This window comes from Pseudomonas sp. LB1P83, from assembly GCF_054897885.1.
The window spans coordinates 6,104,960-6,162,630 of record NZ_CM142709.1 but is presented as its reverse complement, the minus strand read 5'-3'; the positions used below and the strand labels follow the sequence as shown (position 1 = coordinate 6,162,630).

At 58.9% G+C, this 57,671-nt stretch carries 48 protein-coding genes and 1 pseudogene (2 of these 49 running past the window's edge); 26 read left to right on the top strand and 23 right to left on the bottom strand.

Going from position 1 to position 57,671, the window contains the following annotated elements; translation table 11 throughout:
• Positions 1–844 carry the 5' portion of a LysR family transcriptional regulator gene (locus ACYZTY_RS28350; RefSeq protein ID WP_131058980.1) on the bottom strand. 119 nt of this gene lie to the left of the window's left edge, so the window shows 844 of its 963 coding nt (coding positions 1–844); it begins with the start codon at positions 842–844; its stop codon lies beyond the left edge, outside the window.
• A gap of 190 nt (positions 845–1,034) precedes the next feature.
• Here ACYZTY_RS28350 and ACYZTY_RS28345 point away from each other — a divergent pair, with 190 nt between their 5' ends.
• The gene (locus ACYZTY_RS28345; protein WP_046030798.1) at positions 1,035–2,450 is read left to right on the top strand and encodes an acetyl-CoA carboxylase biotin carboxylase subunit; all 1,416 of its coding nucleotides are present in this window, start codon (positions 1,035–1,037) and stop codon (positions 2,448–2,450) included.
• 11 nt (positions 2,451–2,461) lie between these two features.
• A complete protein-coding gene (oadA, locus tag ACYZTY_RS28340) occupies positions 2,462–4,270 on the top strand; it encodes a sodium-extruding oxaloacetate decarboxylase subunit alpha (protein ID WP_461956378.1) in 1,809 nt (602 codons plus the stop codon).
• 222 nt (positions 4,271–4,492) lie between these two features.
• Here the strand turns inward: oadA and ACYZTY_RS28335 are convergent, their stop codons facing one another.
• A complete protein-coding gene (locus ACYZTY_RS28335; protein WP_461956377.1) occupies positions 4,493–6,721 on the bottom strand; it encodes an autotransporter outer membrane beta-barrel domain-containing protein in 2,229 nt (742 codons plus the stop codon).
• 199 nt (positions 6,722–6,920) lie between these two features.
• Positions 6,921–7,120, bottom strand: a pseudogene (locus ACYZTY_RS28330) (hypothetical protein); the annotation flags it as partial.
• Positions 7,121–7,248: 128 nt separating this feature from the next.
• Between ACYZTY_RS28330 and ACYZTY_RS28325 the strand changes: the two are divergent.
• Both ACYZTY_RS28325 and ACYZTY_RS28320 read left to right on the top strand, forming a co-directional pair.
• Entirely contained in the window at positions 7,249–8,601 is a 1,353-nt protein-coding gene (locus tag ACYZTY_RS28325) for a HipA domain-containing protein (RefSeq protein WP_461959408.1), read from the top strand.
• Positions 8,598–8,876, top strand: coding sequence for a helix-turn-helix domain-containing protein (locus tag ACYZTY_RS28320; protein WP_461956376.1), 279 nt, complete (start codon positions 8,598–8,600; stop codon positions 8,874–8,876). Before ACYZTY_RS28325 ends, ACYZTY_RS28320 begins: the two co-directional genes overlap by 4 nt.
• 76 nt (positions 8,877–8,952) lie before the next feature.
• On the opposite strand, the gene ACYZTY_RS28315 is transcribed toward ACYZTY_RS28320, so the two are convergent.
• Both ACYZTY_RS28315 and ACYZTY_RS28310 read right to left on the bottom strand, forming a co-directional pair.
• Positions 8,953–9,792: an amino acid ABC transporter permease gene (locus ACYZTY_RS28315; RefSeq protein ID WP_461956375.1), complete on the bottom strand. Its 840-nt coding sequence runs from the start codon at positions 9,790–9,792 to the stop codon at positions 8,953–8,955.
• Complete coding sequence (locus ACYZTY_RS28310) at positions 9,789–10,610, bottom strand: ABC transporter substrate-binding protein (RefSeq protein WP_461956374.1); 822 nt, start codon at positions 10,608–10,610, stop codon at positions 9,789–9,791. The genes ACYZTY_RS28315 and ACYZTY_RS28310 overlap by 4 nt, the downstream gene beginning before the upstream one ends.
• A gap of 112 nt (positions 10,611–10,722) precedes the next feature.
• Between ACYZTY_RS28310 and ACYZTY_RS28305 the strand changes: the two genes are divergently transcribed.
• Complete coding sequence (locus ACYZTY_RS28305) at positions 10,723–11,622, top strand: homocysteine S-methyltransferase family protein (RefSeq protein WP_461956373.1); 900 nt, start codon at positions 10,723–10,725, stop codon at positions 11,620–11,622.
• A 116-nt stretch (positions 11,623–11,738) separates the two neighbouring features.
• On the opposite strand, the gene ACYZTY_RS28300 is transcribed toward ACYZTY_RS28305, so the two are convergent.
• From ACYZTY_RS28300 to ACYZTY_RS28290, 3 genes are read right to left on the bottom strand one after another with little or no spacing between them, the layout of a single operon-like run.
• Complete coding sequence (locus ACYZTY_RS28300; protein ID WP_461956372.1) at positions 11,739–12,410, bottom strand: GNAT family N-acetyltransferase; 672 nt, start codon at positions 12,408–12,410, stop codon at positions 11,739–11,741.
• Positions 12,411–12,427: 17 nt separating this feature from the next.
• Positions 12,428–12,874, bottom strand: coding sequence for a GNAT family N-acetyltransferase (locus ACYZTY_RS28295; protein ID WP_461956371.1), 447 nt, complete (start codon positions 12,872–12,874; stop codon positions 12,428–12,430).
• Positions 12,875–12,883: 9 nt separating this feature from the next.
• On the bottom strand, positions 12,884–13,507 hold the full coding sequence (locus ACYZTY_RS28290; protein WP_461956370.1) for an FMN-binding negative transcriptional regulator: 624 nt from the start codon (positions 13,505–13,507) through the stop codon (positions 12,884–12,886).
• 90 nt (positions 13,508–13,597) lie between these two features.
• Between ACYZTY_RS28290 and pdxR the strand changes: the two genes are divergently transcribed.
• Positions 13,598–15,148: a MocR-like pyridoxine biosynthesis transcription factor PdxR gene (gene pdxR / locus ACYZTY_RS28285; protein WP_461956369.1), complete on the top strand. Its 1,551-nt coding sequence runs from the start codon at positions 13,598–13,600 to the stop codon at positions 15,146–15,148.
• A 200-nt stretch (positions 15,149–15,348) separates the two neighbouring features.
• On the opposite strand, the gene ACYZTY_RS28280 is transcribed toward pdxR, so the two are convergent.
• The 7 genes from ACYZTY_RS28280 to aspA form a co-directional block, all read right to left on the bottom strand.
• Positions 15,349–19,935 carry a dermonecrotic toxin domain-containing protein gene (locus ACYZTY_RS28280; RefSeq protein WP_461956368.1) on the bottom strand — a complete coding sequence of 1,529 codons (4,587 nt, stop codon included), beginning with the start codon at positions 19,933–19,935 and terminating at the stop codon, positions 15,349–15,351.
• A gap of 368 nt (positions 19,936–20,303) precedes the next feature.
• Positions 20,304–21,404, bottom strand: a complete 1,101-nt coding sequence (locus ACYZTY_RS28275; RefSeq protein WP_461956367.1) for a polyamine ABC transporter substrate-binding protein — start codon at positions 21,402–21,404, stop codon at positions 20,304–20,306.
• 12 nt (positions 21,405–21,416) lie between these two features.
• On the bottom strand, positions 21,417–22,448 hold the full coding sequence (locus ACYZTY_RS28270; protein WP_461956366.1) for a histone deacetylase family protein: 1,032 nt from the start codon (positions 22,446–22,448) through the stop codon (positions 21,417–21,419).
• A 262-nt stretch (positions 22,449–22,710) separates the two neighbouring features.
• The gene (locus ACYZTY_RS28265; RefSeq protein ID WP_461956365.1) at positions 22,711–23,703 is read right to left on the bottom strand and encodes an AraC family transcriptional regulator; all 993 of its coding nucleotides are present in this window, start codon (positions 23,701–23,703) and stop codon (positions 22,711–22,713) included.
• Between the two features lie 145 nt (positions 23,704–23,848).
• Positions 23,849–24,853, bottom strand: coding sequence for an asparaginase (locus ACYZTY_RS28260; protein ID WP_461956364.1), 1,005 nt, complete (start codon positions 24,851–24,853; stop codon positions 23,849–23,851).
• 171 nt (positions 24,854–25,024) lie between these two features.
• The gene (locus ACYZTY_RS28255; protein WP_461956363.1) at positions 25,025–26,476 is read right to left on the bottom strand and encodes an alanine/glycine:cation symporter family protein; all 1,452 of its coding nucleotides are present in this window, start codon (positions 26,474–26,476) and stop codon (positions 25,025–25,027) included.
• Between the two features lie 497 nt (positions 26,477–26,973).
• Entirely contained in the window at positions 26,974–28,398 is a 1,425-nt protein-coding gene (aspA, locus tag ACYZTY_RS28250) for an aspartate ammonia-lyase (RefSeq protein WP_461956362.1), read from the bottom strand.
• 180 nt (positions 28,399–28,578) lie between these two features.
• On the opposite strand from aspA, the gene ACYZTY_RS28245 reads away from it, so the two are divergent.
• A complete protein-coding gene (locus tag ACYZTY_RS28245) occupies positions 28,579–29,490 on the top strand; it encodes a LysR substrate-binding domain-containing protein (RefSeq protein ID WP_461956361.1) in 912 nt (303 codons plus the stop codon).
• 47 nt (positions 29,491–29,537) lie between these two features.
• Here ACYZTY_RS28245 and ACYZTY_RS28240 read toward each other — a convergent pair whose 3' ends face one another.
• Positions 29,538–30,164 (bottom strand): zinc metalloprotease, encoded by a 627-nt coding sequence (locus ACYZTY_RS28240; RefSeq protein ID WP_461956360.1) that lies wholly within the window; start codon positions 30,162–30,164, stop codon positions 29,538–29,540.
• A 392-nt stretch (positions 30,165–30,556) separates the two neighbouring features.
• Between ACYZTY_RS28240 and purE the strand changes: the two genes are divergently transcribed.
• The 4 genes from purE to ACYZTY_RS28220 all read left to right on the top strand — a co-directional run bounded on the left by purE (position 30,557) and on the right by ACYZTY_RS28220 (position 33,122).
• Positions 30,557–31,048 carry a 5-(carboxyamino)imidazole ribonucleotide mutase gene (gene purE, locus ACYZTY_RS28235; RefSeq protein WP_008150032.1) on the top strand — a complete coding sequence of 164 codons (492 nt, stop codon included), beginning with the start codon at positions 30,557–30,559 and terminating at the stop codon, positions 31,046–31,048.
• A gap of 11 nt (positions 31,049–31,059) precedes the next feature.
• Complete coding sequence (locus tag ACYZTY_RS28230) at positions 31,060–32,142, top strand: 5-(carboxyamino)imidazole ribonucleotide synthase (RefSeq protein ID WP_461956359.1); 1,083 nt, start codon at positions 31,060–31,062, stop codon at positions 32,140–32,142.
• Between the two features lie 110 nt (positions 32,143–32,252).
• Positions 32,253–32,498 carry a GlsB/YeaQ/YmgE family stress response membrane protein gene (locus ACYZTY_RS28225; protein ID WP_461956358.1) on the top strand — a complete coding sequence of 82 codons (246 nt, stop codon included), beginning with the start codon at positions 32,253–32,255 and terminating at the stop codon, positions 32,496–32,498.
• A gap of 87 nt (positions 32,499–32,585) precedes the next feature.
• On the top strand, positions 32,586–33,122 hold the full coding sequence (locus ACYZTY_RS28220) for a DUF3299 domain-containing protein (protein ID WP_461956357.1): 537 nt from the start codon (positions 32,586–32,588) through the stop codon (positions 33,120–33,122).
• A gap of 113 nt (positions 33,123–33,235) precedes the next feature.
• On the opposite strand, the gene ACYZTY_RS28215 is transcribed toward ACYZTY_RS28220, so the two are convergent.
• Positions 33,236–34,135 carry a D-hexose-6-phosphate mutarotase gene (locus tag ACYZTY_RS28215; protein WP_461956356.1) on the bottom strand — a complete coding sequence of 300 codons (900 nt, stop codon included), beginning with the start codon at positions 34,133–34,135 and terminating at the stop codon, positions 33,236–33,238.
• Between the two features lie 57 nt (positions 34,136–34,192).
• Positions 34,193–34,597, bottom strand: a complete 405-nt coding sequence (locus tag ACYZTY_RS28210; protein ID WP_007896491.1) for an acyl-CoA thioesterase — start codon at positions 34,595–34,597, stop codon at positions 34,193–34,195.
• A 382-nt stretch (positions 34,598–34,979) separates the two neighbouring features.
• Here ACYZTY_RS28210 and ACYZTY_RS28205 point away from each other — a divergent pair, with 382 nt between their 5' ends.
• The 8 genes from ACYZTY_RS28205 (at position 34,980) to ACYZTY_RS28170 (ending at position 45,757) form a co-directional block, all read left to right on the top strand.
• The gene (locus tag ACYZTY_RS28205; protein ID WP_461956355.1) at positions 34,980–36,278 is read left to right on the top strand and encodes an MFS transporter; all 1,299 of its coding nucleotides are present in this window, start codon (positions 34,980–34,982) and stop codon (positions 36,276–36,278) included.
• 205 nt (positions 36,279–36,483) lie between these two features.
• Positions 36,484–37,485, top strand: coding sequence for a phosphate ABC transporter substrate-binding protein PstS family protein (locus ACYZTY_RS28200; protein ID WP_461956354.1), 1,002 nt, complete (start codon positions 36,484–36,486; stop codon positions 37,483–37,485).
• A gap of 236 nt (positions 37,486–37,721) precedes the next feature.
• Positions 37,722–40,004, top strand: a complete 2,283-nt coding sequence (locus ACYZTY_RS28195; RefSeq protein ID WP_461956353.1) for an ABC transporter permease subunit — start codon at positions 37,722–37,724, stop codon at positions 40,002–40,004.
• Positions 40,005–40,019: 15 nt separating this feature from the next.
• On the top strand, positions 40,020–41,690 hold the full coding sequence (pstA, locus tag ACYZTY_RS28190) for a phosphate ABC transporter permease PstA (protein WP_461956352.1): 1,671 nt from the start codon (positions 40,020–40,022) through the stop codon (positions 41,688–41,690).
• Positions 41,691–41,847: 157 nt separating this feature from the next.
• On the top strand, positions 41,848–42,681 hold the full coding sequence (gene pstB, locus ACYZTY_RS28185) for a phosphate ABC transporter ATP-binding protein PstB (RefSeq protein ID WP_461956351.1): 834 nt from the start codon (positions 41,848–41,850) through the stop codon (positions 42,679–42,681).
• A 120-nt stretch (positions 42,682–42,801) separates the two neighbouring features.
• Positions 42,802–43,563, top strand: coding sequence for a phosphate signaling complex protein PhoU (gene phoU, locus ACYZTY_RS28180; protein ID WP_461956350.1), 762 nt, complete (start codon positions 42,802–42,804; stop codon positions 43,561–43,563).
• A 167-nt stretch (positions 43,564–43,730) separates the two neighbouring features.
• On the top strand, positions 43,731–44,636 hold the full coding sequence (locus tag ACYZTY_RS28175) for a response regulator (RefSeq protein WP_461956349.1): 906 nt from the start codon (positions 43,731–43,733) through the stop codon (positions 44,634–44,636).
• A gap of 224 nt (positions 44,637–44,860) precedes the next feature.
• A complete protein-coding gene (locus ACYZTY_RS28170; protein WP_461956348.1) occupies positions 44,861–45,757 on the top strand; it encodes a peptidoglycan DD-metalloendopeptidase family protein in 897 nt (298 codons plus the stop codon).
• Positions 45,758–45,929: 172 nt separating this feature from the next.
• On the opposite strand, the gene ACYZTY_RS28165 is transcribed toward ACYZTY_RS28170, so the two are convergent.
• The 3 genes from ACYZTY_RS28165 to phoB all read right to left on the bottom strand — a co-directional run bounded on the left by ACYZTY_RS28165 (position 45,930) and on the right by phoB (position 49,451).
• Positions 45,930–47,270, bottom strand: coding sequence for a hemolysin family protein (locus ACYZTY_RS28165; RefSeq protein ID WP_461956347.1), 1,341 nt, complete (start codon positions 47,268–47,270; stop codon positions 45,930–45,932).
• 123 nt (positions 47,271–47,393) lie between these two features.
• Positions 47,394–48,680 carry a phosphate regulon sensor histidine kinase PhoR gene (gene phoR / locus ACYZTY_RS28160; protein ID WP_461959407.1) on the bottom strand — a complete coding sequence of 429 codons (1,287 nt, stop codon included), beginning with the start codon at positions 48,678–48,680 and terminating at the stop codon, positions 47,394–47,396.
• 81 nt (positions 48,681–48,761) lie between these two features.
• Entirely contained in the window at positions 48,762–49,451 is a 690-nt protein-coding gene (gene phoB, locus ACYZTY_RS28155) for a phosphate regulon transcriptional regulator PhoB (protein WP_008150066.1), read from the bottom strand.
• A gap of 152 nt (positions 49,452–49,603) precedes the next feature.
• Here phoB and ACYZTY_RS28150 point away from each other — a divergent pair, with 152 nt between their 5' ends.
• On the top strand, positions 49,604–49,990 hold the full coding sequence (locus ACYZTY_RS28150; RefSeq protein ID WP_461956346.1) for a COG4315 family predicted lipoprotein: 387 nt from the start codon (positions 49,604–49,606) through the stop codon (positions 49,988–49,990).
• A gap of 80 nt (positions 49,991–50,070) precedes the next feature.
• Here the strand turns inward: ACYZTY_RS28150 and ubiA are convergent, their stop codons facing one another.
• Together ubiA and ACYZTY_RS28140 are read right to left on the bottom strand one after the other, a co-directional pair.
• Positions 50,071–50,961 carry a 4-hydroxybenzoate octaprenyltransferase gene (ubiA, locus tag ACYZTY_RS28145; protein ID WP_461956345.1) on the bottom strand — a complete coding sequence of 297 codons (891 nt, stop codon included), beginning with the start codon at positions 50,959–50,961 and terminating at the stop codon, positions 50,071–50,073.
• Positions 50,961–51,524, bottom strand: a complete 564-nt coding sequence (locus ACYZTY_RS28140; RefSeq protein ID WP_461956344.1) for a chorismate--pyruvate lyase family protein — start codon at positions 51,522–51,524, stop codon at positions 50,961–50,963. Before ACYZTY_RS28140 ends, ubiA begins: the two co-directional genes overlap by 1 nt.
• 202 nt (positions 51,525–51,726) lie before the next feature.
• Between ACYZTY_RS28140 and ACYZTY_RS28135 the strand changes: the two genes are divergently transcribed.
• From ACYZTY_RS28135 to tssC, 6 genes are all read left to right on the top strand, one after another.
• Positions 51,727–51,894, top strand: a complete 168-nt coding sequence (locus ACYZTY_RS28135; protein WP_007954349.1) for a rubredoxin — start codon at positions 51,727–51,729, stop codon at positions 51,892–51,894.
• Between the two features lie 22 nt (positions 51,895–51,916).
• Positions 51,917–53,065 (top strand): NAD(P)/FAD-dependent oxidoreductase, encoded by a 1,149-nt coding sequence (locus ACYZTY_RS28130; protein WP_461956343.1) that lies wholly within the window; start codon positions 51,917–51,919, stop codon positions 53,063–53,065.
• 192 nt (positions 53,066–53,257) lie between these two features.
• Positions 53,258–53,533: an HU family DNA-binding protein gene (locus ACYZTY_RS28125; RefSeq protein ID WP_003213368.1), complete on the top strand. Its 276-nt coding sequence runs from the start codon at positions 53,258–53,260 to the stop codon at positions 53,531–53,533.
• A gap of 649 nt (positions 53,534–54,182) precedes the next feature.
• Entirely contained in the window at positions 54,183–55,739 is a 1,557-nt protein-coding gene (tssA, locus tag ACYZTY_RS28120) for a type VI secretion system protein TssA (RefSeq protein WP_461956342.1), read from the top strand.
• Positions 55,740–55,771: 32 nt separating this feature from the next.
• A complete protein-coding gene (gene tssB, locus ACYZTY_RS28115) occupies positions 55,772–56,275 on the top strand; it encodes a type VI secretion system contractile sheath small subunit (protein WP_019650069.1) in 504 nt (167 codons plus the stop codon).
• A gap of 28 nt (positions 56,276–56,303) precedes the next feature.
• Positions 56,304–57,671: the 5' portion of a type VI secretion system contractile sheath large subunit gene (gene tssC, locus ACYZTY_RS28110; RefSeq protein WP_109626782.1), read on the top strand. It continues 108 nt past the right edge of the window; only the first 1,368 of its 1,476 coding nucleotides appear in the window; the start codon lies at positions 56,304–56,306; its stop codon lies off the right edge, out of view.

Here is a 57,671-nt window from a genome sequence, read left to right as displayed (position 1 = left end):
TCGCCTTGGCTTGCACCAGGCACCAGCTGCGATACAGCGGCAGTTCTTCGACCGGTAACTCGATCAATCCACCGGTCGCCAACTCAAGGTTCAGGGCGTGGCGCGTCAACAGCGCGACGCCCAGACCCGCCAGTACACATTCACGCTGGGCTTCGGCCGATGCGACCTCCTGGGTCTGGTTGAAGTGCACGCGCTTCTCTTTGAAATACTCCTCGCAAGCCATTCGCGTACCGGAACCGGGCTCGCGCAGCAGCAGTGTGTACGGCTCGAGGTCTTGCAAGCGCAGCGGCCCCATGTGGCACAGCGGATGGTCCGGTGGCGCGACGGCAACGATCGGGTTATTCAGGAATGGCAGGAACTCCAGGCCCATGTCCTGCGGCACCATCGACATGATTACCAGGTCGTCGCGGTTATCAGACAGTCGACGGATCACCTGCCCCCGGTTGACCACCGTCAGTTGCAGATTCACCTCCGGATGCTGACGCTTGAACGCGGCAAACAGGTGCGGGACGAAATACTTGGCGCTGGATTCCACCGCTAGTTTCAGCTGGCCTTGCAGCGATCCCTGCATGTCCGAAAGCTGCATGTCGAGGTTTTCCAGTCGCCCGAAAATGTCCCGGCTGGCGCGCTGTAGTGCTTCGGCGGCCTCAGTCATGTAGAGTTTTTTGCCAACGTAATCGAACAAAGGCTGACCAATCAGCTCTTCAAGTTGACGAATCTGTAGGCTCACGGCAGGTTGTGTGAGCGACATTTCGTCGGCCGCTCGGCTGTAGGATCGCAAATCACAGACCTCATTGAAGATCTGCAATTGACGCAATGTCATACGCATCAATGACTTACGCATTTTCTAAGCACTCTCACCACAGGCTGATCAATCAACTATAAGTCTTTACTTATGGCTAACCCAATTATTAATCATTTTTGTTAATCCCTTGTGGGGGCTAGTGTGGGGCTGCGACTAAATCGAAACATTTAGTCACGCGTCGACCTGGTCTAGCAGGTCGTGGGTACCACCGGCTCAAGGGAACCTCCAAGTGATAAAAAAGATCCTGATCGCCAACCGTGGTGAGATTGCCGTACGAATCGTGCGTGCCTGCGCCGAGATGGGCATACGCTCGGTCGCGATCTATTCCGACGCCGACCGCCATGCCTTGCATGTGAAGCGTGCGGATGAGGCCCACAGCATCGGTGCCGAGCCACTGGCCGGCTACTTGAATGCGCGCAAGCTGGTGAACCTGGCTGTGGAAACCGGTTGTGATGCGTTGCATCCCGGCTACGGATTCCTCTCGGAAAACGCCGAGCTGGCAGATATCTGCGCTGAACGCGGCATCAAATTCATTGGTCCATCGGCTGAAGTCATCCGCCGCATGGGCGACAAGACTGAAGCACGTCGCAGCATGATCAAGGCCGGCGTGCCGGTCACGCCAGGCACCGAAGGCAACGTTGCGGACATCGCCGAAGCCTTGGTCGAAGGCGACCGTATCGGTTATCCGGTGATGCTCAAGGCGACTTCCGGTGGTGGTGGCCGAGGTATCCGTCGCTGCGACAGCCGGGAAGAACTCGAACAAGCGTTTCCACGGGTGATCTCCGAAGCGACCAAGGCGTTTGGGTCGGCGGAAGTGTTCCTGGAAAAATGCATCGTCAATCCGAAACATATCGAAGCGCAGATCCTCGGCGACAGCTTTGGCAACGTCGTGCACCTGTTCGAGCGTGACTGCTCGATCCAGCGCCGCAACCAGAAGCTCATCGAAATCGCTCCAAGCCCGCAACTGACCCCGGAACAGCGCGCCTACATCGGCGACCTGTCGGTGCGCGCAGCCAAGGCCGTGGGCTATGAAAATGCCGGCACCGTGGAGTTCCTGCTCGCCGAGGGCGAGGTGTACTTCATGGAGATGAACACCCGGGTGCAGGTGGAACACACCATCACCGAAGAAATCACCGGGATCGACATCGTCCGTGAGCAGATCCGCATCGCATCCGGCCTGCCGTTGTCGGTGAAACAGGAAGACATCCAGCACCGCGGTTTCGCGCTGCAATTTCGGATCAACGCCGAAGACCCGAAAAACAATTTCCTGCCGAGCTTCGGCAAGATCACCCGTTACTACGCGCCCGGCGGTCCCGGCGTGCGCACCGACACGGCGATCTATACCGGCTACACCATTCCGCCGTTCTACGATTCCATGTGCCTGAAACTGGTGGTGTGGGCGCTGACCTGGGAAGAAGCGATGGACCGTGGCTTGCGCGCCCTCGACGACATGCGTCTGCAAGGGGTCAAGACCACCGCCGCGTACTACCAGGAAATCCTGCGTAACCCGGAATTCCGTAGCGGCCAGTTCAACACCAGCTTCGTTGAAAGCCACCCTGAACTGACCAACTACTCGATCAAGCGCAAACCCGAAGAGCTGGCCCTGGCCATCGCCGCCGCCATCGCCGCCCACGCAGGCCTGTGAGGAATAGAACAATGTCCAAGAAAATCCACGTTACCGACACGATCCTGCGCGACGCCCACCAATCGCTGCTCGCCACCCGCATGCGTACCGAAGACATGCTGCCGATCTGCGACAAGCTCGACAAAGTCGGCTACTGGTCGCTGGAATGCTGGGGCGGCGCAACGTTCGACGCCTGCGTACGCTTCCTCAAAGAAGACCCGTGGGAGCGTCTGCGCCAATTGCGCGCGGCGCTGCCTAACACGCGTCTGCAAATGCTGCTGCGTGGCCAGAACCTGCTGGGTTACCGCCACTACAGCGATGACGTGGTCAAAGCCTTCGTCGCCAAGGCCGCGGTCAACGGCATCGATGTGTTCCGCATCTTCGATGCCATGAACGACGTGCGTAACCTGCGTACGGCCATCGAAGCGGTGAAAGCAGCGGGCAAACACGCCCAGGGGACCATCGCCTACACCACCAGCCCGGTGCACACCATCGACGCGTTCGTCGCGCAAGCCAAGCAAATGGAAGCGATGGGTTGCGACTCGGTGGCGATCAAGGACATGGCTGGCCTGCTGACGCCATACGCCACTGGCGAACTGGTGAGGGCATTGAAAGCCGAGCAGTCGTTGCCGGTGTTCATTCACTCCCACGATACCTCTGGCATGGCGACCATGTGCCAGCTCAAGGCCATCGAAAACGGCGCTGATCACATCGACACCGCGATCTCCAGCTTCGCCTCAGGCACCAGCCACCCAGGCACCGAGTCGATGGTCGCCGCCCTTAAAGGCAGCGAATTCGACACCGGCCTGAACCTGGAATTGCTGCAAGAGATCGGCTTGTACTTCTACGCCGTGCGCAAGAAGTACCACCAGTTCGAAAGCGAATTCACCGCCGTCGACACCCGTGTGCAAGTCAACCAGGTACCGGGCGGGATGATTTCCAACCTGGCCAACCAGCTAAAAGAGCAGGGCGCCCTGAACCGCATGGCGGAAGTGCTGGCCGAAATCCCGCGCGTTCGTGAAGACCTCGGCTTTCCGCCACTGGTGACCCCGACCTCGCAAATCGTCGGCACCCAGGCGTTTTTCAACGTGCTGGCCGGTGAGCGCTACAAGACCATCACCAACGAAGTGAAGCTTTACCTGCAGGGCGGCTACGGCAAGGCACCGGGCACTGTGAACGAAAAACTGCGTCGCCAGGCCATCGGCAGCGAAGAAGTGATCGACGTGCGTCCGGCCGACCTGCTCAAGCCGGAAATGACCAAACTGCGTGCCGAAATCGGTACCGTGGCCAAGTCTGAAGAAGACGTGCTGACCTACGCCATGTTCCCGGACATCGGCCGCAAATTCCTCGAAGAACGTGCTGCCGGCACCCTGACGCCAGAAGTGCTGTTGCCGATTCCTGAGGCGGGCGGTGTGGCCTCGGCCGGTGGCGAAGGCGTGCCGACCGAGTTCGTGATCGACGTCCACGGCGAAACCTACCGCGTCGACATCACCGGTGTAGGGGTCAAGGCTGAAGGCAAACGCCACTTCTACCTGTCCATCGACGGCATGCCGGAAGAAGTGGTGTTCGAACCGCTCAACGAATTCGTCAGCGGTGGCAGCAGCAAGCGCAAGCAAGCCACGGCGCCAGGCCACGTCAGCACCACCATGCCGGGCAACATTGTCGATGTGCTGGTCAAGGAAGGCGACACCGTGAAAGCAGGGCAAGCCGTGCTGATCACCGAAGCGATGAAGATGGAAACCGAAGTCCAGGCCGCCATCGCTGGCAAAGTCACCGCCATCCACGTGGCCAAGGGCGACCGGGTGAACCCGGGCGAAATCCTGATCGAGATCGAAGGCTGAGTTAACAGCCGAGATAACACCGCTTTAAACCTCGGGGGGGCATGTGCTCCCCTTTTTTTTCGTCCCGAGTTCCGCATGGCAAAATGTGCGAGCCTGCTCCTGGCGGCGCTCCGACGATTGCGGTGCGACATTCGGCATCAATGTTGACTGATGCTCCGCTATCGTCGGAGCGCCGCCCGGAGCAGGCTCGCTCCCACAGGGACGCGGTGTGTCAGTGGTTGATCAGAACGCCATCCGCCACTGGCCCATCACGCCGTGATTGCGGCTGTCAGTGCCAATCTCACCATTAAGGCCGACTCCCAGCGTATGTTTCGCTGACAAGCCAAGGTCCAGACCTGCATCAACCAGCAGACTGTCACGGTCCAGCGGCGCACCGGAAACAGTGAAGTTCTTCCCGCCCGTTACCAATCGTTGGCGAGTGTCGGTGTAGATATCCCCGTACGTGTGTTTCCAGCCGGCACTGAACCGTGGCGTCAGTTGCATGCCGTTGTCCAGCGTATTGATTTTCGCCAGTCGCAGCCCGAAGGTGCTGTTGAGGTTGTTTTGGGTTTGGCCGTGTACTTTCAATGCTGCCGCGCCACCTTTTTCCGTGTAGCCGTCGCGTTGATAGCGTTGATAGCCAAGGCTGGCAAACGGTTCGATGCTGACATTGGCCCGCCCCAGGTTGTAACCCACTTCCGCAAAGGCCTGTTGGGTGCTGGCATCGTAACGACCTTCGGGACGGTCGCTGAAACCGTTGAAGGCAACCCGACGTTTCGTGCTGCCGTCGTGATTGCTGTAGGTCGCGCCCAGGCGTAGCGACATGGGGCCGTTCTGGCGCAGGGCATAGGCACCCAGGTGCCAGCTGTCGAGATTGCCGTCGAGTTCGCGGCTGTCCAGTCGAGTTTCAGACTTGCCGCTCATCACACCGATGCGCCATTCCTCACCGACGCTCCAATCCGCGCCCAGAACGAGACCCTTTGTGGACGTTTGCAGAGCGTCGTGGTCGCGATCCAGCGTTCCGCCGTGACCCAAGGCTTGTAGCCAGACTCTGCCATTTTCTTCGCTGGTGGCGGCCAGGCGTAGTGCGTTGGTTCGGTGACCGGGCTTGTTGTAGCCGCTGGCGCTGTCCAGTTGGCGCATGGCCGAGAGCAGAGTGGCGCTGACTGGGCTGTCGCTGTTGAGGGTTGCCTTGGCGAGGTTGGCGTTGTTGCCAGCGGCAAGCTGTTCGATTGCGTAGGAGGCGGTCACTTTGTCACTACCGAGCAGGGCTTTGACGGCGGCGTTTACGGGGATGGTTGGTTTTGGTGCGGTGGCGACGGGATTGGTCGCTGTTGATGGAGTTGAGGCGGTGGCAGAGTTGTTGGTGCTTGCCGGTGGATTAAGAGTTTCAGCGACAGGCCGTGAGTTATCAGATGAGGCCTGTTTCTGTGGTATGTCTTCCGGCTCTACGATGCTTTGCGCGAGTTCCTTTCCGTTATCACTGATCGCGGCATTCTCGATGGGCACCTCGTTACGGGTGATGATCAGATCGACTTTGTTTTCTGCGTATTCGAGCTTGGGCGTTAAAAAGGCAAGGTTGTTGAGTACTTTTCCAAATTCACCTTCGACTTTGTTGGCAGTAAGGATGGTGTTTTCGCTGATCAAGGGGTAGTCACCGGGTGCTGCAACGATGTTCAGCGTGGCGTCACCAAGACTGGCGGTGCCACCCACTAATATCGCTTCACTTTTGCGACCGGCATCCACCTCGTAGGTCAGTTCGGCAGTGTTCGAAAGCGTTAAGTCACCTGATACTTTCGGGGCACCGTGCATTTTGTCGACGGAGAACTTTCCGTTTACTTGAAGAGCACCGACTGAACCATTGCCAGCCAATACACCATTTTCATCGATAACAACGTCACCTCGAATATCCCCCGAGTTTTTCAGGGTGCCTCCTGATCGCACCGTCACGCCGCCACCAATCTGGCCAGTGTTGACAAGCGTACCTTGGGCCAGCGCGCCTCCCTCGATATGTCCGTCATTGATTAGCGTTGCATGGGGGCGGATCAGGACACCGATATCGAAGTCACCGGAGCCATTCAAGGTCCAAGTACTTCGTTTGAGCTCCAAACCTGCGAAGCGGTGACTCTTGCCTAACGTGCCTCCACTCTGAGTGTCGAGCTGCATGAAGTTGGTACCGTCACCACCGTCAATTGTTCCGGTGATTTTTCCGCGACCAGAGACAATGACCAGATCATTTCCATCCCCGAGTTTCCGATTAACACCATCCGCTATCTTGCTGATCGAGATCTTGTTGGTGGCGGGATCGTTGATGAATGTTTCAAGAGCGGCAATGAGCTGATCCGGAGTTTCGGCCGAAGGCGCGATGGTCTCGGCAGAGATCTCTTGGGCAAGTGAGATTTCGGTGCAACCCAGCGCAAGCGCAATAGCCAGCGCCAGGTGTTGTGGGCGAAATTTGTGCTGAACGGGCATCGGGTTTGACCTCATTAAACAAGAGGTCAAACTCTAAAGAGCGCGCTTCTGTGCCGATGTCAGCCGGTTCCGGCGTGTTTGCGGGCGGTGTCAGATAGTTGTGTAGAAAATAGTCGCTCGCTTGATCGAGAGGATTTTTGGCCACCCGAGCGAAAGACCTTTCTTACAACTATTCAAGAAGCTGCCGGCTATCGCAAACTTAAAAACACATCTGCCACTGCCCGATCAACCCATGATCGCGGCCATTACTCCCAATCTCTCCGCTGTAGCCAACCCCCACCGAATGCCGCGCCGATATGCGCAAGTCCAGCCCGGCCTCCAGCACCAGACTGTCGCGTTCCAGCGACTGACGTCGACGCTGAACGCGGTGCCCCCGACCACAAACGCCTGATGTGTCGAGCCTAACAATCCTGCATATGCATTTTAATGCGTTCTTGAAGATGTCTAGTACATCACAAATGCACTATATTGCATTCAAGGCTTAAGGGATTCGCAAAAAAATGCATTTAAATGCAGGTGATGACGGCATGTACAACCTGACTTTACAGATTTTCATTACCGGGAAATGGCACGACGCCATGGTCTTGAGCTTCGACAGCCCTGAAAAAGGCTTCGAAAGCCGATGCAATTTCGGCTACGAAACACCCTATCTTGTCGAAAACATTGAGGATATCGGGGCTCCATTTGCCAAGGCAGTGAGTGCGAGGTTTCCTCTGGAATGGGAGGGTAAGCGATCCAATGCACCCGCATTTCTTCACGATATTGCACCTGCCGGTGCCGCCAGGAAATTTCTGCTGACACACATAGGTCGCGACATACCTGCGGACGTCAGTGCCGACCTCTATTTACTGGCCCGAAGCACTCCTGCACCGATTGGCAATATGCGCATAAAGGAATCCGCTGAGGCAGTAGATCAACGCGAGCCTATAGGGTTTAAACGCCAGGACGTCATCAGTCGTGATAACCGGTTTCTCGAATATGCCTATGAGCAGGGCGCCGCAATTGGTGGGGCAACCGGAGCGGGTGGCGAGGCGCCCAAACTTTTGTTAGTTCAGGGTAAGGATGGAAATTTATACCCCGACGCAGTGTTGGACGACGCAGACGCTGCCCAACACTGGTTCGTGAAGTTCTCTCGCAACAAAGGGAACAGAAACGATCAAGACATTCTCAGAAGCGAATACCACTACTACAAAGCACTCCAAAAACTAGGCATCGAAACGGTGGCAGAACAGGGCTTGGCGTTGGAAGAGGCGACCAAGCCTAGTCTGTGGATGCAGCGTTTTGATCGACAAGTGACCCCTCTGGGTGTTGAGCGTTTTGCCGTGGAGTCGATCTACTCTTTGGCACAAGTAACCACGCCCGGTAGCCCTATGGACCACATGGAAGTTATCCGGCTACTTGCGAGACTCTGGCGTGAAGCGGGGCAGGCGGACCAAATCCCGAATCTTGTTGCTGACTACCTGCGTCGGGATCTGCTCAATAAAATCCTCGGCAACTCAGATAACCATGGCCGCAACACCGCAATCATTCGGGACACCGCTTCGTTTCGTTTAGCACCGATCTATGATCTGGCGCCTATGGTGATGGATGACGAAGGTGTGACCCGCACTACCAAGTGGCCAAAAGAGCTGGAAAGAGCAGGTGACGTTGATTGGCGTGGCGTATGTCGAGCATTGGCCGACATTGCAGATCCTAATGATCCATTAGCTGCGTTGAGTGATGCGCCGAATTCTTTCGAACGATTGCGGGAGGATGCCAAGCGTCTGGCAGCACTCCCCGACATTTTGACCGCCAGTGGTTTGCCTGACGCGACAATGAATCACCCACGAATTGCCTTGAAAAATCTGGAGCAACGTTTGAAAGAGTGGGACCTGAAATGAGCATGACCGTTGCTGAACGCACTGTGCTCATCGAAAGCATCCAGGAAGCGCTGGCTCAAGGCACTCTTGAGATAAGCGAGGCGGTCCGTCGATTGCGAGTCGAGGTCACAGGGCTTCACCAGACCCAATTCGCAAAAATGTGCAAAATCTCGGTGCGCACGCTGGTGCATATCGAGCATGGGGAAGGAAATCAGACGCTGAAATCGCTGAATGCAGTATTCAGACCGTTTGGATTGAAGATGGGCGTGGTGCGGATTCGACGCGACTTGAGCTGATTCTGCACCGTGTACGGGCGCTCCATTAAAGATGGTATCTGCAGGGATTAGCGGCCAGTCGAAGGCAGCAATCCTTTCACTGACTCCGACTCAAATATGCCTTCCCATAATGCCGCTCCATCCTTGCCTGAATCAGCTCCAGCCCAATCGACATCACCCAGTAAATAATCGCTGCCGTCGTCAGCATCTCGATGTACCGATAGCTCGAGCGTCCATAAGATTGCGCCAGGAACATCACCTCCCAAACCCCCATCACCGAGATCAGCGATGAGTCTTTGAGCATCGAAATGAATTGGTTGGTGGTCGGCGGGATGATGGTGCGCATGGCTTGGGGCAGGGTGACGCGCCAGAAGATCACGGTTTCGCGCATGCCCAGTGCCAGGGATGCTTCGCGTTGGCCGTGGGGGACACCGAGGATGCCGGCGCGGAAGATTTCGCTCAGGTACGCGCCGTAGTTCAGTGACAGGGCGATGATGCCGGCGGTCACTGCGCCGGGGACGACGCCCAGTTGTGGCAAACCGAGGTAGATCAGTAGGATCTGGATCAGCAGCGGCGTGCCGCGAAAGAACGAGGCGTAGAAACTCGCGATGCCGAAGGCCACGGCGCTTTTTGAAAGCCGCGCCAGGGCGGTGATGAAGCCCAGCAGCGACGATGTCACGATTGAGGCCAGGCACAGAAACAGCGTCAGCGCCGCGCCTTGCAGGAAGCCGTTCGGCGCCAGGTGCAGGCCGATCAGGTTGGGCAGTTTGTCGAGGATGATCGAAAACTTCAGGTCGAAGCTCAGGAAGAAACTGGCGAACAAACCCAGCATCGCCGCCCACGTCAGGTACAGCCGTGTGCGGAAACCAAAGATTCGTTGCAGTCTCGACTCAGCCACCGGTTGCGGCGGCTGAGGAGGTTTTGGGAAAGAAGTCATTGGCTGATGTCGGCGCCAATCCATTTTTGCGAGAGCTTGCTCAGGGTGCCGTCCTGTTTCAGTTGTGCAAACACTTCACGCACCTTGGCGTCCCATTGGGCGTCGCCTTTTTCGATGGCGACCGAGTTCGGCTCCGAGTACAGCGGTTCGCCGGCCAGCTTGAAGCGTTTGTCCTCGGTCAAGCGCGGTTGCGCGGTGACGAGGTTGGTCAGGATCGCATCCAGCCGCACGCCGGCACCAAGACCCAGGTCCTGGAACGCCACGTTGTCGGTGTCATACGGCGCGATTTGCACGTCCTCGAACGGGTACTGCAACTGGGTGTCTTCAGCACCTTCGATCACCAGGTTTTTGTTCAGGTAACTTTCGTAGCTGGAGGCGCTGGTGAGGCCGACTTTCTTGCCGCTCAGGTCCTTGGCGCTGTGAATGCGATCATCCTTGGCATTGACCACGATCACGGCGGGCGACGCGTAGTACTCGACCGGGAAATCGAAGACTTCGGCACGTGCCTTGCTCGGCGTCATCGAGCAGACGCAGATGTCGTAACGGCCGCTCCAGCGACCGGCGGCGATGACGTCCCAGGACGGCGTTTCCAGACGCAGTTTGACGCCCAGTTTGTCCGCCACGGCTTTGGCCACATCAACGTCAAAACCGTCGAGCTGGTTCTGGTCGTTGAGGAACGAGAACGGTGGATAGCTTTCCATCAACACGCCCACCAGTTCTTTCTTCTGCTCGATGCGGTCCAGCGTGGCTCCGCCAAAGGCTTGGGTGGAGGCAGCCAGAATCGTCAGGCCCAAGGCCAGAAGCGGTTGAATTTTCACAGTCGATCCCTGATAAAAAAGTGGTTGTTATTAACCGGGTGGTGCGTATTAAATAGTTATAAGAACTACGTTGGTAGTGAGTTATTTTCATAAGCATATGAGTGAAAAGCATATGAGCGCAGGAAGCACAGTAATTTTGGATGGCGGTATGGGCCGTGAGCTGCAGCGTGCAGGAGCGCCGTTCAGGCAGCCCGAGTGGTCGGCGCTGGCCTTGAGCGAAGCGCCGCGAGCAGTGGAGGCGGTGCACGCGGCTTATATCGAAAGTGGCGCCAACGTGATCACCACCAACAGTTACGCGGTGGTGCCGTTTCATATCGGCGAAGAGCGTTTTGCGGCTGAAGGGCAGGCCCTTGCGTCGCTGGCCGGTGAGTTGGCGCGACGGGCGGTGGATGCTTCGGGCAAGGCCGTGCGTGTGGCCGGTTCGTTGCCACCGTTGTTTGGCTCCTATCGTCCAGACCTGTTCGATGCTACCCGGGTGACTGAATTGCTGACGCCGCTGGTCAACGGGCTGGCGCCGCATGTCGACCTGTGGCTAGCCGAAACACAGAGCTCAATCGTTGAGGCGCGGGCGATTCACGCCGGTCTGCCAAAGGACGGAAAGCCTTTTTGGCTGTCATTTACCTTGAAGGATGAGGACACGGACGAAGTGCCGCGTTTGCGTTCCGGTGAACCTGTGGCTGAGGCCGCTGCGGTGGCCGCTGAACTGGGTGTCGAGACGTTGCTGTTCAACTGCAGCCAGCCAGAAGTGATCGGCGCTGCGATTGATGCGGCGCGGGAAACCTTCCAGCGTTTGGGAGTGAAGATTCACATTGGAGCGTACGCCAATGCCTTTCCGCCACAACCGAAAGAGGCCACGGCCAACGACGGTCTGGACCCGTTGCGTGAAGACCTCGATCCGCCGGGGTATCTGCTGTGGGCAGCCGACTGGAAAGCGCGCGGCGCGAGCCATTTGGGCGGATGCTGCGGGATTGGGCCGGAGCATATTGCGGTGCTTGCCCAGAGACTTGTGTGAAGCCATTCGCGAGCAGGCTCCCACAGGATCTTCGGCTGGCCACAATGCAGTGGTCGTCGCAGGTCAAATGTAGGAGCGAGCCTGCTCGCGATGGCGTCCACCCAGGCTGCGATGATCTACCTGCGGCACTCGGCCAGTGTTTTCACTTGCCCGGAATCCGACTGGTTTTCATCGGATAGCCACCGCTCAAACCCCGCGCCAATCGCCGGCCATTCCGAATCCAGAATCGAATACCACGCCGTATCCCGGTTCTGCCCCTTGACCACCATGTGCTGGCGGAACACGCCCTCAAAACTGAACCCCAACCGCTCCGCCGCGTATTTGGAGCGGGCGTTGCCGTTGTTGCACTTCCACTCCAGGCGCCGGTAGCCCAGTTCAAAGGATTCCTTGGCCAGCAAGTAAACCGCTTCAGTGCTTTTCGGCGAGCGCTGCATGGGCGCACCGAAGGTCACGTGGCCGATTTCGATACGGCCTTGCGCGGGGACGATCGACATCAGGCTGAGAATGCCCTGCACCTCACCACTGACACGGTCGATCACGCTGAAGAAATACGGGTCGCTATTGGCCGCATGGTTGTTCAGCCAATCGTTGAAAGCACTGTGTTCCGGAAAAGGACCGTACGGCAAATAGTCCCAGAGTTTCGGGTCTGATCCCGGGCCTTGCAGGGCTTTCCACAAACCCTCGGCGTGACGCGCCGGGTCGAGTTTTTCCAGGCGAATGAAGCGCCCTTCGATGGTTTGAACCGATGGCGCCGGGACGCCTTTCCAGTCTGCGAGTGAAGTCGACATGTTGTTCTCCTTGAACTTTAAAGGGCTTTGCGAAACTGGATGAAACCGGGGCGTTCGGCGATGCGCTCGTAGAGCTGGATCGCCGTGGCGTTGGTTTCGTGGGTCAGCCAGTGGACCTTGCAGCAACCGTCCGCTTTGGCGGTGGCATACACAAATTCGATGAGCTTGCGGCCAATGCCGGTGCCGCGAGTCTGCGGCGTTACCAGCAAGTCTTGAAGGTAGCAGGAGTTTTCGATGCTCCAGTTCGAGCGATGGTAGATGAAGTTCACCATGCCGACTGCTTTGCCATCGACCCACGCCAACGCCGAATGAGTCGGCTCATTGCGGTCGAGCATGCGCTCCCAGGTGCTGTCTGTGACAGCCTCAGGCAACTCGGTGTTGTAGAAGCGCAGGTAAGCTTGCCACAGCGGCAGCCAGGCGGCGTGATCGTTGGCGGTGACCTGGCGGATTTCAATCTGACTCATGTTCATTCCTTAACGCATCAAGTGGGCGAGGGCCTGGTCGTGCACATCAGGGCTGGCGGCGAGCCCCTCGCGTACACCCGCGATATCTGCGGCGCTGCGGTTCTGGCTGAGCTTGCGTTTGCCTTCCAGACGCTGGATCGGCAGGGCGAATCCGACGATGGCTTTGAGCATGCCGTCGATGTAGTCGGCGGGCGCATCAGCAACTTTCCACGGTTGCGCGCGGCCGGCTTCATGGCGATCGGTCAACGCGCTGACCAGATTGAGCAGGCGATCGGCATCGGTGAACACTTCGGCTGTTCCATAAGCATGCACCGCGACGTAGTTCCAGGTCGGCACGACTTTGCCGTGCTCGGTTTTGCTCGGGTAAAACCCCGGGCTGACATAAGCGTCGACACCGGCAAAAATCACCAGGGCTTCGGCGCCGTTCTGCAATTCCTTCCACTGTGGATTGCCCCGGGCGAAGTGGCCGTAGAGAGTGCCATTCGGGCCCTCGTCAGGATTGAACAACAATGGCAGATGACTGGCTTGCAGACCTTGCTCGCCGTGGGTGACCACCATGGCGAGACGAGTGCCGAGTATCTGCTGGTGCAGTTCATGCAAATCTTTGATGGCAAAGCCACTGGGGTTGTACATGGAAAAACTCCTTGGCGAATGCCTACATCCTAGGCAGGCTATTGGTCTGTTGTAAGAGCCATTAATGACCAATTTCATAGGTCCATTGCCATGAGCGAAGCGCCGCTTTCCCTGTCATTCAACCCAGCCGGTATCGAACTCGACCGTCGCCAAGGCCTGAGTCGTCAGCTGTACCAGGCATTGCGCCTGCGGGTGCTCGACGGTCGGCTGGCCAGCGGCACGCGGTTACCAGCCAGCCGGGATCTGGCGGCAGCGTTGGCGATTTCACGTAACAGCGTGGTGCGAGCTTACGATCAGCTTTACGCCGAGGGGTTTATCGAGGGGCGTGTCGGCGACGGGACTTACGTTGCGCAATTACCCCAAGCCGCGCTCTCGGCGAAAAAATTATCCACAAAAGTATCCACAGGGTTGTCAACAGGCTTATCCACAACCTTATCCACAAATTGGCTTGATTTACCTGTGATTCCATCCAGTAAAGTTATCCACAGGGGGGCGTTGGGCAGGGTTGAGAATAACCATTTGCCGACCCCGCCGAGTGGTCCGCCGAGAGCGTTTCGGGTGGGTGTTCCGGCGTTTGATTTATTCCCCTTTGAGGTCTGGGCCAAGCTGAATGCGGCTTTCTGGCGCAAGCCGGATTTACAGCAACTGTGTTATGGCGATCCGGCGGGTGACGCGCGTTTGCGCGGCATGATCGCCGCGTATTTGCGCAGTTCGCGCGGAATGCAGTGTTCGGCTGAGCAAATAGTGATCACCAGTGGCGCGCAGCAAGGAATTAGCCTTTGTGCACAGCTGCTGGTGGAGCCGGGCGACGGGGTGGCGATTGAAAATCCGGGGTATCGGGCGGCAGGTCATGCGTTCGCCGTGGCCGGTGCGAAATTGCATGGCGTGGCGGTGGACAGTGAGGGTATCGACTGCAACGAATTGAACGGCCTCAGCGATTGTCGGCTGGCCTATGTCACGCCGTCTCATCAATACCCGACCGGGGTGGTGATGAGCCTGGCGCGACGCCTCGAATTGCTGGCCTGGGCCGAACGCACCCAAGGCTGGATCGTCGAGGACGACTACGATGGCGAATACCGTTACAGCGGCGCGCCACTGGCTCCCTTGGCCGCACTCGACCGGCAGGGGCGGGTTTTGTACGTCGGGACGTTTGGCAAAGTTGCTTTCCCGGCGCTGCGACTGGGTTACCTGGTGTTGCCGCCAACGCTGGTGCAGGCGTTCTCGCAACGTCGAGCAGTGGACGTTCGGCATTCCGAAGTGAGCACCCAAGCGGTCATGGCCGAGTTCATGGCCGCCGGGCATTTCCAGCGGCATATCCGTCGCATGCGCCGCGCAGCCCTGAGCCGACGCAATACCTTGCTGGCCGGTTGGCCGCAAAATATTCCCGGCATTGGCAGCCTGCCCAGTGTCGCGGCAGGGCTGCATCTGACGGTGGCGGTCGACTCACAGGCCCGCGAGCGCGAACTGGTGGAGCAGGCGGCTAGCGTCGATGTCGAGATCAATGCGCTGAGCAGCTACTGGTTGCCGGATTCGGCAAAACCTGTGGACGAGCGCGCCGGGCTGGTCCTGGGTTTCGCGGCGGTGCCCGAGGCGGCCATCAGCGCCGCACTCGGGCGACTGGAAAAGGTGTGGCGTCGTTAAGGGATTACGATGCGGTTTGTGCCTGTGGATCCAGGTCCAGAAACAATTTGCGTAGTCCAGGATCTTCTATCTTTCTGAACACCGCATCGATGGGCTCGAAGGTCGTCAACGCCTGTCGCAGTTCTGGTGTCAGCGTTTTCAGGCAGTCATCTGAACAAAGACCCGCGAATGCGGGTCTCGGGTTCGGCACAACGTACGGCTTACGATCCTGAGGCCGAGGCCGGCACTTTTGCGAAGAACAGTGTGGTCGCCAGTTGCGGACTGATCTCGCTGCGGTAGATCGAAATCGCCTGGAGATCGTCGTTCGTGTTGCGGGATTCGGATGCGCCCCCTAGCAGCCGTTGCTGCACGGTTTTCAAGTGCGCTGCGGTGAAGGTTTGTGCAGGCGATGCGGGCTCTGAATAGTGGAAGTGGGCATACCACAGCACTTTTTTTGTGCTGCGATCACGGATCTCATACTCCTCGAGGTAGTCTCTTTTACGGCTTTTAAGCAAGCGTCGGCCGGGGTTCTTGACGATGTCGACCTGACCTTCGGTTTGCAGCCACCGGACGCGCTCCGCCGTCGGCGGCTGTAGTTTGGTCATGCTGATTCGCGTCACGCGTCCCTGGTTGTAGAGTCTGGTTGCCCCATCATTCAACTGCTTGACCAGTGTGACGGCGGAACCCGGACCGCCTTCAGTGGAATTAGCGGCAGTCAGCGCTTCTTCGATTGCGCGGGCGGCTTCCTGCAATCGATGGGTCTGCTGATGAAACATTTCCTCTATTTCCACGGGTATTCGCCGCGTCGCTTTTGAGTGGGCCTCTGTTCGACGAATGAACCCATCCAGCCCGTCCAGCAACGCCTGGCCAAGCACATTGCTTGCATTCAAGTCGGGTTGGACGACGACGGGGGAAACCGGTTTCGGCGCCACTCTTTCAACCCAGACACCCGGAGTCTTCTCATGAAAGGTCGAGATGACTTTGCCGGTCAACGCCGAGGTCACGTCGATCAGTCCTGACCCATGCGCCACGGAATCGGCGCGTAGCTGGCCCACCACCGTACCTTTGTAGCGGGTCTTGATGATTCGCTTGGCGGGAGCGGTCGGCAGGCGGGAAGGGCCCGGTTGCGGCTCGAGTGCCTGGCGTTCCCGCAGCAGCATCGCCAGATGCTTCACGGTGCGCTGTTGAAAACCGTCGATTCGTTGGCGCATCAAGTCGAGCGATGGTTGCAGGAACTGACCGGGAAACTCGGTGGGCAGATCGACGATGCGCTGGTCGGTGATCGTGAGTTGTTCCACCAGATCGCTCAGCCCATCGATCCGCTCCGGTAACCGTCGCACCTCTTCGTCAGCGGCCAGGTCCAGTGAAGCCTGAATGGCGAGGGCTGCGTTTTCGACAACGTTCTCCAGTGCCTGGCGCGCTTCAGGCGCGGCCGCAATGCTGTCGTCGAGGCACAACTCTTGCCCCAGTGTGATCTGGAACAGTTTGAGGTCCTGTAAATCGAAGGACGGCATGTTGGTTTTAACGTCGCGGATCACTTCGACGGCTTCTTTGCCAAGCAGGTTCAGTTGTTCGAAGCGCGAATGCGCAAACTCGATTTTGTTGATGTAGCTTCCAGTCAAATCGCTCATGAGTTGATGGGTTTGCCGGGCGGTCTGTGGGTTTTCCGTTGGCTGGCTGTCGAGCAGATCGAGGGAAAGACGCATTTGATTACCGAAAACCGGACGCTGGTGATCGAACCATTTCTCCAGCAGCGAAAGCTGGAAATCCAGGCGACTGATCATCGCTTTTCGGTAATTGGGAATGGCCTCGCGAGCATTGAAGGCTTTCATCTGCTCCATGTTGGCGCTGATGAACGACATCTGTGCGTCGAGCATTTCAAGGTACAAGCGGCGATGGGTGTCGGTGGCGGCCGTTACCTGCGCTTTTTTTTCAGCTTCCTTGAGTTCTGTTTCACGGGTTTTGGTTTGGCTTTCGAACGCTATCATTTGCTGTTTCAGTTCAGCCTGGCGTTGTCGGTTTTGTTGTTCCAGCCTTTTTTTCTCCTTGCCCCCGGCCCGAAGCCTCAACCGTGTATCGATGAACCATTCGCCTCCGGCGTTCTTGATCAGCAGCGGCCCGGTGCGTGTGGGAGACCGGCGTGAGTCAATGATCTGCACATCGTTATTGTCGTTGAGGGTGACTTCGAACCATCGCTGACCGACCTTCGCGTACCTTTTCCCTTTGAGCGAACTGAGGTGTTGATAAGGACCGGGTTCGCTGGAGGCGGCTGCCATGCCTTTGGGTTCGGCGATGGCCAGTTCATCAAGCAGGACGCCCAAGGATGAGGGCGGCAGCGTAGCGATGGCATGCAGAGACGACTCATGGGAGGGTGGAAGCTGATTGAGTTCGGGTAGATGGGTGATCGTGATTTTGCGGGCGGGCTTGCTTTCGTTTGTCACGGGTGGCGGCTCGACCTTCTCGGGTAACCGCGAAACGGGTTTATGGCGAGTGGCAGCCCGATGGGCCAGTACCATGCCGAGCGTCAACAGCAGATCAGTCACGGCAGACCAGGCGAGTTGGCTGTCGTCGTTCTCAGCGGCATCGGTAATGTCCTGCAAGTCGTCCATGATCTGCCAGATCCACGCGGCAACTCCGGCAGTGCGACCGAGGAAGGGCAACGCGACATTGAACAGCATCCATGTGCCTTGCTTGAGCGTCGCCCAGCGAGCTTGCGCATTGGACACCGATTGACGGTCAGCCAGGGTAATCATCGCGTTGGCGTTGGCTTTGAACAGGGTCGCCAGCGGCGCGTCATCGAGGGCTGCCGCACTGAGCGAAACCGCGCCCATCTTGCCCAGGGCTGAAGTGGGATCTACCAGCAATTGGGTCAGCGTCCAGACCGAAGGCAACTCACCCGAAAACACATACTGGGAGTAGTTGAAGCGCACATCGTCGGACAGCCAGGCCAGGACCGATTGGCGAAGGGGTTTTTCGTGCTTGATCGCATACAGCAGATTGGCCTCGCTTGGGTGCTGCGTCAGCGAGGGGGAGAGCAATGGCCGGTAGAGCAGACACGGTCCTTTGTCGGTGAGCCGAGGACCGATGACGAACATGTTGGCCACTTCATCGCCTTTGCTGTCGGCGGAATCACCGGTAATAAAGGCCAACGGTCGAATGACAATCTCCTGTCCGTTCACCCAGCGATCGGCAGCGTTTTCCTGCATGGCCGCATTGACGTATTGATACCCGCGTTCATCAATCCCGGCCTCCCTGCGCATCTTGTGCTGCAACGCCTGCAAGGGCAGCTGGATGCGCAGATGGCGAGTGTAGAGAGTCTGCCGTCGCAACGTTTCTGGCGGGTCTTCAAGCAGCTTGCGCTTGATCAGTGCCGGGTAAACCGCACCGATATCGACCTGCGTGACGAGCTTTTCCAGATAGGCCGGGGTCATCCACGCGGGCACCGTGTCGCCTTTTTTGGAGTTCACCGTCTTGTTGCCCAGCGGAACGGCAATCAGGTTTTGCAGCGCCAGTTCGACCAGCGACAGCGTGGTGGTTTGCGTCTTGCCGGGTACCACGACGGCGCCCAGCACCACGACGCTGGTGATGTTGATTTCAATGTCTTTCAGATCCAGGTCCGCTGCCGCTGGATGATCCTTGATCATCTGCTCTCGCAGGGTTTGCAGCGCAAATTGCGGCAGTGACGAGATGCCTTCGTCGAAGGTTTTTCCAGCGTCCTGTTCCCGCAGCTGCGCCAGGTCCATCAAATGTCGGCTGTACCGAGTGAGGTCCGCTGACGAAGCGTTTTTCAACCAGCCTGTCAGTAACCCCTGTACCTTGCTGAAGCGCGACGACGGCAGGGCTTCAAACTCAGTGAAGCTTTTTGCCGCGGCGCTGATTTGTGGTGAAAGACTCGTAAAAGAAGCACGTTGAAACGTATTGAATTGACCGATGGCTTCAGCTTCGAGTGCGATCAGCGCGCAGGCCTGGTGGTGGAAGAAGTTGCCCTCGGGTTCATACAGACGCCATTGCAGTGTCAGCTCGACGCTTGACGTTCCAGGGTGGGCGAACAATGTTTTACCCAAAGCCTCAACAGAGTCGTAGCGCCTGAACCCTTCGGCAATCGAGTGTGTCAGCACCAGGGTTCGCGTGCCCAAGGTGCCCACGAACACGGCGATATCCAAAACACGCAGATGTTCGCTCACTGCGTTTTCAACGCGATCGGTGTCGATCAGGCAGGCCTTGGTCAGGTACTTGTCCTGCGACCGTCGTGTTGCGCGATCCGGATGATTGAACACTGCTCGGGCCATCGCTTTTTGGTCCGCATCCCAGTCGGTGGCCTCATCCAGGTTCCAGATGTCCTGCAGCGATTGCGAAAGCGAATGCCAGCGCGGGGTCGAAGGGCTTGTTTCCTGGTTCCAGTAATCAAGCTGCTGTTGCTGATAGGCGATGAACAGCTGCGGTGCCAGCGTGTTGAGCAGGCATCCGATGGCGTCGATTTTCACCGGCAGTTGTGACAGCGGTTCAGCGCCCGGTTGCAGGGTCAGGAAATGTTCTCCATCGATGAGCGTCACCGTCGATCCCGACAAACCGAGTCGCACCAGCACATCGGTGAGCGATTCATACAAGTTGTGGCCGGACACGACATCGGTGCCGGTATCGACCCAGGTCGGGGTGACGACCGTGGCGAGCGTCGGATCAATCTTCAGCTGCGGATAAAGCGCATTGAGCGCAGGACTCAACGCGCTCGAGGCGACCTCTCTGATCGAGGGGCCGGTGACCAGCTGGGTCAGTACCTCTTCTGCACTCGGGGCAACGGTTTCGGGCATGGTCGTCTCCTGACTGAGAGCGCGCCGCCATTGATTGCGCAGCGCTGGATCAGGAAAAGGTATCGGGCGGCCGAAGGCGCCTGGCGGTACATATATATCGCAGGCAAAAAAAGACCCGCGAGTGCGTAATGCCAGACAGTCAAGCCGCAGCGCGATTCGTAGCAGCTGGCGAAGCCTGCGTTCGGCTGCGCAGCAGTCGTGAAATCAGACGATGCGGTGTTTCAGGATGACCGCAAACTCAGGTTTTACGACTGCTGCGCAGCCGAACGCAGGCTTCGCCAGCTGCTACAAAAAATGCGTCAGCGCAGAAATTGCTTAACTGATCGGCATTACGCTTCACGGCGGGTCTTCGGTTTTCAGGCGTAGCTTCAGGTCCCGGACTTGATCTTGGTCCAGGCCCGGGTCCGCGCGCGTTCGGCATCACGCGGCAGCGGTTGCAGGGTGTACAGCGTACCCATCGCCGTCTCGGTCGGGTACAGGTTCGGGTTGTTGCGAATCGCCGGGTCGACCAATTGCGTGGCGTCCTTGTTCGGGTTCGGGTAGCCGACGAAGTCGCTGACCGGCGCGATCACTTGCGGTTGCAACAGGTAGTTGATGAAGGTGTAGGCGTCTTCCGGGTTCTTCGCGCCTTTCGGAATCGCGAGCATGTCGAACCAGATCGGCGCGCCTTCTTTGGGCAGGCGCATGTCGACGATCACACCGTTCTTGGCTTCCTTGGCGCGGTTGGCGGCCTGGGAGAAGCTGCCGGAATAACCGACCGCTACGCAGATGTCGCCGTTGGCAATGTCGGCCATGTATTTGGAGGAATGGAAGTAGGTGATGTACGGACGGATTTTCATCAACAACGCTTCAGCCTTTTCGTAGTCCGCCGGCTTCTTGCTGTTGGGGTCCAGACCGAGGTGTTGCAGGGCCAGCGGCAAGATCTCCGACGGAGAGTCGAGCAGGGCGACGCCGCACTGCTTGAGCTTGCTGATGTTCTCTTCCTTGAAGATCAGGTCCCAGCTGTCCACCGGTGCGTTGTCGCCCAGCGCGGCTTTGACCTTGTCCGGGTTGAAGCCGATGAGGATGGTTCCGTACATGTACGGCACGGCGAATTTGTTCCCCGGATCGTTGCCTTCGAGCAGCTTCATCAGCTTGGGATCGAGGTGATTCCAGTTCGGCAGTTTGCTGCGGTCCAACGGCTGGAAAACGCCTGCCTCGATCTGCTTGGCGAGGAACACGTTGGACGGCACCACCACGTCGTAGCCGGAGTTGCCGGTCAGCAGCTTGGCCTCGAGTGCTTCGTTGGTGTCAAAGATGTCGTAGACCAGTTTGGTCTGGGTGTTCTGTGCCTTGAAGTCTTCCAACGCTTTGGGCGTGATGTAATCGAACCAGTTGTAGACGCGCAACGTTCGCTCTTCAGCGTGGGCGGCGCCACCGAGCACCGTGGCGCATAGCACGGGTGCGATAAAACGCTTGAGTCTGATCATTGTTCTAATTCCTCATTGGGCGCTTTCAAAACCTTCGAGAACGTTCACGGCATTGATGCCGATTTCTTCTACCGCGTAACCGCCTTCCATCACGAACAGCGTCGGTTTGCCGAGCTTCGCGATGCGCGCGCCCATGGCCAGGTAATCCGGGCTGTCGAGCTTGAACTGGGAGATGGGATCGTCCTTGAACGTATCGACGCCCAAGGAGACGACGATGATGTCCGCACCATATTTCTGGATCTCTTCGCAGGCTTGATCCAGCGCGGCACTCCAGGTTTCCCAGCCGCTGCCAGCCGGCAAAGGGTAGTTGAAGTTGAAACCTTCGCCCGGGCCTTCACCCAGCTCGTCTTCGTAGCCGAGGAAGAACGGGAATTCGGCTTCCGGATGGCCGTGGATCGAGGTGAACAGCACGTCGCTGCGTTCGTAGAAAATCGATTGGGTGCCGTTGCCGTGGTGGTAATCGACGTCGAGGATCGCAACCTTTTTGTGGCCCTGATCGAGGAAGGCCTGAGCCGCAATGGCGGCGTTGTTGAGGTAGCAATAACCGCCCATCAGGTCGCTGGCGGCATGGTGTCCCGGTGGTCGGCACAGGGCGAAGGCACTGCGGGCGCCGCGCTGTATGGCGGCTTGCGCGGTGAGGGCCACTTGCGCTGCGCTGTACGCCGCTTGCCAGGTGCCGGCGGTGATCGGTGCGCCGCCGTCGAAACTGTAATAGCCGAGTTGGCCGTGCAGGCTGGTGGGGATGATCCGGCGCAGAGTACGGGCCGGCCAGGTGTAGGGCAGCAAGTCGCCGTCGGTGTTGAATTCGGTCCAGCGCGCCCAGGCGCCTTTGAAGAAGTCCAGGTAGTCGCGGCTGTGGATGCGCGCGATCGGGTCCAGGCCAAAATCCTGCGGCGCTTCGACCGGGCCGAGATTCTGCTTTTGCACGCGCTGCAAAACATGGTCGGCCCGCGAGGGCATTTCGAAGCAGGGCATCAATTGCCCGTCCATCAATTCACAACGGCCGTGGTGCAGGTGGTGATCGTCCGAGTAGATCGTCAGCATTTCTTGTTCTCCGCAGGCTGATTCGGTTGAACACAGTCTTGCGGGAGGCGGCGTTTGGGAGAACGGCAGGAAAGGCCAAAAGGGGATCGATATGGCCAAAAGATTTGACCGGAATTCGCCCTTCTGTGGCGAGGGAGCTTGCTCCCGCTCGGCTGCGCAGCAGTCGCAACCCGGCAAATGCTATCTGAGAGGAGGAATGCGGTGTTTGGTTTGGGTCTGCTGCGCAGACCAGCGGGAGCAAGCTCCCTCGCCACAGGGGCGGTCAAGGTCTGAACTGGCTCGGCGCCACGCCGCTCCAGCGCACAAACGCATGGCGGAAACTCGCGGTTTCGCTGAAGCCCAACGCTTCGGCGATCCGGTAGATCGGCAACTGATCCTCACAAAGCATCAACTTGGCCTGCTCGAAGCGCAGTTCATCGAGCAATTCCTGATAACTGCACCCCAGATCCTTGAGATGGCGACGCAACGTGCGCGCCGAGCAATTCATCTGTAGCGCCAAACCGTCCAGCCCCGGTGCCGCATTCAATTGTGCTCGGAGCAACTGCCGAATCCGCCCCAACCACGCCTGACGCCCGGTGAATTCGGTGTTCTGCTTGCGGCAACGTTCGACCATGGCCTGATGGGTGATGACATCGGCCAGCGGCAAGGGCTGGTCGAGCCAGCCCTTGTCGAAGGCAAAGGCGTTATCCCGCGCGTCGAAGTGCAGCGGGCAGTTGAAGTGTTCGGCGTAGGTCGCCTGATAGTCCGGCGCCGCATGTTCCAGACGAGCCGCGAGTAATGGCAGCGGGTGCCCGAGGAGGTCATCGCAAATGACTTTCAACGACACCAGACAGAACTCGGCATTGAACACGGCCAGCGCCGGGTTCTCCCGGTAATCGGCAGCCACGAACCAGATGCGCTCGCCGTCATCTTCCAGGCTCAACTCGAAAAGTGTTCCCAACAGCGCCGGATAACGCATCGCCAGCCGCAAAGCGTCACCGAAGGTGGCACAGGTTAGCAGGGCATAACCGAGCATGCCGTAGGACGAAACATGCATCCGCCGGCCCAGTTCCAGGCCGATATCCCGCTTGAGCGCGACCGCGTTGGCGCAAACCTGCATCTCCTGGTTGGTGGTGATGCGCGTGTCCGCCCGGCTCAGATCCGCCGCGCTGATGCCACTTCCCGCCAGCAGGGCTTCGCTGGACAAACCTTCGGCCTTGAAGGTGTTGAGCACCAGGGAAACGGCGTTGAGGGTGGTGAGGTGGGAGTGGAGCATGGGATGTTCCAGCGGTTGGATGCTGGAACGGAGCAAGTTGTATGCCGCGTACAAGTCATATGTAGGAGCGAGGCTTGCCCGCGAAGCTTTTGGCGTTATCGAAAACGCCTTCGCGGGCAAGCCTCGCTCCAGGTCCTGCAGTGTGTCAGACCAGTTCGCCGCAGAGGTCGAGCTCGACCAGGCGCCGCACTTCAGTGGTGTCGAGTCCAGCTCCCAGCAATCCATGCAACTTGCCGAACGCCGCCTCACGGGTCATGCCGCCACCCGATAGCACGCCAACGCCACGCAACCGACTACCCGCTTCGTACACATCCAGCTCCACACCACCTTCATGGCACTGTGTAACCGCCACTACCACAACACCCTTGTCCCGCGCCCGTTCCAGGCTGGCGAGAAACTCAGGGTTATCGCTCGGCCCGGTGCCGCTGCCGTAGCACTCGAGGACCAAGCCTTGAATGCCGCTGTTCAGCACGCCATCCAGTTGTTCGGCGCCGATGCCGGGGAACAACGGCAACACCGCGACTTTCGCCAATTGCTTGCTCTGGTTGTAATTCAATTGAGCTGGCAACGAAGTGGCTTTCGCACCACCGCCCTGACGCTCCAGCCGCTTGAACGGATGACGACCGAAGCTACGAATTTTCGCGCAATGGGTCGGGTCCAGCAGTTCGCCATGGAAGTACAGATGCACGCCCGGGGCCAGACCCTGGCCCAGAGCAACCAGCGCGCCGCTGAGGTTTTCCCAGGCATCGCTGTCGGTCACGCCGGCCGGCAGCATGGACCCGGTGAACACCACGCGGGCGTGCAGGCCGAGCAGTTGAAAACTCATGGCCGCGGCGCTGTAGGCGAGGGTGTCGGTGCCGTGCAGGATCAGCACGCTGTCGCAGCCCTGGACATCAACGGCGTCGACCACCGCCTCACGCAGTTGCTGCCAGTACGCCGGGCTCATGTTGGCGCTGTCGATCAGCGGCGACATTTCGCGAAAGCGCCACTGCGGCACAATGAGATCAGGTTGGCTGTGCAAATACTCGCGCATCCGCGCTTCGAAACCGGACGCCGGGGCCAGGCCGTGAGCGCTGGCTTGCATACCGATGGTGCCGCCGGTGTAGAGCACCATGACGTGCTGGGCGGCAGGAAAGGAATTGGGAACCATGGGGGAGTCTCCGCAAGAGATGACATGTGGGAGTGAGACCGGCTTGCCGGCGATGGCGGTCAATCATTCAACATTTATGTCGACCGGCTCACCGTCATCGCAAGCAGGCTCGCTCCTACAAGTTGTGCACTTTAACTGACGGACGCAGGGGATGCGCCCGTCATTCACCCATCAGCGTTGCGCTGCAGGTACGCCTTGCGGCTCAGCTTCGGCCTTGGGGGCGGCGGCTGGTGGATTGGCGGGCCAGGCTTTCAAGTCCAGGTCCAGATCCGGGAACTTGCTCGAATCGAACACGGGCGTCTTGATACCGGCGGCGCGCTGGTCATCGTAGTCACGCAGGATGCGCATGCCGACCTTGAACAGCAGGAACAGCGCGATCAGGTTCACGAACGCCAGCAGGGTCATGGTGATGTCGGCGAAGGCGAACACCGTACCCAGGTTCTCGATCGCACCCCAGAAGATCAACACCAGTACCAGTGCGCGGTAGCCGATCAGCGCCTTGCGGTTTTCACCGATCAGGAACCGCAGGTTGTTCTCGCCCAGGTAGTAGTTGTAGAGGATCGAGGTGAACACGAACAACGACAGGGCCACGGAGATAAAACTCCGGCCCCAGTCACCGACCACGGCGGCCAGGGAATTCTGGGTCAGGGCAATGCCATCGCCTTCAAAGCCAGGGGTGTAGAAGCCCGAGAGCAGGATCAGCAACGCGGTGCAGGTGCAGATCACAAAGGTGTCGAGGAACACGCTGAACGCCTGAACCACACCCTGCGAAACCGGGTGCTCGACCGAGGCCACAGCGGCCACGTTCGGCGCACTGCCCAGGCCCGCTTCGTTGGCGAACACGCCACGTTTCACGCCCATGACAATGGCGCTGCCGATCAGGCCGCCGAAGGCTTGATCCAGACCGAAGGCGCTTTTGACGATGGTCATCAGCATCGCCGGAACGTGGTCGAATTGCAGCACGATCACATAGATGGTCACACCGATGTACACCAGGGTTTTCACCGGCACCAACAGGTCAGCGACCTTGGCGATCCGCTTGATCCCGCCGATGAACACCAGACCCAGTAACACCGCCAGGGCCAGGCCGGTGTAAGTAGGGTCGAGGTCGAAAGCGTTTTTCAGCGAGTGGGTCACGGCGTGGGATTGCAGGCCGTTGAAGGCGAAGCCGAAGGTGATCAGCAGCAGGAACGCCATGATCATCCCCAACCAGCGTTTCTGCAGGCCGTGCTGGATGTAATAGGACGGGCCGCCACGGTAGGTGCCATCGGAATCGCAGCGCTTGTAGAGCTGGCCGAGGGAGCATTCGAAGAAGCTGCTGGACATGCCGACCAGTGCGGTCACCCACATCCAGAACACCGCACCCGGGCCACCCAGGGTCACGGCGATGCCGACACCGGCGATGTTACCCGCGCCGACACGGCCGGCGAGGCTGAGCATCAGGGCCTGGAACGAACTGAGTTGCCCGGCGCTGCTTTTCAGGCTGTCGCGGAACACCGCGAACATGTGGAAGAAGTGGCGCAATTGAACGAAACGCGAGCGGATCGTGAAGTAGCTACCGAGCCCGACAATGAGCACGATCAGTACTTTCCCTGAGAGGAAGTCGTTAATGACTTCGAGCATGGATTATTCCTCGCTGTTTTTTGTTTAGGCAAATGCTGGGCAGGTAGAAACATCGCGTTACACCGGTGTGCACGTGGCACAACAGTGAGGCGAGTGTTCGTCCCGGGCCCATATCGCAGGTTTGTTATTAGTTCGGGTTTCGCATGGGTTTGGGCCTCGTTACCGACGACCGCTCACGCGAAGAGGGGCGGCACTATACCTAGGAGAGTGCCGTCCGTCTGCACGGTTGTGGTGCATTCGGTGAAACGAAGCCTTTGAAACACCTGACTTTTTGAGCCAGGCTTTTGTAGGAGTGAGCCTGCTCGCGATGCAGACACCGCGGTTTTTCAGGTAGACCGCGTTATCGTTCATCGCGAGCAGGCTCGCTCCTACAGTGTCGGAGTCGTAGCTAAATGAGTTAAAAAAAAGGGCTTGGGGAATAAATCCCCAAGCCCTCAAAAGGTGAGAGGTGTCTAGTCCCTCGACCTGGTGAGCGGTGCTACAAGTGACACGTCGGATCAGGCTTTAAGCGGAACCAGACGCGGAGCAATCATGTTTTCCGGGCGCAGGATGTCGGCGAGCATTTCGTCGTCGAGCAAGCCTTCTTCGCGCACCAGTTCCAGCACACCGCGGCCGCTTTCAAGGGCGATACGGGCGATGCGGGTGGCGTTTTCATAGCCGATGTACGGGTTCAGCGCGGTGACCAGGCCGATCGAGTGCTCGACCAGTTCACGGCAGCGCTCTTCGTTGGCGGTGATGCCGACGATGCAGTGCTCGCGCAGCATGTCCATGGCGCGTTGCAGCAGGCGGATCGAGTCGAAGATCTTGAACGCGATCAGCGGCTCCATCACGTTCAGTTGCAGCTGGCCGCCTTCGGCCGCGATGGTCAGGGCCAGGTCGTTGCCGATGATCTGGAACGCCACCTGGTTAACCGCTTCCGGGATTACCGGGTTGACCTTGCCGGGCATGATCGAGCTGCCTGGCTGACGCGCTGGCAGGTTGATTTCGTTGATGCCGGTGCGTGGACCGCTGGACAGCAGGCGCAGGTCGTTGCAGATCTTCGACAGCTTGACCGCCGTGCGCTTGAGCATGCCGGAGAACAGCACGAAGGCGCCCATGTCGGAAGTGGCTTCGATCAGGTCGGCGGCCGGAACCAGCGGTTGACCGCTGATCAGTGCCAGACGCTGAACGGCCAGGAGTTGGTAGCGCGGGTCGGCGTTGATGCCGGTACCGATCGCGGTGCCGCCCAGGTTCACTTCGGTCAGCAGTTCAGGTGCGAGTGTTTTCAGGCGCGCCAGGTCTTCGCTCAGGGTGGTGGCGAAGGCGCGGAATTCTTGACCCAGGGTCATCGGCACGGCGTCTTGCAGCTGGGTACGGCCCATCTTCAATACGTGGCTGAACTCTACACCTTTGGCGGCGAACGACTGGATCAGGCTGTCGAGGCTGGCCAGCAGCGCGTCGTGACCCAGCAGCAGACCCAGGCGGATCGCGGTCGGGTAGGCGTCGTTGGTCGACTGCGCCATGTTCACGTCGTTGTTCGGGTGCAGGTATTGGTATTCGCCTTTCTGGTGACCCATGGCCTCCAGCGCGATGTTGGCGATGACTTCGTTGGCATTCATGTTGGTCGAAGTGCCAGCGCCGCCTTGAATCATGTCCACCACGAACTCTTCGTGGAAATCGCCGCGGATCAAACGTGCACAGGCTTCGCTGATGGCAGCGTGCTTGGCTTCGCTCAGATGACCCAGCTCGCGGTTGGCGTCAGCGGCGGCCTGCTTGACCATCGCCAGACCGACAACCAGCTTCGGGTAATGCGAAATCGGAACGCCAGAGAGACGGAAGTTGTTCACCGCTCGCAGGGTCTGGATGCCGTAATACGCTTGCGCAGGTACTTCGAGTACGCCAAGCAGGTCTTTTTCTGTGCGGAAAGATGCAGCGGAGGACATGATAGAAATCATCTCGATATGGACCCGGTCTGTGCCGGAACACTGCAAATGCTAGGCTTGTGGAGAATTTTCGGCCAATGCTGTTAAACACTGGCCTATGCACATTCGGCATAATGACCATGTGACGCCGTGAGTGCGGCGAGCGTGCGACCTAAATTGGTGCGTGTCCGGGAGGACGTGATGAATCTGGAAAGTAAATGGCTCGAGGACTTCAGCGCCTTGGCCGCCACCCGCAGCTTCTCCCAGGCTGCGGAGCGACGTTTCGTGACCCAGCCGGCGTTCAGTCGGCGGATCCGCAGCCTGGAAGCGGCGCTGGGGTTGCAGTTGGTCAATCGCTCGCGCACGCCGATCGAGCTGACGGCGGCGGGGCAGCTGTTCCTGGTGACCGCACGAACCGTGGTCGAACAGCTCGGCGAAGTACTGCGCCACCTCCATCATCTGGAGGGCGGGCAGGGCGAGGTGATGCAGGTTGCCGCCGCGCACTCATTGGCATTGGGTTTCTTTCCACGCTGGATTGCGCAGTTGCGTAACGAAGGCCTGAACATTGCCACGCGGTTGGTGGCGACTAACGTTGGCGACGCGGTACATGCGCTGCGCGAAGGTGGTTGCGACTTGATGCTGGCCTTCTATGACCCGGACGCGGCCTTGCAGATGGACCCGGAAATCTTCCCGTCGCTGCACCTCGGCCACACCGAAATGCTCCCTGTTTGCGCGGCGGACGCAGACGGCAAGCCACTGTTCGATCTGGAAGGCGATGCCAGTGTGCCGCTGCTCGCGTACAGCGCAGGCGCGTTTCTCGGGCGTTCGGTAAACATGCTGTTGCGCCAGCGGGCGCTGCGCTTCACCACCATTTACGAAACCGCCATGGCCGACAGCCTCAAGAGCATGGCGCTTGAAGGCCTGGGCATCGCCTGGGTGCCGCAACTCAGCGTGCGCGCCGAACTGGCTCGCGGTGAATTGGTGGTGTGCGGCGGCCCGCAATGGCATGTGCCGCTGGAGATTCGCCTGTATCGCTGTGCGTTGGTACGTAAGGCCAACGTGCGGCTGTTGTGGCGCAAGCTGGAAGGCGGGGCGGCCGGTCCTGGTTCCTGAGCCGGGTGGAAGACCAGGCTAATGACCTTCGCCCATGGTTATAAAAATCAGTCGAATTTACTGAGGTAGTTACGGATGTTTTCTCTATTTTTGTCACTGAAGCGGTAGTCATTGCCGTGAAGCGCATTGACAGGTTTCATGATCGTGTCGTGCCACCAGCCGTTGTAGATGACCTCAGCATCTTCATGGGTGGCACCCAACATGTGCCCAATCTCGTGTGCGGGTGTCATGTAGCTAGATATCGAAGCAATTCCACACTCATCTTTTGAATAGGCAACTCCGGCAATTTTTTCGTTAATTGGGTTGCGGGTTAACAAGAGGTGTTTGATCAGTTTTGGGTGGTAAGATTGTGCTGCCGGTATCCTCAAAGACGTCTTGTTAACCAATTGACTCCAACGATGGAGTGAGTATGCAGAACTTACATCTTTGTAGTCAAAATTGGCCATTTCCGGCGATGTGGATTTGGTAATTAGAATCATATCAATATTACGATTGGATATATCCTGCAACTCGGTTCTCGCCCAGGAGAAATAGTCGTGGTTAAGTTCGTTGATGTCGTACTCATCGAGGTCGCTGTGTATATACACCATCAGGAGGATAGGGTTTTTTGATTGCTCAGGATTTTCATCCATCAGCGAACGTTTATCTCGTGCACTTGTTTCATCTTCTTTCACATTATATTCCTTTGTTTTTTGGTGTTTTGCTTAAAATTTAAAATTAAAACTAGCTAAAAAAAGAGGCAAGTTAAAAGTTATCTATTTATGTTTCTTACTTGTCGCTATGAGAGTCTCGTTGAGTCAGTAATGGTTATATTTAATACAGTTCAATTGTGTGGGCAGGGATACTGAGGCCTCTTCGTTTTTTTAACCTCTGAGTCAACAAGTGGGCGTTTTCACGATCCATGACAGATGGTCGCTTGAGGGGCTGTTTATCTGCTTCATTGAGGTATACTGCGCGGCCTTCGGCCGGTTCGACTGGCCATAATTCGTACAATCAAGCCACGCATTTTGCGTGGCTTGTTGTTTTTTGACGCGCCTGCGGGCGCCCAGAGAGAAGAGGCACGACGATGAGTGCACTGGTTGGCGTGATCATGGGCTCCAAGTCCGATTGGTCCACCCTTAGCCACACCGCCGATATGCTGGAAAAGCTCGGCATTCCTTACGAGGTGAAAGTGGTCTCTGCCCACCGCACCCCGGACCTGCTGTTCCAGTACGCCGAAGAGGCCGAGGCGCGTGGCATCGAGGTGATCATCGCCGGTGCCGGTGGCGCGGCCCACTTGCCTGGCATGTGTGCGGCCAAGACCCACCTGCCGGTGCTGGGCGTTCCGGTGCAGTCGTCGATGCTTTCTGGCGTCGATTCGCTGCTCTCGATCGTGCAGATGCCAGCGGGCATCCCGGTTGCCACCCTGGCCATCGGCAAGGCCGGCGCGATTAACGCCGCGCTGTTGTCGGCGAGTATCCTCGGCGCCAAGCACCCGCAATTCCACGCGGTGCTGAAAAAATTCCGTGCTGAGCAGACAGACAGCGTCCTGGAAAATCCAGACCCACGCATCGCCTGAGGTTGTTGACGATGAAGATCGGTGTAATCGGTGGCGGCCAGTTGGGTCGCATGTTGGCGTTGGCGGGCACCCCGCTGGGCATGAACTTCGCTTTCCTGGACCCGGCACCGGATGCTTGCGCAGCCGCGTTGGGCGAACACCTGCGGGCCGATTACGGCGATCAGGATCACCTGCGTCAGCTGGCCGATGAAGTCGATCTGGTGACTTTCGAGTTCGAAAGCGTCCCGGCCGAAACCGTGGCCTTCCTGTCGCAATTCGTCCCGGTCTACCCGAGCGCCGAAGCCCTGCGCATCGCCCGTGATCGCTGGTTCGAGAAGAGCATGTTCAAGGACCTGGGGATTCCAACCCCGGCGTTCGCCGACATTCAATCGCAAGCCGATCTGGACGCCGCCGTTGCTTCTATCGGTCTACCGGCCGTGCTGAAAACCCGCACCCTGGGTTACGACGGCAAGGGCCAGAAAGTCCTGCGTAAACCGGAAGATGTGGTCGGCACGTTCGCCGAGCTGGGTAGCGTGGCCTGCCTGCTGGAAGGCTTCGTGCCGTTCACCGGTGAAGTTTCGCTGATCGCCGTCCGCGCTCGCGACGGTGAAACGAAGTTCTATCCGCTGGTTCACAACACCCACGACAGCGGCATTCTCAAGCTGTCCGTGGCCAGCACCGATCACCCGCTGCAAGCGTTGGCCGAAGACTATTCCAGCCGCGTGCTCAAACAGCTGGAATACGTCGGCGTGATGGCGTTCGAGTTCTTCGAAGTCGACGGTGGCCTCAAGGCCAACGAAATCGCCCCGCGCGTGCACAACTCCGGGCACTGGACCACCGAAGGCGCCGAATGCAGCCAGTTCGAAAACCACCTGCGGGCCGTTGCGGGCCTGCCGCTGGGCTCGACGGCCAAGGTCGGCGAGAGCGCAATGCTCAACTTCATCGGTAAAGTGCCGGAGACCGACAAAATTCTGGCCATCGCTGATTGCCATCTGCACCACTATGGCAAGGCGTTCAAGGTCGGCCGCAAGGTCGGTCACGCCAACCTGCGCTGCGCTGACAAGGCTACGCTGGAGCAACAGATCCTCAAGGTCGAAGCGCTCATCGCCGAATAAATAGTTTCATGTGGCAGCGGCGGAACCATTCAAGGTCCGCCGTTCTCTCATGGCAGGATGCGAAAGTCTGACTAGGCTTCTGCATAGCCACTTACTCAGAGGGAAATGCCATGGGAATTATCGGAACCATCTTTATCGGCTTGATCGTCGGCCTGCTGGCTCGGTTCCTGAAACCGGGCGATGACAGCATGGGCTGGATCATGACCATCCTGCTCGGTATCGGCGGTTCGCTGGCGGCCACCTACGGCGGTCAGGCTCTGGGCATCTATCGCGCGGGCGAAGGTGCAGGCTTCATCGGTGCGCTGGTTGGCGCGGTGGTGTTGCTGGTGGTCTACGGCTTGATCAGAAAGAACTGATTCAAGCGACAAAGTCCTCTCTGCGGCGCACGCGGGGAGGGCTAGAATGCTCGGCGTTACACAGTCCATTCCTTACCGAGCACCTCCATGCGCCGTCTTTTGTTGACTCTCCTCCTTTTGGGCAGTGGTTTGGCCCATGCCGGCGAACTGCCGGAAACCGACTGGCTCGAACTGATGCCCAAGTCGGACCAGAAGGCCCTCGAGGCCATGCCCGAAATCGACCACAACTCCCCTGAAGGCGATGGCACCTTTACCGAAAAAGGTGGCATGAAGCAGAGCAAGGGCTTGCCGGCGGTGATGTATTCGACCAAAACCGTGCCGTCGATGAGCGACAAGAACATCCGCATCGGTGGTTATCCGGTGCCGCTGGAGTCCGACGCCAAGGGGCGCAGCACGCTGTTCTTCCTCGTGCCGTACCCGGGCGCCTGTATCCACGTGCCGCCACCGCCGCCTAATCAGTTGGTGTTGGTGCGTTATCCGAAAGGTTTGAAGCTGGATGATATCTACACGCCGTTGTGGGTGACGGGCACGCTGAAGATCGAGAAGGTCAACAATGACCTGGCAGATGCGGCGTATGCGCTGGATGCAGCGAAGGTGCGGGTGGTGAAAGAATCAGATCTGTAGGTGATCGAATGTAGGAGTGAGCCTGCTCGCGATAGCGGTTTAACAGTCAACATTGATGTTGGATGTTATGGCCCTATCGCGAGCAGGCTCACTCCTACATTGGTTTTGCGGTGTTACAGCGGTTTGCTGGCAATGCTCACACCGAGGGTATGGCTCGCACCCGGCGGCAGTGTCACCACGTCATCCATCACATTCGCCGTCTCGATGCACAGCATCTTCTGCCAGCCATCGTCAGCCATGTCGCTGAACGCCGCGGCACGATCAACCCACGGATTCCAGATCACCGCCGTGCGCGAACCACTGCTGGTCAGCTCGATGCGTCGTTCCCAGGCCGGGTCGACAATGCTCAGCGTCTGCGGAGTATTGAGGTAGATGCGATCAGTCTCGCCGGTAAAACGCAGCTCACCGGTCTGAGCCTTGGTTTTCCAGTCATCCAGGGTTTCGATATAGCTCAAGCCATCCAGCCCTTCGACATGCACATTGCGCACATCACTGACCGCGAAATAGCTGTGCAGCGCCTGGCTGATGGTGACTTTGCCCGTGCCGCGATTGTGGCTGGTCAGGCTGATGTGCAGTTGCTCATCCAAACGAATACTCAGCTTCAAATCCACCTGGTGCGGCCAGCCGGGGAAGCCGCCTTCAGGGTAGGGCAGGATGAATTCCACCTTCAGGCTCTCGCCCTCGGTTTCGATACCGCCCAGTTCCCAATCCATCGCCCGGACAAAACCGTGGGCGGTTGGCGGTTCGTTGCTGACGCGCATCGCCTGGACGCTTTGCGGGTTGCGCGGAAAATTGCCGAACCACGGCCAGCACACAGGCACACCGGCACGGATGCTCTTGCCGGTCTTGAACACAGCCTCGTCGTTGAGCCAGATCAGCGGCGGTTGGCCGGCCAATTGATAACTGAGGATGTGCGCGCCTTGCTGGGCCACCAGCAATTCGGCCTGACCGTGGCGGATGCGCCAGCAGTTCAGTTCATCCAGTTTCACGGCTTCAACGTTGGGCGTGCTCATGGGGCAACTCTCGATCAGGAACAATGACTGCAATGGACCGCAGAAAGGTCGCGGCGTTTAACGCGCGCGCGGCGGAACCGAACGAGTACGGCCGCTGCCATCGATCGCGACAAACACAAACACGGCTTCAGTCACTTTACGCCACTCGCTGGACAGCGGATCGTCGCTCCAGACTTCGACCATCATCTGAATCGAGCTGCGGCCGATTTCCAGCGCCTGTGTATAGAAGGAGAGCTGAGCGCCCACCGCTACCGGAACCAGAAACGCCATGCGATCAATCGCAACGGTTGCCACGCGTCCGCCAGCGACTTTGCTGGCCATTGCGGTGCCGGCCAAATCCATCTGTGCCACCAGCCAGCCGCCGAAGATATCGCCGAAGCCGTTGGTTTCACGCGGAAGCGCGGTAATTTGCAGGGCCAGGTCGCCTTGCGGGATTGGATCTTCTTGTTCGAGCTCTATCATTCCGGGGGTGCCTCTGACCCGTGACTCTTCATAAGTACTTCACGTGAATAGCCGTCTCAAGGAAAAACGATTCAGCCCGAACATACTACGTTCGTCACGTTTTTCGTAAGGCGCCTAAAGGGAAACTCTGCGAAAGCGACTGAACCAGGCAATGACCTTGCCTGACAGCCAGCGCGTTTTCGCACAGCAACCCCTTACAAATGCTGCAACGCAGCGAGTATATCGGTCGGTAGACTCCGAGACGACCGTCCGGTTCTCATTTTGACCGTCAAATACGCACCTCTATGTGCTTTTTCGAACAATTTGCTATCGTGCCGGACCTGCCCAAGCCTCAGCCAGCGTTGTTGGGGTTGCAGATCCGACTATAAGAGAAGCCCTTGCCATGACCACAGCGCCCTCTAGCATCGCGCAGCCGACCCAGCCCGCTCGTCCGTTGACCCGTAACGACTACAAGACATTATCGCTGTCTGCCTTGGGCGGCGCGTTGGAGTTTTACGACTTCATCATCTTCGTGTTCTTCGCCACGGTGGTGGGCAAACTGTTCTTCCCGGCGGACATGCCCGAGTGGCTACGCCTGATGCAGACGTTCGGCATCTTTGCCGCCGGCTACCTCGCCCGCCCGCTGGGTGGCATTGTCATGGCGCATTTCGGCGATCTGCTGGGCCGCAAAAAGATGTTCACCCTGAGCATTTTCATGATGGCGGTACCGACTCTGATCATGGGCTTGCTGCCGACCTATGCGCAGATTGGCATGTGGGCGCCGATTCTGTTGCTGCTGATGCGGGTTATTCAAGGCGCGGCGATTGGCGGTGAAGTGCCGGGCGCGTGGGTATTCGTTTCCGAACACGTCCCTCAACGTCATATCGGTTATGCCTGCGGGACGCTGACGAGCGGTCTGACGGCTGGCATCCTCCTGGGTTCATTGGTCGCCACCGCGATCAACAGCATTTACACCCCGCTGGAAGTGTCCGATTACGCCTGGCGGATCCCGTTCCTGCTGGGCGGTGTGTTCGGGTTGTTCTCTGTCTACCTGCGCCGCTGGCTGCACGAGACCCCGGTGTTTGCCGAGCTGCAACTGCGCAAAGCCCTGGCCGAAGAAGTGCCGCTGCGCGCCGTTTTGCGTGATCATCGCGGCGCGATCGCGATCTCCATGCTGCTGACCTGGCTGCTGTCCGCCGGCATCATCGTGGTCATTTTGATGACCCCGACCGTGCTGCAGAGCGTTTACCACTTCTCGCCGACCACGGCGTTGCAGGCCAACAGCCTGGCGATTGTGTTCCTGAGCTTCGGGTGCGTGGCGTCCGGTGCATTGGCTGATCGATTCGGTGCTGGTCGAGTGTTCGTGTTTGGCAGTGCTGCGCTGTTGTTCAGCTCATGGACTTTCTATCACAGCCTGTTCAATCACCCGGACTGGCTGTATCCGATGTACGCCTTGACCGGTTTCCTGGTCGGCACCATCGGTGCAGTGCCTTACGTGATGGTCAAAGCCTTTCCGGCAGTGGTGCGCTTCAGCGGGTTGTCGTTTTCCTACAACCTGGCTTACGCGATTTTTGGCGGCCTGACGCCGATGGTGGTGACGCTGCTGTTGAAGGAAAGCCCGATGGGGCCTGCCTACTATGTGGCGATTATTTGTGGGGTCGGGATTCTGGTGGGTGCGTACCTCTGGAAGAAAGGTCGCTAAGCCAACTGACGCCTTCGCGGGCAAGCCTCGCTCCTACAGATCCTGTAGGAGCGAGGCTTGCCCGCGAAGAACGATGGCGAGAATTATCCTGCAAAAGATCGAATGCTGGCCTTTCATCCAATTGTCATATTTCAGCCATAGAGTGTTCACACGGCCTGCTGATACTTGGCCCCGACTAACACACCCTATCTGCTAGGAGTAAGGCATGAAACTGAAGCGTTTGATGGCGGCAATGACTTTTGTCGCTGCTGGCGTTGCGACTGCCAACGCGGTTGCCGCTGTTGACCCTGCTATCCCGAGCTACACCAAGATCACTGGTGTGTCGGGCAACCTGTCCAGCGTCGGCTCCGATACCCTGGCCAACCTCATGACCCTGTGGGCTGAGAACTACAAAAAAGAATACCCGAACGTAAACATCCAGATTCAGGCTGCCGGTTCGTCTACCGCGCCACCTGCGCTCACTGAAGGTACCGCTAACCTGGGCCCGATGAGCCGCAAGATGAAGGACACCGAGCTGCAAGCCTTCGAAACCAAATACGGTTACAAGCCAACCGCGATCCCGGTTGCCGTGGACGCCCTGGCTGTTTTCGTACACAAAGACAACCCGATCCAGCACCTGACCATGGAACAAGTTGACGCGATCTTCTCGTCCACTCGTCTGTGCGGCGCTAAAACCGACGTGAAAACCTGGGGCGACCTGGGCGTGACCGGCGACCTGGCCAACAAGCCGGTTCAGCTGTTCGGTCGTAACTCGGTATCCGGCACCTACGGCTACTTCAAAGAAGAAGCCCTGTGCAAAGGTGACTACAAGCCAAACGTCAACGAACAACCAGGTTCGGCTTCGGTCGTGCAGTCGATCAGCTCCTCGCTGAACGGCGTTGGTTACTCGGGCATCGGCTACAAAACTGCTAGCGTGAAAACGGTAGCTCTGGCCAAGAAAGGCAGCACCGAGTTCATCGAAGACACCGAAGAAAACGCCCTGAACGGCAAGTACCCGCTGTCGCGCTTCCTCTACGTTTACGTCAACAAAGCCCCGAACAAGCCTCTGGCCCCGCTGGAAGCCGAGTTCGTGAAACTGGTTCTGTCCAAACAGGGCCAGGAAGTTGTAGTGAAAGACGGCTACATCCCACTGCCGGCCAAGGTTGCTGCAAAAGCACTGGCTGACCTGGGTCTCGCGGAAGGCGGCGCTGACGTCGCAAAAAAGTAAAACCCTAGGTCCGGGGTAAACCCGGACCTGTAGGAGCGAGGCTTGCCCGCGAAAGCGGTGGTTCAGTCAGCATTGTTGTTGAATGTAATGACGCCTTCGCCAGCAAGCTCAGCTCCTACAAATGCCGGTACGCCGGCCCCCAAAATTTCCTATCCACTGCCAGTTCCGCTGGCGGCGGATTTGTTGCGTCACTGCATTGTCATCTTTCTGTCATACAGGATCGCTAGGGTGTGCGCATGAATGATCTGGCCAATTCCACCATGACTACTAATCCTCCCAAGCGAATTGATTTCAATACGCCTGAGCTGCAACGCAAGCGCCGCATCCGCGCGCTCAAAGATCGCCTGACCCGCTGGTACGTCCTCGTGGGCGGCCTGGCCGTTCTCGCCGCGATCACGCTGATCTTTTTCTTCCTCGCCTACGTCGTCTTCCCCCTGTTCCAGGGTGCCGATCTGACGGCCAAGGACTCCATCACGCCCGCCTGGATGCAAGACGCCGGCAAGCCGCTGATGATTTCCCTGGAAGAGCAGAACCAGGTCGCCATGCGGGTTTCCGACAAAGGGCAGGCGCTGTTCTTCGACATCGACAGTGGCGCCGAACTCAAGCGCGTCGATCTGCCGATTCCGGCCGGTACTACGGTCACTTCCATCGGTGAAGACCAGCCCGGTCACCCATTGGTAGCGGTCGGCTTGTCCAACGGTCAGGCCCTGGTGTTCCGTCACACGTATAAAGTCAGCTACCCGGACGGCAAGAAAACCATCTCGCCAGCCGTCGAATACCCGTACGGCGCAACACCGATTGCGCTGAACGAGGCGGGCGGTGCGCTGGAACACGTCAGCCTCAACGCCACTGATTCGACCCTGATGCTGGTCGGTTCCACCGGTTCGCAACTCAATGTGCTTTCGCTGACCAGCGAAGAAAACATGATGACCGGCGAAATCACCAACGAGCAGAAACGTATCGATCTGCCGCAGATGAACGAGCCGGTGAAGAACATCTTCGTCGACCCGCGCCAGCAATGGCTGTACGTGATCAACGGTCGTGCTCAGGTCGATGTGTTCAGCCTGCGCGACAAGAGCCTCAACGGTCGCTACAAACTGCTTGAAAACGGCGATGCCGAAATCACTGCCAGTACTCAATTGGTGGGCGGCATCTCGCTGATCCTCGGCGATTCCAAGGGTGGCCTGGCCCAGTGGTTCATGGCCCGCGACCCGGATGGCGAGCAGCGTCTGAAGCAGATCCGCACCTTCCAGATGGGCACCACGCCCATCGTTGAAATCACCGCCGAAGAACGTCGCAAAGGCTTCGTTGCCCTCGACGCTTCCGGCAAGCTCGGCGTGTTCCACAGCACCGCTCACCGTACCTTGCTGGTGGATCAGGTGGTCGACGGCCAAGGCATCTTCGGCCTGTCGCCACGGGCCAACCGCGTGATCGTCGAAGCGGGCGGCAAGATTCAACCGCTGCTGCTCGACAACCCGCACCCGGAAGTGTCGTGGAGCGCGTTGTGGAGCAAGGTCTGGTACGAAAACTACGACGAGCCTAAATATGTCTGGCAATCGACCGCGGCCAACACCGACTTCGAACCCAAGCTGAGCCTGTCGCCGCTGACGTTCGGCACCCTGAAAGCCGCGTTCTACGCCATGCTGCTGGCCGCGCCACTGGCCGTTGCCGCTGCAATCTACACCGCGTACTTCATGGCCCCGAGCCTGCGCCGCAAGGTCAAACCGGTGATCGAGCTGATGGAAGCGATGCCGACGGTGATCCTCGGTTTCTTCGCCGGCCTGTTCCTCGCGCCGTATGTGGAAGGACATTTGCCGGGCATCTTCAGCCTGTTGATGCTGCTGCCGATCGGCATTTTGGTGGCCGGTTTCGTCTTCAGTCGCCTGCCTGAGTCGATCCGCCTGAAAGTGCCGGACGGCTGGGAAAGCGCGATTCTGATTCCGGTGATCCTGTTCGTGGGCTGGCTCTCGCTGTACATGAGCCCGTACATGGAAACCTGGTTCTTCGGCGGCGACATGCGTATGTGGATCTCCCACGACCTGGGCATCACCTACGACCAGCGCAACGCTCTGGTGGTCGGTCTGGCCATGGGTTTCGCGGTGATCCCGAACATCTACTCCATCGCCGAAGACGCCGTGTTCAGTGTGCCTCGTGGCCTGACTCTCGGTTCCCTGGCCCTCGGTGCCACGCCGTGGCAGACGATGACGCGGGTGGTGATCCTCACCGCCAGCCCGGGCATCTTCTCGGCACTGATGATCGGCATGGGCCGTGCGGTCGGTGAAACCATGATCGTGCTGATGGCCACCGGTAACACCCCGGTCATGGAAATGAACCTGTTCGAAGGTCTGCGAACGCTGGCCGCCAACGTCGCGGTGGAAATGCCCGAATCGGAAGTCGGCGGCAGCCACTACCGCGTGCTATTCCTCTCGGCGCTGGTGCTGCTGTTGTTCACCTTCGTCATGAACACCCTCGCGGAACTGATTCGTCAGCGTCTGCGCAAGAAATACTCGTCGCTTTAAGAAAGGTAGAAGTCTGTGAAACAGAACTCCCTGAATGGATGGTTCAAGAGCGGCGCCCCAGGCGTCTGGATCAGCGGTGGCGCGGTGTCCATCGCGGTCATCATGACCATTGGCTTGCTGGCGGTGATTGCCGTGCGCGGTCTGGGTCACTTCTGGCCGGCGGATTTGATTCACGCCAGCTACGACGTGCCGGGCCAGGCCAATCACCTGGTCATCGGCGAAATCGTGCAGAAAGAAGAAGTGCCGCGCGAGCGTCTGAAAAGTGCCGGTCTGCCGGTGCCCGACGTGGGCCCGGAGTTCATGACCCGGGAGCTGATCAAGGTCGGCAACCGTGACTTGAACGGCAACGACTTCACCTGGATCGTCGGCGAGTGGCTGACCAACCAGAAGACGCCGCCGGAGCTGATGGCCATCGAGCGCCGCGAATGGGGCAATTTCTACGGCTACCTGGTCAACGTCAAACAGGAAGGCAAGGTTATTGCTGAAGGCGAAGCCGCTTGGCCTGAGTTGCAGGCTCGCGTTGCCCGCGTCAACGAGCTCGCCGCACAGCTCAAGACCCTTGAAAAAGTCGACATCGGCGCGATCAACGCCGGCCTCGAACGCATCCGCCTGCACGGTCGCAAGCTGGAACTGGCCGGCACCCTCGACGCCACCGCACAAGCGGACATGGAATCCGAGCGCGCCGAACTCAACGCTCGTTATCAGGACATCGAAGCACGCCTGAACGACCTGCACGCCCAGTTCAACCGCGACAGCCTGACGGCTCGTGACGCGAACGGCAAAGAGATCGAAATCGGTATTGGCAAAGTGGTTCATGCCTACCAGCCGAACGCGATGGGCACCTTCACCAAGATCGGTTTCTACTTCAGCAAGATGTGGGAATTCCTCAGCGACGACCCGCGTGAAGCGAACACCGAAGGCGGGATCTTCCCGGCGATTTTCGGCACTGTGATGATGACCCTGATCATGGCGATGGTCGTGACGCCGTTCGGCGTGCTGGCAGCGGTTTACCTGCGCGAATATGCCAAACAGAACGCGTTGACCCGGATTATCCGCATCGCCGTGAACAACCTGGCAGGCGTTCCGGCCATCGTTTACGGCGTGTTCGGTCTGGGCTTCTTCGTCTATGTGCTGGGCGGCTCGGTGGACCGGTTGTTCTTCCCTGAAGCGTTGCCGGCACCGACCTTCGGTACGCCGGGCCTGCTCTGGGCGTCCTTGACCCTTGCGCTGCTGGCGGTGCCAGTGGTGATTGTGGCCACCGAAGAAGGCCTGGCGCGGATTCCTCGCACCGTGCGTGAAGGCTCGTTGGCCCTCGGTGCGACCAAGGCTGAAACCTTGTGGAAGATCGTGCTGCCGATGGCCAGCCCGGCCATGATGACCGGCATGATCCTCGCCGTGGCTCGCGCCGCCGGTGAAGTGGCGCCGCTGATGCTGGTGGGTGTGGTGAAACTGGCGCCGTCGCTGCCACTGGATGGCAACTACCCGTACCTTCACCTTGACCAGAAGATCATGCACCTGGGCTTCCACATCTATGACGTCGGCTTCCAGAGCCCGAACGTCGAAGCTGCGCGGCCGCTGGTGTACGCCACGGCGCTGCTGCTGGTGCTGGTGATCGCGACATTGAACCTGTCGGCCGTTTATATCCGTAACCATCTGCGCGAAAAATACAAAGCGCTGGATAGCTAATACCGCCGCTCCCTGTAGGAGCCAGGCTTGCCGGCGAAGGCGATTTCAAGGGCGCCTTCGCCGGCAAGCCTGGCTCCTACAGAACGGCAACACCGCTGGCCCATTTTGTGAGGCCAGCGGCCAACCGAACCGAATTTGTTAGCACAGGGAGCCTCCCATGCAGCACGAAGCACATACCCACGGCATCAACATGTCTGCCCTGGGCCGCGACAAGCAGAGCCTGAGTCTTGAACAGGAAACCGTGGCCATTGAAGTACCGGGCCTGAATCTGTTCTATGGCGACAAACAAGCGCTGTACGACGTCAACCTGAACATCCCGAAACAGCGAGTGACCGCCTTCATCGGCCCGTCCGGCTGCGGCAAATCCACCCTGCTGCGGACCTTCAACCGCATGAACGACCTGGTCGATGGCTGCCGCGTAGAAGGGGAAATCAACCTCTACGGCAACAACATCTACCGCAAGGGCGAAGACGTGGCCGAACTGCGTCGTCGCGTCGGCATGGTGTTCCAGAAGCCGAACCCGTTCCCGAAAACCATCTACGAAAACGTGGTGTACGGCCTGCGCATCCAGGGCATCAACAAAAAACGCATCCTCGACGAAGCGGTCGAGTGGGCGTTGAAAGGCGCGGCGCTGTGGGACGAGGTCAAAGACCGTCTGCATGAATCGGCACTCGGCCTGTCCGGTGGTCAGCAGCAACGTCTGGTGATCGCGCGCACCATCGCCGTGGAACCGGAAGTGCTGCTGCTCGACGAACCGTGCTCGGCTCTCGACCCGATCTCGACGTTGAAAGTCGAAGAGCTGATCTACGAATTGAAATCGAAATTCACCATCGTCATCGTGACCCACAACATGCAACAGGCCGCGCGGGTTTCCGACTACACGGCGTTCATGTACATGGGCAAACTGGTGGAATTCGGCGACACCGACACCCTGTTCACCAATCCGGCCAAGAAGCAGACCGAAGACTACATCACAGGGCGGTACGGCTAGCCGTACAGCTGCACGCCGCAAGCTTCAAGCGGCAAGAAAGAAGCGGTGCGATATCAGGACTCATACATAACTGCTTGAAGCTTGCGGCTTGAAGCTTGCAACTTTCGCGGAGCGAAACTGATGATTAGTAAAGAAGGCCTTACCCACCACATTTCCGCGCAGTTCAACGCTGAGCTGGAGGAAGTTCGCAGCCACCTCCTGGCCATGGGTGGTCTGGTGGAAAAGCAGGTTAATGACGCCGTGACCGCGCTGATCGAGGCCGACTCCGGCCTGGCCCAGCAGGTTCGCGAGATCGACGACCAGATCAACCAGATGGAACGCAACATCGACGAAGAATGCCTGCGCATTCTGGCTCGTCGTCAGCCGGCGGCGTCTGACTTGCGTCTGATCATCAGCATCTCCAAATCGGTGATCGACCTGGAACGCATCGGTGACGAAGCGACCAAGATCGCCCGTCGCGCCATTCAGTTGTGCGAAGAAGGCGAGGCCCCGCGCGGTTATGTCGAGGTTCGCCACATCGGCGACCAGGTGCGCAACATGGTTCGCGATTCGCTGGACGCCTTTGCCCGTTTCGACGCCGACCTGGCGTTGTCGGTTGCCCAGTACGACAAGATCATCGACCGTGAATACAAGACCGCGCTGCGCGAGCTTGCAACCTACATGATGGAAGACCCGCGCTCTATCTCGCGGGTCTTGAGCATCATCTGGGTGCTGCGTTCGCTGGAGCGCATCGGCGACCACGCGCGCAATATTGCAGAGTTGGTGATTTACCTGGTGCGCGGTACCGACGTGCGTCACCTGGGCCTCAAGCGCATGAAAGAAGAAGTTGAAGGCACAAGTGCCGAAACCGCTAATGTTCCGGGCAAAGCTGACGATAAGTAAGACTGCCCAAGAAAAACGCCCGGTCCTTTGGCCGGGCGTTTTTTTGTGTGGTTTTCGACTTCAAAAGCAGCACCCGCGAACGAAAAGTCCCGGCGTGACTGAAGGTTTTTGGCAATGTGCCATCAGTAAAACGGTATGCTTGCCGGGATTTTTTCGAGGGGTGATGGATGAGCAAGATCAGTGTGTTGGTGGTGGACGATGCGGCGTTCATTCGTGACCTGGTAAAGAAGTGCCTGCGTAACTACTTCCCGGGTATCCGGACAGAAGACGCCATCAACGGCAAAAAGGCTCAGGCCATGCTGGCCAAGGAAGCGTTCGACCTGGTCCTGTGCGACTGGGAAATGCCGGAAATGTCTGGCCTGGAATTGCTGACCTGGTGCCGCGAGCAAGACAACCTCAAGACCATGCCCTTCGTGATGGTGACCAGCCGTGGCGATAAAGAGAACGTGGTCCAGGCGATTCAGGCCGGCGTTTCCGGCTACGTCAGCAAGCCGTTCACCAACGAACAACTGCTGACCAAGGTCAAGCAAGCGCTGAACAAGGTCGGCAAGCTCGACGCCTTGATGAACGGCGCGCCGACCAAAATGAACTCGGCCTTCGGCAATGATTCCCTGAGCGCATTGACCGGCGGCAAGGCTGCCGTGGTCGCCGCTCCGGCACCGGCGGCTGCACCTTCGCGCGGTTTGCTCAACAGCCCACCGGTCAAGGCACCGGTCGCTGCTTCCGCTTCAGCCAGCGGTCGGGGTCAAGGCCAGTTGCGTTTGCCAAGCGGCATTCAGCAATGCGTGATCAAAGCCCTGAGCATCAAGGAAGCGCTGCTGGTGGTGAAGCGCACCGACACGCTGCCGCAAGTCCTCGACAGCGCCGTGCTTGACCTGGAGCAGGGCGACAACGCCGAAGTCGCCCGCCTCAATGGCTACCTGCACGCCATCGTCGCGTTTGAACCGAAACCCGACAGCGACTGGCTGCAACTGACCTTCCGCTTTGTGGATCAGGATGCGCAGAAGCTCGACTACATCTCCCGCCTGATTGCTCGTGGTACGGCGCAGAAGCATTTCGTTCCAGGCGCTTGATCTTCGTCGCCTGACAGTCCGTCTTCGCGGGCAAGCCTCGCTCCTACAGGTTTTTGTGTCGTTCATGATGACTACCAAAACCGAGGAGCGAGGCTTGCCCGCGAAGGGGCCCTCAAATTCACCACACATCTGCTGAACACCCCATTTTGAAACATCTGCCGACTACCCTGGTCCATTGCAGCTGCTAGGCTCCTCCCCAGGCCTTACTCGACAGACACTTGCCCATGCTCGCGCGCCTGCTGTTTTTCTGTGGTCTTTTCATGGCCTCCACCTCGGCTGTGGCCATGACTATCTACAAGTCCACCGACGCCAATGGCGTGGTCTCCTACAGCGACCGCCCCACGAAAGGCTCCCAGGTGTTCGTTTTCCGTGATCGCATGGTCGAGCACCTTGAGCGCCAGGTGTACCTGGAGATCAAGAAGCAGAAGGGTGTGGACAACGTGTACGTGCGCAACGACCTGTATGCACCGGTCGAGATCGAGCTGAGTTTTGCCGGGCTGAACAACGTCAGCGGCGCGCCGAGCCGACCGATCCGCCGGGTGATGCCGGCCCGCAGCAACATTCGTCTGGCGCTGCTCACGGCGACGCAAGCCGGAAGACCGCTGGCGTACACCCCAAGGTTCGAATATTCCCTTGGCGACCCTTCAGGGGCCGCCATGGCCTATCGGTATCCGCTGCCCTGGCGTGGCGGGCCGTTCCGGTTGAGTCAGGGCGCCAACGGCCAATACAGCCATTTCGGCGCCAAGAACCGTTACGCCATGGACATTGCCATGCCCGAAGGCACGCCGATCATTGCGGCACGTGGCGGGGTAGTCGTGAAAACCGAAAATGCCCAGACCGGGCGCGGCAACGATCCATCCGGCAACTTTGTGCGGGTGCTGCACGATGACGGAACCATGGGCGTATACCTTCACCTCAAGCAAGGTTCAGTCAGCGTCCGCGAAGGGCAACGAGTAGCGGTGGGGAGTGCGCTGGCACTGTCGGGCAATACCGGCAACAGCAGTGGGCCGCATTTGCACTTCGTGGTGCAGCGCAATACGGGGTTGGGGCTGGTGTCGATTCCGTATCAGTTCAATCAACCGGTGGGTGCGTTGCCCAACTTTGCGTTGGGCAAGCAATAGGCGGATCAGCGCGATTACTGTGGCGAGGGAGCTTGCTCCCGTCGGCCGATCCGCGCCCGGGCGCAGCAGGCGCAATCCAGCCTATGCAGTCTGCCTGAATAAACTGGGTAGTCGGTTTTGGGGCCGCTTCGCAGCCCAGCGGGAGCAAGCTCCCTCGCCACAGGTACCGCGCTTAATCCAGCATCAACACTTTGGCCAAAATGATCTTCGGCCCTTTCATCTTCTTGATGATGATCCGCAAGCCTTCGACTTCCAGCACCTCTTCCTCTTCCGGCACCCGTTTCAGGGTTTCGTAGACCAGCCCGGCGAGGGTTTCGGCTTCGATGTGGTCAAGATCGATGCCCAGCAGGCGCTCGACCTTGAACAGCGGCGTGTCGCCCCGAACCAGCAGTTTGCCCGGCTGGTAAGCGAGGATGCCGCGCTCAGCCTTGCGGTGTTCGTCCTGAATATCGCCCACCAGCACTTCAAGCACGTCTTCCATGGTCAGGTAGCCGATGATGTTGCCATCGGCTTCTTCGACCAGCGCGAAGTGCGAGCCGCCCTTGCGGAACTGCTCCAGCAGCTGCGACAGCGGCATGTGCCGCGACACACGCTCCAGCGGCCGGGTCAGCTCGGCGAGGTTGAACGACTCGGGAATGTGGTCCAGGGCGGCCAATTCGAGCAGCAGGTCCTTGATGTGCAGCAGGCCGACGAACTCCTGGCTTTCGCTGTCGTACACCGGATAACGGCTGAACTTGTGGCGACGGAACATCGCCAGGATTTCCTTGAGCGGCGCGTTGAACTCCAGCGTCACCAGGTCTTCCCGGGAGTTGGCCCAGTCGACCACTTCCAGCTCACCCATTTCCACCGCCGAGGCCAATACACGCATGCCTTGGTCGCTCGGGTCCTGGCCACGGCTGGAGTGCAGGATCAGTTTCAGTTCTTCACGGCTGTAATGGTGCTCGTGATGCGGGCCGGGCTCACCCTGGCCGGCGATCCGCAGGATCGTGTTGGCGCTGGCGTTGAGCAGGTAAATCGCCGGGTACATCGCCCAGTAAAACAGGTACAGCGGCACCGCGGTCCAGAGCGACAGCAGCTCGGGTTTGCGAATGGCCCAGGATTTCGGCGCCAGTTCACCGACCACGATGTGCAGGTACGAGATGACGAAGAACGCGGCGAAGAACGACACGCCTTTGATCACTTCGGGCGACTGCACGCCGACGGCTTCAAGCAGCGGCTCGAGGATGTGCGCGAACGCCGGTTCACCGACCCAGCCAAGGCCCAGGGAAGCGAGGGTGATACCTAATTGGCACGCCGAGAGGTACGCATCGAGCTGACTGTGAACGGTGCGCAGGATGTGTCCGCGCCAGCCGTTTTTTTCAGCGATGGCCTCGACCCGGGTCGAGCGCAATTTGACCATGGCGAATTCCGCCGCAACGAAAAAGCCGTTGAGCAAAACCAGGATCAGAGCAAAAAGAATCATGCCGAAATCGGCGAAGAGTGTCGCGAGGGTCAAGCCAGGGGAAGGGTCCATGATGGAGTTTTGCGGGTTCCGTGTATTCGAAAAGAGGGTCGATGCGGTGCCTGAAGGGCAGGCACAAGTCAGCCAATGTAGCGGCTGACTTGGTGATTGCCTAGTGGCGAGTGCTGGCCGGTATCAGTCGGCGGTGCTGATGACCCGGGTTTTCGTGACTTGGGCCGGCGCAAAATGGCAGGTAAACGTGCTGCCATGCCCCGGCACACTGCTGATTTCCATCCGCGCGCGGTGCCGTAGCAGTACGTGTTTGACGATCGCCAGGCCGAGGCCAGTGCCACCGGTGTTGGAGTTACGGCTGGAGTCGACGCGGTAGAAACGTTCGGTCAGGCGTGGCAGATGTTTGCTGTCGATGCCGATCCCGGAGTCCTGCACGCTCAGGTGTGCGCCTTGCTCATCGCCCCACCAGCGAATGCGGATATTGCCTTCGGCCGGGGTGTATTTCACCGCGTTGAACACCAGATTGGAAAACGCGCTGCGCAACTCGGCTTCGCTGCCCTTGAGCAGAATCGTCGGATCGGCTTCCAGGGTGATGCGCTGGTTTTTCTGGCCGGACAACTGCTGAGCATCGCTGGTGATCGATTGCAGCAGGCCGTCGATGACCACCGGCTGGTTGTCCGACGGGTAATCGGTGGCTTCCAGTTTGGCCAGCAGCAGCAAGTCGTTGAGCAAGGTCTGCATGCGCCCACCTTGCTGCTGCATTTGCTGCAAGGCACGGGTCCAGCGCGGGTTCACTTCCTCGACGTTGTCGAGCAGGGTTTCCAGGTAGCCGCAGATCACCGTCAGCGGTGTGCGCAATTCGTGGGACACGTTGGCGATGAAATCTTTGCGCATCTGTTCCAGTTGATGAATGCGCGTCACATCGCGCACCAGCATCAAATGTTCGTTGTTGCCGTAGCGGGTGATGTACAGCTGAATGCGTACGCGATCATTGGTCGGCGAAGGGATTTCCAGCGGTTCGGCGTAGCTGCTCTGCTCGAAATATTCCTTGAAGCGCGGATGCCGTACCAGGTTGGTGACCGGCTGGCCGCTGTCTTGCGGTGTCTTGAGGCCGAGCAGGGTTTCGGCGGCGCGGTTCCACCATTCCAGGTTGCCATCGCTGTCGAGCATGATGACGGCGTCTTTCAGCGCGGCGGTGGATTCCTGAACCCGATCGATCACCGCTTGCAGGCGTCCACGCACACGTTGGTCGCGGCGTTGCAGGTGGTAGATGCTGTCGAACACTTCACCCCACAGGCCATAGCCGTCAGGTGGGGCTTCGTCGGGTTTGTGCAGCCGCAGCCATTCGTGCAGACGCAGCAATTGCTTGAGGGTCCAGGCCAGGTAAAGGCCCAGGCCCGCGGCGAGGCTCCAGCCGTAGTAGCCGGTAATCAGGCCGATCACCAAACAGCCGGTCACCAGCAACAGCATGTGGCGAATCAGGGTGCCATGCCAGTTTTGGTTCAATTGAAAACGCGTCCTTGTCAGCTTGTCGGGCGGGAAAGGTCTTGGTCAGGCTTTGGTAGAAAAGCGATAACCTGTGCCGCGCACGGTTTGTACCAGATTTTCGTAGGCGTCACCGAGGGCTTTGCGCAGACGGCGGATGTGCACGTCGACGGTGCGCTCCTCGACATACACGTTGCCGCCCCAGACCTGATCCAGCAGTTGGCCACGAGTGTAGGCACGTTCCTGGTGAGTCATGAAAAATTGCAGCAGACGGTATTCGGTCGGGCCCATCTCGGCCGGTTTGCCGTCGATGGTCACGCGGTGGCTGATCGGGTCGAGCAGCAGGCCGCCGACTTCGATCGGTGTCTCGCCATCGGTTGGGCCGGCACGGCGCAGTACGGCTTTGAGGCGCGCCACCAGCTCACGAGGGGAAAACGGCTTGGTGATGTAGTCGTCGGCGCCGACTTCCAGGCCCTGGATCTTGTTGTCCTCTTCGCCCTTGGCGGTGAGCATGATGATCGGGATGTCCCCGGTCAGCTCATCGCGCTTGAGACGACGGGCAAGCTCGATGCCGGAGGTGCCGGGCAGCATCCAGTCGAGCAGGATCAGGTCCGGCTTGCGGTCGACGATGATGGCATGGGCCTGTTGGGAGTTCTCAGCCTCCAGGCAGTCATAGCCGGCCATTTCCAACGCAACGGCGATCATTTCGCGAATGGGCGCTTCGTCGTCGACGATCAGAATGCTCCTGCCAACCATGCCTTAATCCTCTTGTCATTTAACTGTCTTGCGCCGCATTAGATAACGGAATTATTGCAGTCGTGTGACAGTATTTTAGTCGACCGGCGATTGTCATGATCCTGAACTAAGCTCTAAGTCCGAATCCTGACAACCACAAAAGGAAGGTTTCCATGAAGCACATCGCTCAATCCTGGAAGGCTCTGCTGGTCACTGCTGCGCTGACGCTGCCGACAATGGCCTTCGCTGAAGACCCGGGCATGGTTAAAGACGGCATGATGGTCGACCACAAAGGCATGACGTTGTACACCTTCGACAACGACACTGGCGGCAAGTCGGCGTGTACCGGCAAGTGCGCAGAGAACTGGCCGCCATTGATGGCCAAGGCGACTGACAAGGATGAAGGCAAGTGGACCATCATCAAGCGTGACGACGGCACGATGCAGTGGGCATTCGACGGCAAGCCGCTGTACTACTTCGTTCAAGACAAGAAGCCAGGAGACATGACGGGCGACAAGAAGATGGACAAGTGGCACATCCTCCAAGGGCCGAAGATGTAACGAACTCAGTGTCCGCAGCCTCGCTCTCTGTAGGAGCGAGGCTTGGCCTGGGCGGCACTCCGACGAAGGCGTCATCCGCCTCAGCGCAATCCGTAATCCAGCACAATCCCCACAAATATCGCCAACCCCGCCCAGTGGTTGTGCAAGAACGCCTTGAAGCAACGCATCCGGTCCTTGCCGCGGGTGTACCAGAACTCCCACGCAAAACAGCCCGCCGCCGCCAGCAATCCGAGGTGGAACCAGCCACCCAGCTCGAACTTCGATCCCGCCAGCAGCAGGCAGCCAAGCGCCAACCCTTGCAGGGTCAGAATGATCACCCGGTCCGCCTCGCCAAACAGAATCGCCGTGGATTTCACACCGATCTTCAGGTCGTCGTCGCGGTCGGTCATCGCGTAGTAAGTGTCGTAGCCCACGGTCCACAGCAGGTTGGCGATCCACAGCAACCACGCGGCTGCTGGCAGTTCACCGGTTTCGGCGGTGAACGCCATCGGCATGCCCCAGGAAAACGCCGCGCCCAACACCACTTGCGGGTAATAGGTGTAGCGCTTCATGAACGGGTAGCTGAAGGCCAGCGCCAAACCGCCGAACGACAACCAGACCGTGGCCGCATTGGTACCCAGCACCAGCAGGAAACTCACACCCATCAGCAGCGCGAAGAACACCAGGGCTTCTTTGGAGCTGATCTTGCCGCTCACCAGCGGGCGCTGTTCGGTGCGTTTCACGTGGCCGTCGACCTTGCGGTCCGCCCAGTCGTTGATCACGCAGCCGCCAGCGCGGGTCAGCACCACGCCAAGGACGAAAATCACAATGTTGGCCAGGGATGGTGAGCCTTTGCCGGCAATCCACAGCGCCCACAGCGTCGGCCACAGCAGCAGATAAATGCCGATCGGCTTGTCCATGCGGGTCAACTGAATGAAATCCCAAGCCCGAGGGTTCAAGCGGTTCAGGGACTTGAGCAGGCTTTGGTACATCAGCAATTCTCCGGCTGGGCACGGGTGGCGAGCCACAAGGTCGGCAGGAAGATCTCGGCCACCAGCACGCTCAAGGCGCCACGGTCGAAACGCGAGCGACGGCCCCACAGTTCAGGGGCCCGGAACTCCAGCGGCAGCCATTCCTGAGGATAGTGACAAACCTCGATGGCGCGGCGCTGGAACGCGTGATCACAAAACAGCAATTCGCCCAAAGAGCGGCTACCCAGTTCATCCATGTGCAAGCCGTCACCCTGCAAGGCACTGCGCGCTGCCACGCTACGGGCAAACACCCAGGCCTCGCCGTGCCCACGCAAATACACCTCGCGCACCCAGCCTTCACTGCCTTCGTCCAACTCCAGCGCGGCACATTCGTCGGCGCGCAGCGTTTGCCAGCCTTCAAACAGCGGTGTGACGCTGAAACTGTCATTCGACAAGCGGATCAGTCGTCGGGTCAGGGAGCCTTCGTCGAACAGCCAGTCGAGGGTAGACGTGTCGGGGAGGGGCGCCAGTTGGCTTTGAAGAAGCCACAGAGGAGTCGCGGAGGGGGATTTTGAGTGCGGCACAGTGAGTCATTATTGGCAGCAAATGAGGCGGCGAGCTTACCATGTCAGCCAGCGATTTTGATTGATCCGGGCCGCCGTTACGCCGAACAGGCTTGCATCTGCCGGGCCTGATCAGTACAAAACGCCCCTGAGCCGGACGGCATCGCTCCACCTATCGACCGTCCGCGCCGGCAATAAGCCTGAATCCTGAGGAAGTACTTGAATGAAAAAGTGGCAATGTGTGGTCTGCGGCCTGATCTATAACGAAGCCGACGGCTGGCCGGACGACGGCATTGCGCCGGGCACGCTGTGGCAAGACGTGCCGGAAGACTGGCTGTGCCCGGACTGCGGCGTAGGAAAGATGGATTTCGAAATGATCGAAATCAACTAACAAGACACCAGAGGAGTAAGGAATGAACGCACCTGTCGTGATCGTCGGCACCGGGCTGGCTGGCTACAACCTGGCCCGCGAGTTTCGCAAGCTCGATGGCGAAACCCCGCTGCTATTGATTACCGCCGATGACGGACGCTCCTACTCCAAGCCGATGCTCTCCACCGGTTTTGGCAAGAGCAAAGATGCCGACGGCCTGAGCATGGCGGAACCGGGCGCCATGGCCGAGCAATTGAAAGCCGAAGTGCGTACTCACACGCGCATAAGCGGCATCGATCCGGGCCACAAACGCCTGTGGATCGGTGAGGAAGCGGTGATTTATCGCGACCTGATTCTGGCATGGGGCGCGGAAACCGTGCGGGTGCCCATCGAAGGCGACGCGGCTGATGCGGTGTTCCCGATCAACGACCTGGAAGATTACGCGCGCTTCCGTGCCGCGGCGACAGGCAAGCGCCGGGTGTTGCTGCTCGGTGCCGGCTTGATCGGCTGCGAGTTTGCCAATGACTTGATCCTCGGCGGCTACGAGGTACAACTGGTTGCACCGTGCGAACAAGTCATGCCGACTCTGTTGCACCCGGCGGCAGCCGCTGCGGTTCAGGCCGGGCTGGAAAGCCTGGGCGCGCGCTTCCACCTTGGGCCGGTGCTCAACCGCTTGCAGCGCGTCGCGGACGGCGTGGAAGCGCATCTGTCCGATGGCCAGGTGATTCCCTGCGACGTGGTGGTCTCGGCCATTGGCCTGCGTCCTCGTATTGATCTGGCGGCAGCGGCCGGTGTGCAGGTCAATCGCGGCGTGGTGGTCGACCGCCACTTGAAAACCTCCCACGCCAATATCTACGCCCTGGGCGACTGCGCCGAGGTCGATGGGCTGAATCTGTTGTACGTCATGCCCCTGATGAGCTGTGCGAGAGCACTGGCGCAAACCCTCGCCGGCAACCCCACCGCCGTGAGTTATGGCCCGATGCCGATCACCGTGAAAACCCCGGTCTGTCCGTTGGTGGTTTCGCCGCCACCACGGGGCGCCGAGGGCGTCTGGACCGTCGAAGGGCAGGGCGCGGACATCAAAGTCTTGTGTCGCGATGCCAGCGGAAAACTGCTCGGATATGCCCTGACAGGCGCGGCGGTGATGGAAAAACTGGCCCTCAACAAAGAGCTTCCGGCACTGCTGGCGTAAATACCGGTCGTTCTGTCGGAATCACCCCGCTTTTGCCCCTACAAAGGTCGCGCCGAGACTGGCGCGGCTCTTCCGTGCATGCCATTCTCACTCCCGTCTGCCGCAGAGTAGAGCTCCTGCGGCGCTTTGGGCGCTGTTCCAACGAGAACAGCACGGACATAACAACAAAAAACCGTCAAAGGGGCTTCACTAATGCGTAAACCAGAACTCGCCGCCGCCATCGCGGAAAAAGCAGATCTCACCAAAGAGCAGGCCAACCGCGTTCTCAACGCTGTTCTCGAAGAAATCACTGGCGCTCTGCACCGCAAGGACAGCGTGACGCTGGTAGGCTTCGGTACTTTCCTGCAACGCCACCGCGGTGCCCGCACCGGCAAAAACCCGCAAACCGGCGAACCTGTCAAAATCAAGGCCAGCAACACCGTTGCGTTCAAGCCGGGCAAGTCGTTGAAAGACAGCGTTAATCCATAATTGCGGCGAACTCCCTGAATAACGGGGATAACCGTATTGAAAAATGGGCACACCGATTGAATCGGGTGCCCATTTTTTATGAGCGTTTTTTGTTCTGTGTATGTTTGGTGGACTAATTAATACAGGTTGGAAAACAACTGCCCACACATCCAATTGTTCGCGACCGACCTTACAAAAAAACTGCCTTATATAAAGTGCCATCATAAGGATGGCACTTTCTTAACTCTCTGATGTCGCCCCTCGTTTGTTCGCAGATGACCGCAATCTTTCGGACAGTTCCTACATTCATCCTCCTCTATTGTTGGCATGCTTCACGCCTGCCATTAGGGCGGTGCTGTCCACGATTTGATGAAGGCATCACCAGCCGCTCTGGCTCAAAGGTTTCAGGGCTGCCAGATGAGGGGGAAAATATTAAATCGACATCAGGGAATCCCCTTACACATATAGGGAAATCTCCTACACGCAATAAACAACAGTTCGTCTTGTTGTTTAATTGGATGCTTGCTAGTGGCCATCATTGTGATTACGATGCGCCCACTTGAAAGAGCACGAACTCAATTGGATGAGACTCATCGCAGCTCTTTGATACTGTCCCGCGCCGCTGCAACTGCAATTGGCGTTCGACCGTCATCCTAATTAAAGGCCATGGATGTCCTACTCAAGCAAACTTTCTGCTCATTACCTTGAACTCTCAAAAGCCTCTGTTTCCAAAGAGAATTTCGCGGGCGAGGACGTTCGCTTTTCGAGCGAATATGAAGCGCTGGAAAGCGAGTTGGCAAAAGCTTCGTCCATGCACGAAAGCGGTCAGATCGACTGGCTGAAAATCCGCGAAAACAGCGAAAACCTGCTGCGCACCCAGTCCAAGGATTTGCGGGTCGGCGCCTGGTTGACGTGGGCCTTGTACCAGCGTGAATCGTTCCAGGGCCTGCTGGCCGGCCTCGGTTTGTTGCACCACCTGTGCGAGAACCACTGGGCCGAAGTCCATCCGAACAAGGCCCGTACGCGCTCCGCTGCGATCAGTTGGCTGGTGCCGCGTCTCGAGCAGGTGCTGACCGAAAACGTCGCGATCAAAGAGCAGTTGCCGATGTTCCGGCGGCTGGTCGAACACCTTGAAGGCCTCGACGCCGCCTGCACCGAGCACTTGGGCGACGATGCGCCGCTGCTGCTGCCAATCTCCCGCCGCCTGAAAAACATGGTGCAACGCGCCGCTGACAATCAGCCGGAACCCGGTGTGGTGGGCGCTGCGGTGGCCCAGGTCAAACAGGCCGCCACGCAGCTGTTCACCCCCGGCGCACCGATCGACAACGAAAAAGAAGCCCACAAGGCACTGCGCGCCCAGCAGGAAAGTGCCCGTCCGTTGTGCGCCTGGTGGCTCAAGCAAAAAGCCACCGACCTGCGCGCCCTGCGCCTCAATCGCACGTTGCTGTGGTTGCCCATCGACGCGGTGCCTGAGCGTAACGCCGAGCAAATCACCGTGCTACGCGGCTTGCCCGCCGACAAGCTCAAGGCCTATCAGGACCGTTACGATCAGGCCAAATACGCCGACCTGCTGGTGGAACTGGAGGCGAGCCTGGCGAAGGCGCCATTCTGGTTCGATGGCCAGCGAATGGTCTGGGAATGCCTTCAGGGCCTGAACGCCGAGATGGCAATGCGCGAAGTGGAAATCCACTTCGCGCTTTTGATTCAGCGTCTGCCCGGCATCGTCGAACTGCGTTTCCACGACGGCGCGCCGTTCGCCGATCCGGCCACCCGCGCCTGGATCAGCGCCAACGTCATGCCGCACCTGCAAAGCGCCAGTGCGCCGCGCAAGGTCGAAGTCGCCGACACCCAGCCGGCCTGGGAACTGGCCCTGGAAGAAGTCCTGCCGATTCTGCGCAAGGACGGCCTCAAGGCCGCCGTGCAGATTCTCAAGCAGGGTCTGCAAAGCGCCCAAGGCGGGCGCGTGCGGTTCTTCTGGCAGTTCGCCCTCGCGCGGCTGTGCTTCATGGCCAAGAAATACGAACTGGCCAAGACCCAACTCGAAACCCTCGACCAAACATTACAGGACTCAGGCCTGAACGCCTGGGAGCCCGATCTTGCGCTGGAAGTGCTGCATTTACTGCATAGCTGCTGCGAGTTGTTACCGCAGAACCATGCCGTACGTGAACGCAAGGAAGAGATTTATCGCAGGCTGTGCCACCTCGATCTCGAAGTGGTACTCGAATAGGCCCCAGGGCCACAACCGCAAGGAGAAAAGCCATGGCCAAAGAAGGCTCGGTAGCCCCCAAGGAACGCATCAACGTCACTTTCAAACCTGCCACCGGTGGTGCCCAGGAAGAGATCGAACTGCCGTTGAAACTACTGGCAATCGGTGACTACACCCACCGCAAGGACGAACGCAAAGTCGAAGATCGCAAGCCGATCAGCATCGACAAGATGACGTTTGACGAAGTGCTGGCCAAGCAAGAGCTGAGCCTGACACTGAGCGTGCCGAACCGTCTTCAGGAAGATGGCGAAGCCGACGAACTGGCCGTGCAATTGCGCGTCAACTCGATGAAGGACTTCAACCCGGCCAGCTTGGTCGAGCAAGTGCCTGAGCTGAAAAAACTGATGGAACTGCGCGACGCGCTGGTGGCCCTCAAAGGCCCGCTGGGTAACGCGCCTGCGTTCCGCAAAGCCATCGAAGGCGTTCTCGCCGACGACGAATCCCGCGGTCGCGTACTGGGTGAGCTGGGCCTGAACGCCGCAGCCCAGGACGCTTGAGTCTCCATCAGCCAAGGAAGCCAACACAATGAGCACTAGCGCAGCACAGCAAAAGAGCAAAGAGAACGGCGAATACAGCATTCTCGACAGCATCATCGCCGAGACCCGCCTGACGCCGGACGACGAAGCCTACGACATCGCCAAGCGCGGTGTGTCGGCCTTTATCGAAGAGCTGCTCAAGCCGCAGAACAACGGTGAGCCGGTCAAGAAAGCCATGGTTGACCGCATGATCGCCGAGATCGATGCCAAGCTCAGCCGTCAGATGGACGAAATCCTGCATCACCCTGACTTCCAGTCCCTGGAGTCGTCGTGGCGTGGCCTGCAGTTGCTGGTCGATCGCACCAACTTCCGCGAAAACATCAAGATCGAAATCCTCAACGTCTCGAAAGAAGACCTGCTGGACGATTTCGACGATTCGCCGGAAGTGATGCAGTCGGGCCTGTACAAGCACATCTACACCGCTGAATACGGTCAGTTCGGTGGTCAGCCTGTGGGCGCGATCATCGCCAACTACTTCATGTCCCCAAGCTCGCCGGACGTGAAACTGATGCAGTACGTGTCCAGCGTTGCCTGCATGTCGCACGCGCCGTTCATTGCTGCGGCCGGCCCGAAATTCTTTGGCCTGGAAAGCTTCACCGGCCTGCCGGACCTGAAGGATCTGAAAGATCACTTCGAAGGCCCGCAATTCGCCAAATGGCAGAGCTTCCGCCAGTCGGAAGACTCCCGTTACGTTGGCCTGACCGTGCCGCGTTTCCTGCTGCGTAACCCGTACGACCCGGAAGAAAACCCGGTCAAATCGTTCGTGTACAAAGAAACCGTCGCCAACAGCCACGAGCACTACCTGTGGGGCAACACCGCCTACGCGTTCGGCACCAAGCTGACCGACAGCTTCGCCAAATTCCGCTGGTGCCCGAACATCATCGGCCCACAGAGCGGTGGCGCGGTTGAAGACCTGCCGTTGCACCACTTCGAAAGCATGGGCGAAATCGAAACCAAGATTCCTACGGAAGTATTGGTTAGCGACCGTCGTGAATACGAACTGGCCGAGGAAGGCTTCATCTCCCTGACCATGCGCAAAGGCTCCGACAACGCGGCGTTCTTCTCCGCAAGCTCGGTGCAGAAGCCGAAGTTCTTCGGCATCAGCGCAGAAGGCAAGGCGGCAGAGCTGAACTACAAGCTCGGCACCCAACTGCCGTACATGATGATCGTCAACCGCCTGGCTCACTACTTGAAAGTGCTGCAGCGCGAGCAACTCGGTTCGTGGAAAGAACGTACCGACCTCGAGCTGGAACTGAACAAGTGGATCCGCCAGTACGTGGCCGACCAGGAAAACCCGAGCGCCGAAGTCCGTGGCCGTCGTCCACTGCGCGCTGCCCAGATCATCGTCAGCGATGTC

Excerpts from the sequence above, each read along its gene's own strand:
- ACYZTY_RS28175 (WP_461956349.1), top strand. The coding sequence starts at position 43,731 with ATGAGCAAGATCAGTGTGTTGGTGGTGGACGATGCGGCGTTCATTCGT.
- ACYZTY_RS28335 (WP_461956377.1), bottom strand. The coding sequence starts at position 6,721 with ATGCCCGTTCAGCACAAATTTCGCCCACAACACCTGGCGCTGGCTATT.
- ACYZTY_RS28230 (WP_461956359.1), top strand. The coding sequence starts at position 31,060 with ATGAAGATCGGTGTAATCGGTGGCGGCCAGTTGGGTCGCATGTTGGCG.
- ACYZTY_RS28130 (WP_461956343.1), top strand. The coding sequence starts at position 51,917 with ATGAACGCACCTGTCGTGATCGTCGGCACCGGGCTGGCTGGCTACAAC.
- ACYZTY_RS28195 (WP_461956353.1), top strand. The coding sequence starts at position 37,722 with ATGAATGATCTGGCCAATTCCACCATGACTACTAATCCTCCCAAGCGA.
- tssA (WP_461956342.1), top strand. The coding sequence starts at position 54,183 with ATGTCCTACTCAAGCAAACTTTCTGCTCATTACCTTGAACTCTCAAAA.
- aspA (WP_461956362.1), bottom strand. The coding sequence starts at position 28,398 with ATGTCCTCCGCTGCATCTTTCCGCACAGAAAAAGACCTGCTTGGCGTA.
- ACYZTY_RS28215 (WP_461956356.1), bottom strand. The coding sequence starts at position 34,135 with ATGAGCACGCCCAACGTTGAAGCCGTGAAACTGGATGAACTGAACTGC.
- ACYZTY_RS28220 (WP_461956357.1), top strand. The coding sequence starts at position 32,586 with ATGCGCCGTCTTTTGTTGACTCTCCTCCTTTTGGGCAGTGGTTTGGCC.
- ACYZTY_RS28300 (WP_461956372.1), bottom strand. The coding sequence starts at position 12,410 with ATGTCGACTTCACTCGCAGACTGGAAAGGCGTCCCGGCGCCATCGGTT.
- ACYZTY_RS28270 (WP_461956366.1), bottom strand. The coding sequence starts at position 22,448 with ATGCTGACGATCTACTCGGACGATCACCACCTGCACCACGGCCGTTGT.
- ACYZTY_RS28200 (WP_461956354.1), top strand. The coding sequence starts at position 36,484 with ATGAAACTGAAGCGTTTGATGGCGGCAATGACTTTTGTCGCTGCTGGC.
- ACYZTY_RS28150 (WP_461956346.1), top strand. The coding sequence starts at position 49,604 with ATGAAGCACATCGCTCAATCCTGGAAGGCTCTGCTGGTCACTGCTGCG.
- ACYZTY_RS28305 (WP_461956373.1), top strand. The coding sequence starts at position 10,723 with ATGAGCGCAGGAAGCACAGTAATTTTGGATGGCGGTATGGGCCGTGAG.
- ACYZTY_RS28265 (WP_461956365.1), bottom strand. The coding sequence starts at position 23,703 with ATGCTCCACTCCCACCTCACCACCCTCAACGCCGTTTCCCTGGTGCTC.
- ACYZTY_RS28320 (WP_461956376.1), top strand. The coding sequence starts at position 8,598 with ATGAGCATGACCGTTGCTGAACGCACTGTGCTCATCGAAAGCATCCAG.
- ACYZTY_RS28165 (WP_461956347.1), bottom strand. The coding sequence starts at position 47,270 with ATGGACCCTTCCCCTGGCTTGACCCTCGCGACACTCTTCGCCGATTTC.
- phoU (WP_461956350.1), top strand. The coding sequence starts at position 42,802 with ATGATTAGTAAAGAAGGCCTTACCCACCACATTTCCGCGCAGTTCAAC.
- phoR (WP_461959407.1), bottom strand. The coding sequence starts at position 48,680 with ATGCTGTTGCTGGTGACCGGCTGTTTGGTGATCGGCCTGATTACCGGC.
- tssB (WP_019650069.1), top strand. The coding sequence starts at position 55,772 with ATGGCCAAAGAAGGCTCGGTAGCCCCCAAGGAACGCATCAACGTCACT.
- ACYZTY_RS28125 (WP_003213368.1), top strand. The coding sequence starts at position 53,258 with ATGCGTAAACCAGAACTCGCCGCCGCCATCGCGGAAAAAGCAGATCTC.
- ubiA (WP_461956345.1), bottom strand. The coding sequence starts at position 50,961 with ATGTACCAAAGCCTGCTCAAGTCCCTGAACCGCTTGAACCCTCGGGCT.
- ACYZTY_RS28260 (WP_461956364.1), bottom strand. The coding sequence starts at position 24,853 with ATGGTTCCCAATTCCTTTCCTGCCGCCCAGCACGTCATGGTGCTCTAC.
- ACYZTY_RS28210 (WP_007896491.1), bottom strand. The coding sequence starts at position 34,597 with ATGATAGAGCTCGAACAAGAAGATCCAATCCCGCAAGGCGACCTGGCC.
- ACYZTY_RS28295 (WP_461956371.1), bottom strand. The coding sequence starts at position 12,874 with ATGAGTCAGATTGAAATCCGCCAGGTCACCGCCAACGATCACGCCGCC.
- ACYZTY_RS28225 (WP_461956358.1), top strand. The coding sequence starts at position 32,253 with ATGGGAATTATCGGAACCATCTTTATCGGCTTGATCGTCGGCCTGCTG.
- ACYZTY_RS28255 (WP_461956363.1), bottom strand. The coding sequence starts at position 26,476 with ATGCTCGAAGTCATTAACGACTTCCTCTCAGGGAAAGTACTGATCGTG.
- purE (WP_008150032.1), top strand. The coding sequence starts at position 30,557 with ATGAGTGCACTGGTTGGCGTGATCATGGGCTCCAAGTCCGATTGGTCC.
- ACYZTY_RS28275 (WP_461956367.1), bottom strand. The coding sequence starts at position 21,404 with ATGATCAGACTCAAGCGTTTTATCGCACCCGTGCTATGCGCCACGGTG.
- pstB (WP_461956351.1), top strand. The coding sequence starts at position 41,848 with ATGCAGCACGAAGCACATACCCACGGCATCAACATGTCTGCCCTGGGC.
- pdxR (WP_461956369.1), top strand. The coding sequence starts at position 13,598 with ATGAGCGAAGCGCCGCTTTCCCTGTCATTCAACCCAGCCGGTATCGAA.
- ACYZTY_RS28245 (WP_461956361.1), top strand. The coding sequence starts at position 28,579 with ATGAATCTGGAAAGTAAATGGCTCGAGGACTTCAGCGCCTTGGCCGCC.
- oadA (WP_461956378.1), top strand. The coding sequence starts at position 2,462 with ATGTCCAAGAAAATCCACGTTACCGACACGATCCTGCGCGACGCCCAC.
- ACYZTY_RS28315 (WP_461956375.1), bottom strand. The coding sequence starts at position 9,792 with ATGACTTCTTTCCCAAAACCTCCTCAGCCGCCGCAACCGGTGGCTGAG.
- ACYZTY_RS28205 (WP_461956355.1), top strand. The coding sequence starts at position 34,980 with ATGACCACAGCGCCCTCTAGCATCGCGCAGCCGACCCAGCCCGCTCGT.
- ACYZTY_RS28280 (WP_461956368.1), bottom strand. The coding sequence starts at position 19,935 with ATGCCCGAAACCGTTGCCCCGAGTGCAGAAGAGGTACTGACCCAGCTG.
- phoB (WP_008150066.1), bottom strand. The coding sequence starts at position 49,451 with ATGGTTGGCAGGAGCATTCTGATCGTCGACGACGAAGCGCCCATTCGC.
- ACYZTY_RS28290 (WP_461956370.1), bottom strand. The coding sequence starts at position 13,507 with ATGTACAACCCCAGTGGCTTTGCCATCAAAGATTTGCATGAACTGCAC.
- ACYZTY_RS28135 (WP_007954349.1), top strand. The coding sequence starts at position 51,727 with ATGAAAAAGTGGCAATGTGTGGTCTGCGGCCTGATCTATAACGAAGCC.
- ACYZTY_RS28325 (WP_461959408.1), top strand. The coding sequence starts at position 7,249 with ATGTACAACCTGACTTTACAGATTTTCATTACCGGGAAATGGCACGAC.
- ACYZTY_RS28170 (WP_461956348.1), top strand. The coding sequence starts at position 44,861 with ATGCTCGCGCGCCTGCTGTTTTTCTGTGGTCTTTTCATGGCCTCCACC.